Below are 57671 nucleotides of genomic sequence, written 5' to 3'. Positions count from 1 at the left end.
GGTAGATCTTTAACGAATTATATAAATAATCTTAGAATACAAAAAGCAGATTTATTGCTGCAGAAAACTGATTTAAATATAACAGAAATAGCACTGAATTGTGGATTTAGTGATGTAAATTATTTTAGCCGTATATATAAAAAAGTTAAAAATGTATCACCGCTGAATTTTAGAAAAAATTTATGCAATAATTTATGAAAATTAAAATTCATTTATTTTTCTTTTACTAGTTGAAATATAAAAAATACAATCGACCCAAACAGTAAAATCAAAAAGACTGGTAGGAATAGTGGTGATAGATTTTTCCCGGTAGTTGATTGTAACGTCAAATATGAAAATACTGAGGCTATCAACAGTTTTACAGTTCCTATCATGTTTTTTAAAATTCTATATACTTTTTCTTTATTTTGATCTGTTACTTGTATTCCTGTATTCCATATTTGAGGAAATTTTTCTACAATGGATAACCCAATAAATATAATCCATCCCACAAGCAAAAGTACAATTAAAGAGTTCTTGTCTGTTACTTTATCAATAGTACCAGCGGCATTATGATGCCCAGGTATTTCTGCAGGAATTGTCTTCCATAGAATAGTCAAAACAACAACTGTCCCAGCTAAGCATAATAAACTTAAAAGATTGACGATAACATCATATTTATTTTTTTTAATTTTCATTTTCAACTCTCCAAATCATATTATTATCAAGGCAAAAACAATCTTAGGCAAACAAATTGCGGTTGTATATTCAATGTGGGTTAAGTAAATTGAATATTTGTATAAAATTATACTATGAAATTTGAAAGTTGCAAGACTATGTTTACGTTTTGCTAATATATAATGTTATGTTAAAATAATTATTAAGAAGGGAAGCGGATGATATGATTGAAGAGATTTCAGCACGCAGGAGCATAAGAAAATACATAGATAGAGAAGTTGAAAATGAAAAAATACTGCAGTTGATTGAAGGCGCAAGGCTTGCTCCATCGGGAAGCAATACTCAACCATGGAACTTTATTGTGGTAAAATCAGAATCAAATAGGCAAAAAATATCACGAGTATGTCATAATCAGAAATGGATGCTTTCTGCTCCAGTTTTTATTGCTTGTGTAGCGGACATACGCTGCAGAATAGATGAGAAAATAGCTGTATCATTGGATGAAAACAGTCCGGAAGAGGAACTTAAACAGATAATTAGAGATACTTCAATTTCTGTAGAACATATATTGCTTGGAGCTGATAACCTGGGATTAGGTACTTGCTGGGTTGGATGGTTTGTACAAAATGAAATAAGACCAATTTTAAATATACCTGATGATAAATATGTAGTTGGAATTGTCACACTTGGTTATGCAGATGAAAAGCCTAAACCTCGTCCACGAAAGAAACTGGAAGAAATTATACATTATGAAAGCTGGAAGTAATTGATTATGAATGACAAGGGTAAAATGATAAAAAATCTTATTTTCATAAATGGAACAATGGGTGTAGGAAAGACAGCAACAAGTAAAGAATTACAAAAACTGCTGCCTAAATGTGTCTTCCTTGACGGTGATTGGTGCTGGAATATGTCACCCTTCATCGTTACAGATGAAACTAAAAGTATGGTAATTGATAATATTACATATATGCTAAATAATTTCATTTCATGTTCGGAGTATGAAAATATTATATTTTGTTGGGTAATGCATATGCAAAGTATTCTTGATGATGTATTATCTAGAATAAACAAAAGGGGTTGTAAGGTGTATAAGTTTTCTCTTATATGTTCACAAAAAGCATTAATTGAACGAATTACAAAAGATATTGAAAATGGAACCAGAACAGAAGATGTCATTGATAGAAGTGTGCCCAGGTTAAATAATTATATAAAAATGGATACAGATAAAATAGATGTAGATGAAATTTCAGCAAAAGATGCAGCAGAAATAATGTATAAACGGATCATAGCAACATAAAAGTAATATGAAATTTATTCACCTAGTTCCTTTTTTAAATCTGATATATAAAGTGACTGCTGTTTTTTTAGATACAAACCTGCAAATAAATTCATTATAGGATTATTTACTGATACTTTTTCTGTAAATTCAATCTGGGTACCATTATTAGCAGGACTAAAAGTTCCAATCCAATGACCCTTCATATTCTTGTTAGCCATATCAAATTCATATTGCTCATAAGGCTTTTTTAAAGTAATATTAAATTTAGTGGAAAAATTATTTTTTGTATATTCTGTAAAAGAGTTTCCATCTTCTGAAACATCAATTTTACTTAAATCACTTCTCCACTCATATTTATTGTTATTTGTAACTACTTCCCATACTTTTTTAATATCTGATTTAAATGTAGTTGTAATGGTTGATTCTTTCATAATACACATTCTCCCTCATAAATTTACTATTTATAATGCTTAGTCTTAAGTTGAAATTAATAATCAACTTAAAATTGGAATTTGTAGTTAATCAAAATTTTATATATGCCATACATATAGTGCCATATCATAATTATTTTTTAATTTCTTCTTACCGGCATATATAAAACCTTCATTTTCATATAACATCCTCAATTTATTTCTTTGTAAATTACAATCTAATCTTAGTGAATTAATATCATTTTCTAATGATAAATTTTTGGCAAAATTGATAAGTTCTTTTGAGACACCTTTACCTGCAATCACTCTCTTAACAGCCAACTTATGTATATAAAGTGACTTTCCCTTTGAAATTTCAGGCCAATACTTTGTGTCTAAATCAGTTATAGCCATACATCCTACAGGCACCCCATTCTGGTAATCAATATAAAAATCATTAATCTGATAATCTTTTGATAGAGAATTCCATTTTATACTGTTTTCATTCCATTGATTCTGTAATTTATTTTTTTCCATCCACATCACTGCATCTAGTAATATCTCCTCAATCACTAAAGTATCATGTTGTTCTGCCTGCTTTATCATAGATTATCCCCCTAAACTACTATTTATATTATCTAACATTAAATTGGAATTTGTCAGTGTATATCTAATTGCATAAATACTGCTGTCGGTGCTGGATTGTCATTATATCTTTCGATTTCGTAAAAGCCATAATTTTTATACATTTTAATTGCTTTATCCATAAAAGGAAACGTATCAAGTCTTATATGCTTATAGCCAATTTCTTTTGCATCAGAAATAATTTGTTCCATAAGTTTTCTTCCTATATGTTTTCCTCGATTACCTGGTCTGACATATAAGCGTTTCATTTCACAGTAATCTTCATCGACTTTTCTTAACGCAATACATCCTACAGAATTATTGTCAATACTTGCAATATATAATCTTCCTTCTGGCAAACCATACTTTTCTGCTATTCCATTTATTTCATCACTATAATGCTGCGATTTCAAACACGCAATAACTTCTTCACCTTCCGCTAATATACTTTCCGTATATTCTTTAAATAATTGGATTAATTCTTCTTTTTCCTTATATGCCAATCTAATCGTTACATCCATATTGGGTACCTCCCTAAATTACTATTTATCTGTATGCTGTACAAATAAATTATACTATTTTATACAATATGTTACTATATTTTGTTGAGTATTTTCCAACCAATTTGAGGGATATAGGTGCTTTAAGCCATTTGAATTCAATGGATGAGGGTACTTTTTTTATTGAGTTTGTGAAAATTGAAAAATGGTTGGAAAATTTTCAGCGGATGCCTTTATTATTAAGGGTTTTAGGAATATAATGAAAATAGAGAATGGCTATTTTACTGTGGTTGAACCTTAACATGAGATGTATTTAAATATGACAAAGGAAGAAGAAAACGAAAGGCTTAAGGGAGTTGAACCTTAACATGAGATGTATTTAAATGTAAAACTTCTTTGTGTTGCTGCTTTAGGATTAGTGTTGAACCTTAACATGAGATGTATTTAAATTGTAATGAATAAAAGAATTAGTATGTTCAATTCTAGTTGAACCTTAACATGAGATGTATTTAAATTCTCTTTCAAATAGTTTTTTCTTAACCGTTTGGCTGGTTGAACCTTAATATGGCACTATTTTCTGAATAAAAATAATAATCTGTAAATATTTAAAAATATGTTGGATAGAAAAACATAAATGCTTTATAATTAGTACTAAGAAGGATAAACATAAGAGGATGTGGATGAGATTTGGCAAAGAAACACGATTTTGATGCAGCGTGGAAATCAATTTTGGAAGCCTTTGAAGTAGAAATAGTAGAACTGCTTTTCCCGGAGATATTTAAAAATATAGCATGGGAATATGGAACAGAATCTTTAGATAAAGAACTTCAAGAAATACAAAGGGAAATTTTTGATAGAGATAGCAGTGAAAAGGTAATATCGGATAAAATAATAAAGGTAAAATTAAAAAATAATAAGAGTAAAATATTGTTTATACATGTGGAAGTACAAAGTTATGCCAGCTGTGATGAAGTATTTGGAGAGAGAATGTTCAGATATTTCTATAGAATCTGGGATAAATTCAGGTATAGGTATGAGGACAAATCGGAAATAGTGGCAGCAGCGATATATACATATAAGGGAGAAAGAGGTAAAGACAAGAATTACATATATAGATTGCCAGAGATAGAAGAAGACATATTAACATATAATTTTAGAACAGTAGATGTTGAAAATATAAATCTAGAAAATATCAGTGAAGACAACCCGTTAAAGTTAGTGTTTAAAATAGCAAAGAATTTATTAGAAACAAAAGCTGATGATGAAGAAATATATAGGGCAAAGATTAAATTAGCAGAAGAGCTAAGAGAATATGAAAAAGTAAAAAACAATGAGCAAATAAAAGCACTAGTAGACTTTTTAGAATACTTATTTTTAATTGAAGATCCAGAGTTAGAAAAGAAATATGAGAAGTATAAAAAGGAAATTGGAGGTGCATTTAAAATGAGTATAGATGAAATCAGAAGACTCCACTATAAGCAAGAGGGAAGAGAAGAGGGGAGAGAAAAAGGAATAGAAGAAGGATTTGCAAAAGGAAGAGAAGAAGAGAGAGAGCAATCTAGGTTGAAGGATATTGAAAGAGTTATAAAATTACTAAACAAAAAGTTTAAGAATGTAGATGAACCTGTGATAGAAAAGGTAAAATTATTAGACAGTGACAGCCTAAATTCAATTATAGAGGACATATTTGATATAGAAACCATAAAAGATTTGAAAAGATATGGAATTTAATAATAAAGTATCTTTAAAGTTTTGAAAGTGAGCTTTAAGGATGCTTTTTTATTTGAAATTAAAAAATGGTTAGAGAATTGTGGCAAAAACTTATGGTGTGTTTTAAACTAAATATCCGGGATAGATTTTTTCCAACCTCTTTGAAGATAGAATGTACTTCAATGCATTGATGTGTAATGGATTGAGGCACTTTTTGGCTGAGTTTGTGAAAATTGAAAAAACGGTTGGAAGATTTTCAGTTGATGACTTTATTATTAAGGGTTTTAGGACTATAATGAAAATAAGAAATGGCTATTTTACTGTGGTTGAACCTTAACATGAGATGTATTTAAATGCAGTGAATACACAGTATTATGATAATACTTACTCTGTTGAACCTTAACATGAGATGTATTTAAATGCTGTTCCAGCGGTATACCCACAAACAGTGAAATCAGTTGAACCTTAACATGAGATGTATTTAAATGGTTCTGAACTGTGTACTTATAGTTCTGAATAGTTCGTTGAACCTTAACATGAGATGTATTTAAATTAAAGGTTCATATAGAACAGACTAAACCCGTATTTGTAGTGTTGAACCTTAACATGAGATGTATTTAAATTATTTATATTATAGAAGTTTTGGACCTTATGATGATGTTGAACCTTAACATGAGATGTATTTAAATTCATTTTTTGTAAGTCCTTGTGTTGCTTTTTGAATTAGTTGAACCTTAACATGAGATGTATTTAAATAAGTTTTTATTTTCATTTTCATATCCCCCAAATTTAGTTGAACCTTAACATGAGATGTATTTAAATTCATATGTAGCTTTTACCATTCCTACTATCCGTGGTGTTGAACCTTAACATGAGATGTATTTAAATTCAATAACGCTTTCCTGATTTCCTTCTTTCAATTTCGTTGAACCTTAACATGAGATGTATTTAAATAAAATTAGCAATGCAATTATGGACAACAACAGAAAAGTTGAACCTTAACATGAGATGTATTTAAATTGAATAAGTATTTTGCTTATTTAAAAATATTTTAACCGTAACATACGATGTTTAAATTTATAAATATTGAAACATACATGTAGTGTAATCAATGTCTCCAATATAGTTTTATATGGAGATTTTTGTTTTATTGTTATAATTTTATGTTATTTATAATAATTATTTTTAAAAATTAGAAATAAGAGGCCAGTAAACTTCACTATTAGTTTGATTTAATTATATTAAATTCATCAATAAGTATATTAAAAAAGTGGTGCAATATGAGTAAGCCTTAGTAAGGCAATTAGTATAGTTAGGTTGCTATATGAAAATGATTGTAATTTTATAAAATATATTACAAAAATTGATAAATAATAGTATAATTAGATTGGAATATGTAACAAATGTGAAAGTTATAAAAACACATTTTTAATAACTTTTACTAGTAAACCAATCTGTATATTTGGTATATCATAAACATTTATTAAGGATCGTGATTTTATGAGATATTATGAACTTAAAATTGCAATATTATTAAAAAGAAATATGAAATTTACACAAAGTAGTGAGATTATAGGAAAAAATATAAGTTATTCTATGCTTAGCAGTGAGGCACTAAAGATATACCATAAAGAAAAGGTATATAAATATGTTTTTGACAACTTCTTTCCTACGGAGAAGGATGGCATATATAGAAAAAATAGAGTATATGTCTTAAATATTCGAAGTTTTAATAAAACCTTTGCAGTAGAAATTAAAGAGTGTATGAAGAACTTTGAAAGTAATGATTTAAAAGTAATAGCCATAGATAGCGGACAAGTAGCTAGGTATAATATAAACTTTATTGAAACCATAACGCCAGCTATAGTAACAGTAGATGGTAAACCTTGGCTCTCAAGTGGAGATATTTTGCTTTTAGTTAAAAGACTTCATGCCAATGCTGAGAAGAAGTATAAATTTTTCTTTAATGAGGAGATAGGTGAAGTAGAAGACTATTTTGTAGAAAAACTAAAAATTTTAAATAATAAGCCTGTAGCTTATGAGTATAAAGGAAGAAAGTTCCTAGCTAATAAATTTAAAATTAAAGTAAATGAGGATGAAAAATCTCAGAAGTTGGCTTTTACTGTTTTAGGAGCGGGTTTAGCTGAAAAAAACTCAGTGTTAGGGGCTGGGTACTGCATAGAGAATAGGAGGTGAGCATAAATAGTGAGTGATTCTAGGGTTATTAAAGAATTTACTAAAAAAGATGTGTTTTATAACAATGGTTTAGTAAATTTAAAGATGTATTTAGATGAATATAGTGTTAAAGGACTAGAGTATGAGCTGACTGAAAATAATTTAAATTTAAAGTATCCGGAGTTAGAAGATGAAAAATATTATAATGAAATACTTAATGGCTTTATTACAAATAATCATATAGTATTTCACACAGATAATGATAGGCTCTATTGGGATAAAGATAACGGAGGTTTTATTTATAGTAAAAAATATGATGTACAGGGGAAATCTTCAGGAAATGATGTTAAAAATTTATATAAATATGTAACACCTACAGAGATAGGAAAGACCACAGAGAAACTATTTAATGAATATATGGAATTTGCAAAAAAGAATGGTTTGAAGGACGCTAGCATAAAAGAAGATAGAAAAATATTTGAAAAAGCTTCTAAATTTAAGCCTGAAAATCAATGTAAAATACCACTATTTATGACGCCTAATGAAGCTGTGAAAAGCTACATAGAATACTCAGTCAAAGGTGACATGTTAAATCTAGATTCAAAGATACATCAATTTGAAGATGGTGGTTACTGTTTTAGAGATATGCTTTTAAATAAGGATAATTATATAGATAAATGGGATGCTCTTATTTATTGGTATGGAGTAAAAACTAAAAGATATTATAATTCAGTATATTTTATTTATTTAAATTCTACAGATTTATTAGCTTTATATGATCTGAAAAAACATTTCAATATAAGTGATGAAATAGAAAAATATAGAGATAAAAAAACTGGAAAAGTAAAAAATTCTTCAACTAATGTTAAAATGTCTAGTCAACTTGAACATGATGGAATAGAAAATAATAATTTCTACATTTCTAGCAGTATTAGTGAGTTCCAATTGAAATTTTTCATGTATATGCTATCTCATATATATCATATAGAAGATGATTATGAAACATCTGATAGAGAGAGAATCAGAAGAAGGGTAGAAAAACTCTACAATAACTTACTAAAGATAAGTTTTGTTACCTATACAGAAGATGGAAATATGAAGTCTAGTCTTGATGAATATACAAAGACATATCGAGTTATTGGATTTTTAAAAAAATTGATAGAAATGAAGTATGATGATTCTACATTATTTAAATATTTTGCTGATTTAATAACTTCTATAAGTTTGTCAAAAAGTGATCAGGAAAAGGTAAACTTGAATATTAAGAAATTTTGTGAGAGTATTCTTAAATTCTCTGATTTAAGAAAAATATATTATGAAGTTTCTTTTAAAATTTTGAGAAATAACAAAAGAAGTTTAGGTTCAGGCTTATATGAATTTGAAAACATCTATTTAAAAGAAATTAGGAGAGGTGAATATATTATGAGTTTACATACAAAGTCAAAGGAGTTAGGTAGGGAAATAGGAGTTTTTGCAGCTAACTTGAATGATAAAGATTTATTGTTTAAATTAAGAAATATTAAGAACCAAAAGCAAATGGTAAGTTATTTTAAAGACTTAAAGTTTACTGTTTTAAGAAAGCAAGCAGATGCTAAGTTTTCGAAAGAATTTAATAATACAATGGAGGAAATTCTTACTGAAATTGAAGAAAAACCAGCAGACTGGGAAATTATAAGAGATTATATAGCTATTTATGCAATTGATAAGTATAGAGCAGCTGTATATGCAAAACAAACGTCAAAGGGAGGTAAGTAATATGTTTTATAACATTGCATATGTTTCAAAGGTAAATTTAGCTTCACTAAATGGCAGTGAAGGAATGGGAGGAAATATTACACCTATAAAGAAAATCACAGATAATCAGGGTGAGGAATATGCTTACATATCAGGTCAAGCCCAAAGAAGATATTTAAAAGAAACCTTACGTCAATTAGGGGAAAGGATAACTGCAGTTAACGAAAAAGGTGAACCAAATTTCTTAGAACTAGATGGAGATATTTATGAAAAAGGTAAGGATAAATTCAAGAATAAGCAATTGATGTACAAAGAATTCTGTGATCTTGATTTATTTGGATATATGCTTCCTAAAGGGGGAAGACGTTGGTCTCCTGTGAAAGTGGCACCAATGGTTTCTATTCATCCCTATAAAGGAGAATATGATTATCTAACAAGAAAGCAGTATGTGGAAGATGAAACTAAAAAGAGCGGAAATATTGTGCAAATAGAAATAGATACTTTAAATTATATGAGGGGCAATATAGTTATTGACGCAGATAAAGTAGGTAAAGAAATAAATGAATATACCTATGAAGTAACTCCTATGCTTACAAAAGAGGAAACAAATAATAGAATAAATAAACTAATAGATGCTATCAGATTTTTTAACGGTGGAGCTAAACAAGCTAGAAATTTAGAAGATATTTCACCGAAGTTTGCAGTTATTACAAAGCAAAAAACAGGAAATCCATTTTTGCTAAATAGCATATACATTGACAAACATAACAATTTAGATTTTAATGCTATTATTGATGAAATAAAAGATAATAAGGCTGTAATTGAAAATGTAGATGTAGGTATTGCAAGAAATGTATTTAAAAATGAATCAGAGATAAAAGAATCGTTTTCTAAAGCAGGTATTAAAATATGTAGCATAACGGAAGCCTTTAATTCTTTAAAGGTAGGAGAAATTTAAAATGGATATCATAAAATTTCAAGTTGAAGGAATATTCAACTCTTTTAGAGTACCATTTTTTAGAACTTATCATAAAACATTTTTAGCGCCACCAAAAACAACTATACTAGGGATGCTTACTAATATTATGGGAAAATCAGAGAAGTTCTACTATAATATTTTTAATGAAGATAAGATTAAGGTTTCAGTTGTTATAAACTCAATAAAAGGTAAGGCTAAAGATTTATGGTCATACAAGTCCCTTGAGAGCAAGGGTGGTATGCATGGGAGAAGTATTGTAAGAAGAGATAGGCTTTTTAATGCAAGATATACTATTTATTTAAAAATAGGTGAAACTTCATTAGGAAAAGAAGTATTTAATTCTTTAGTTTATCCTAAAGCTGTTCCTTCTCTTGGACTGGATGATGAACTTATAAAAATATCTTCTGTTAAAAATGACGTAAAATTAATAGAAAATGATACACATATTATTAATTCGGTTTTTATGGATAAAGGATATGAGTATGAGGTAAAAGTCAAGGATTTTCATAAAGATATAGAAGTACCTACTGCTAATATTGTTCCTTTAAAATATATAATAACTGAAAAGAAAAACTTTAGAACTACAAGAAAAGCTACTGAAGAGTATAAACAAGTTGAATATATAAACTGCTATGTGAAGCTTAAAGATATTGAAAGTTTTATATGTGGGGAAAATAGGATAGTTTTTTACTAAAGGAGATGAAAATATGTGTGACATTATAGCTAAAAAAAGAAAAGACGGTGCTATTCAAAGTTTAGATCAGCACACTTTTGCAGTTATTGAAGAGGCATTAAATTTAATTGATGCTTCAGAAATAGAGTTTATTTCAAAAGAAGTTAGCTGGAGTAAAAGTAAAATTAAGGATTTAATATTTTTCTGTTCTTATTTTCATGATATAGGCAAAGCTACTGAAGAGTTTAAAGCAACCATAGAGAATGATAGTAAAAGCTGTCATTCTCTTTACTCTTCAAGTTTATTTAGTAAAGTTCAAGATTTTGAGTTTAGTGAAGAATTTGGTGTAAATATGTTAATGCTGAGTATTCTTACCCATCATTCTGTGTTTAAAGAAAATAGTTCCTTTAAAGCAGCAGCTAATGATAAGAAGTTCAATTTTAAGTTCCTGCCTTATGCAGAGATCTTTTTTTACAAATATAAGGAAGCTTATGAAAAGTATATGGATGCAGCCTGTAATTATAAATTAAAATATGAAGAACTGGATTTAAATGAACTTGGAAAGAAAATTAGATATATTTATGAGGATGTTAAATATATAGAAAATAAAGAAAAATATAAAAGCTTAAGATTACTATATTCCTATGTACTTGGCATTGTCAACTTATCTGACTGGATAGCTTCTGCAAAATTTAATGGAAGTATGACAAAAATAAATTTTGATTATTTAATTAGCAAAAATGAACTTTGTAGTAAATTTGCAAAGTCAATTCAAATCGATGTATTTAATCCAAAACACTTTCAAGAGAAACTTTCAAATTATAAGGGCAGTGTCCTTGTAGAAATTCCTACAGGAGAAGGAAAAACAGAAGGTTCTTTATTGTGGGCAGTAAATAATTTGAAAAATAAATTCAGTAAAATAATATATACCCTTCCTACTCAAACTACCTCCAATAAGCTATATGAAAGAACTAGAGACGTATTTGGAGAGAATACTGGACTTATACACAGTTCTTCTAAAATTTATCTTGAGAAAAAATATGAGGTAGAAAACGGAAAAGTTGATGATAAGTTCGAAAGTGACATTTTGTTTAGTGCTACCTTTAATAAAGGAGCCACAGTTTCTACCATAGATAGTTTGCTTAAATACTTTTTAAATATAGGTAGATATAATATTGCCACATTAAATTTTTTAAGGTCTGTAATTATTATAGACGAGGTTCATTCCTATGATTTTAAGCTTATTGGTTTTATAAAAAGATTTCTAGAGATATGTGAGCATTATAAGGTGTCAGTTTGTCTTATGAGTGCATCTATACCTAATCAGATAAAGAAACTTTTAGGCATAAATAATATGTCAGTTATTAGTGAAAGCAGTTTATTTAATAAAAAAGCAAATTATATATACAAGGTTGAGAATTCACTGGATAATGATTTTGATAACATTATAAGTAAATTTAATGAAAAAAAAAATATCTTAATAGTTAGAAATAATATAAAAAGATCTGTAGAAACTTTTAAAGTACTTAAAAATAAAGGCGTTGAAAATATAATTCTTTATAATTCTCAATTTAAGAAAAAGGACAGAGTTAAAAAGGAAAATGAAATATATAATAAGTTAAAAAACAAAGAACATTTCATTTTAGTAGCCACTCAAGTTGTTGAAATATCTCTTGATATAGATTTTGATGTTATGTTTACAGACAATGCACCTATAGATTCATTAATTCAAAGATTTGGAAGAGTAAATAGAAAGAAGAAAGAAGACAGATTAGGTGAAATATTTATATATAGAGATACAGATATAAAACCTTATTATATAAGAATGTTAGAACTAACATTTGATGCTGTTGAAGAAGGATTATTTCCTTTAGGAAAATATACAGAATGGCTTAACAAGGTATATGATAAATTATTTAATGATAAAGTGATTATAGATGAACTTCAGAGCAAATTTGTAGAAGGGTATGGAAAGTTTGATAGTATTATGAAGGAGCTTTATGGAATAGAACAAAGTGAAGATATTTATAATTTAAGGGATATTGAATTTCCTAAAAAAGATTTTATTTTGCAAGATGATTATGATAAGAAAGATTTTAAGTACGAAAATACAGTATCTTTACCAGCATATTTAGGAGAAGAAAAATCAGGTCATTTAATTAGAGACGAATTTGTAAAGAATTATTATGATATTTTAAATTTTGAATATGATTATGAAGTTGGAGTAAAAATAGACAATTTATTTCCTGGAGAAAGCTAAGTTTTAAGACATATGTCATAATGATGAAAGGTGCATTTCTATGAAAATAAACGGTACGCTTATAAATTATTATTTTCATTGCAAAAGACAATTTTGGCTGCATGCCAACAGAATCAACATGGAATATACAAATGAAGATGTAAAGATTGGAAAAGTAATTCATGAATTGAAGGCAGAAGGAAATAAAAATGCAGAAATATCTATAGACAATATAAAGATAGATAAGATTACAAAGGATTATTTAGTAGAGATAAAAAAATCCGATGCAGATGTAGAAGCAGTAAAATGGCAGGTGTTATTTTATCTCAGTATATTAAAAAACAAGGGAATTTATAGAGACGGGAAAATTGAATTTCAGGAGAAAAACAAGCAGGAGAAAAAAGTAATATATGTAAGCCTTACAGAAGAAAATGAGATGAAATTAAAAGAGCTGAATCTTGAAATGGAAAAATTACTTGAAAAGGACATGCCTCCTAAAGTTGGCAAAATGAAAGGATGCAAAAAATGTGCTTACTATGAATATTGTTATATTTAAGAAGAAGGTGAAATTTAATGGCCAGCGGAACTAAATATTTGATGAGTATGGGAGAACTCAAGCGAAAAGACAATTCTATTGTATTTCATAATGAAAAAGGTAATTTTTATCTTCCAATAGAATCTACAAGAGAAATATACTGCATGAATGAAATTACAGTAAACAGCAAATTTCTTGATTTTGCTGCAAAGGCAGGTATAGTCATTCATTTTTTTAATTACTATGGATACTACAGTGGAAGTTTTTATCCTAAAGAAAGTCTTGTAAGTGGCAAGGTTACTATAAAGCAAGTAGAAGCTTTTTTAAATAATAGAAATTATATAGCAAAGTCCTTTGTAAGGGGTATAGGAGAAAACATATGCCAGATACTATATCATTATTACAGACATGATAAAAAAGAGGTTGAGCCTACAATTAACTGGATAAAAGAAAAAGTTCCAGAATATTTGGAGGATGGTAATTTAGGTATAAAGCAGATATTGAGAGTTGAAGGGGAGATATGGCAGAGATTTTATGAAAACTTCAAGTACATTTTACCAGAAGATTTTATAATGAATAAAAGAGTGAAAAGGCCTCCCGATAATCCTATAAATGCACTTATATCCTTTGGTAATTCAATTTTATATTCCAAAACTGTATCTCAAATTTATAATACCCATTTAAACCAGACTATAAGTTATCTGCATGAACCATCTGAAGGAAGATTTTCACTAAGTTTGGATTTATCCGAAGTTTTTAAACCAGTAATAGTGTATAGAACAATTTTTGAGTTGGTAAACACAAAGCAAATTCAAGTAAACAAGCATTTTGATAAAAAATACAATTACTGCCTTTTGAATGAAGAAGGGAAGAAAATATTTGTACAGGCAATTGAACAGAGATTTGAAAGTGTTTTTGACCATAAAAAGCTTAAAAGGAAGATAAGTTATAAGACAGCTATAAGGTTGGATGGATATAAGCTTATAAAGTATGTGGTGGAAGGTGAAGAATTTAAGCCTTTCAGCCTGAAAAATATGATGTGATAATTGGAGGAGCTTTATGGGGAAAAATTTTAATTTCAACTATGCTTTTGTGTTTTATGATGTAAATGAGAAAAGGGTAAATAAGGTATTTAAAGTATGCAAAAAATATTTCCACCACCATCAGAATTCTGTTTTTAGAGGCGCTATAACGACTTCTAAAATGATAAAGTTGAAGAGTGAATTAAATAAGATTATAAAGGATAAGGATTTTGTCACAATAATAAAGCTTATGAATGACAGCTGTTTTGAGGAGGATACTTTAGGGATAAATGAAAATAATACTGAAAATTTAATACTTTGATTTTTCCAACCTCTTTGAAGCTTTGAAGTGCTTCAATGCATTGATATGTAATGGATTGAGGCACTTTTTTTATAAGTTTATGAAAATTCAAAAACGGTTGGAAAATTTTCAGCGGATGCCTTTATTGTTAAGGGCTTTAGGGTTATAATGAGAATAAGGAATGGCTATTTTACTGTGGTTGAACCTCAACATGAGATGTATTTAAATTAAATTATTGTAATTTATTTAGTTGTAAGTATATAAAGTTGAACCTCAACATGAGATGTATTTAAATTTGATCCTGTAACCGCAGTAGAATTATTAGTTACGCGTTGAACCTCAACATGAGATGTATTTAAATAAATTTGTATATCCATCATCTATTGCTTTTTGAAAGTTGAACCTCAACATGAGATGTATTTAAATCATAATCTAAAACACTTCTATTCCCTTTTTCTAATGGTTGAACCTCAACATGAGATGTATTTAAATAACATTAGTATCTCACTTCCTTTTATAGAAGCTCGTGTTGAACCTCAACATGAGATGTATTTAAATTATTTGGCATATAGTTAGCTGAATCACTTAATGGGCGTTGAACCTCAACATGAGATGTATTTAAATTTTGCCAAGTCTGATTATTTTGTTCTTGCAACAAATTGTTGAACCTCAACATGAGATGTATTTAAATGAGTTGATTTACAACATGCTGCAGATGTATTTCTTGTGTTGAACCTCAACATGAGATGTATTTAAATAGAAAGACAAAAACAACTGGCGAATTATCAGTATGAAAGTTGAACCTCAACATGAGATGTATTTAAATTATACCCCTGCATCCAATTGTTGACCAATTGTATGTGTTGAACCTCAACATGACATGTACACTTGCAGAAAATTATTTATATAAGTGATGTATTAGCCTATGCACAATCCTAAAAATATATATTAGGAGGAGCACGGAATTGGGCTATAAAAAAGCAGCAGATGTATTACCATCAGAACTTGTATCTCAAATTCAGGATTATATTGACGGCGAATATATCTATATACCGAGAAAACAATGCAACAGAAAAACCTGGGGAGAGAAAAATGGCAGCAGAAATATATTATTTTACAGAAACCTTGAAATCTACAGCAAATACAGAAAGGGAGCATCTATAGACTACCTTTCTGAAACATACTATCTATCTCCTAAAACCATACAAAAAATCTTATCAAAAATGAAATAATTAAAATCGTCTTTGGCAGAAAGCTGAAGGCAATTTTTTAATTCTGAAAAATTTTGGAGGTTATCTGATTCGTACTGCATCCCAAAAAGTTTTGCAAAAGAATGGTTTTATAAAATATAATGAAGACAGTGAAAATTATTTTTGGGAGATGAAAGAATGAAGCTAAAAGTTTTAGTAGATAACAACACCTATATAGATAGATATTATTTTGGAGAACCTGCTGTTTCATATTATATTGAAGATGAAGACACTAAGATTCTATTTGACACAGGTTATTCTGATATATTCTTGAAAAATTCAGCTGCATTAGGGGTGGATTTAAAAAACATAAATATAATTGCTATTTCACATGGACATAATGACCACACAGGAGGACTTAAATATTACTTTGAAAAAAACTGCAAAAATGAAATTTCAATACTTGCCCACCCCGATGCATTTAAGAAAAAAATAGAAGGAGATTTAAAAATTTGTTCTCCTATTTTAGAAGAAGAGCTAAAAGAAAAATGTAATCTGATTCTTTCCAAAGAACCTAAAAAGATTAGCAAACATATAACCTTTTTAGGGGAGATACCAAGAACGAATGACTTTGAAAATAAAAAACCTATTGGTAAGCAGGCTGCTGGAAAAGCTTTGCTTGATGATTATGTAATGGATGATACGGCACTTGTGTATAAAAGTGAAAAGGGTATTTATGTTATAACAGGATGTTCTCACAGCGGCATATGCAATATAGTGGAATACGCAAAAAAAGTTTGCAGTGACAACAGGGTACTTGGAATTATAGGTGGATTTCATTTGTTTCAAGTTAACTCTGGGGTTAGAAAAACTATTGAATATCTAAGAAAAAATGATGTGAAAGAGTTGTATCCCTGTCATTGTACCTCCTTTGCTGTTAAAGCAGAAATACATAAATATTTACCTATAAAGGAAGTAGGAGTGGGGCTGGAAATAAACTGGTAAATTTTGAATTTGTTTGATACATAAAATATGATATAATTACCACTAGTATTTTATTAAAAAATTATCTAGTGGCATATAAGCTGTTATCTCACATCTAAAGGGAGAGGCAGGGTGGACATTATTGCAAATAGGAGGATGAACATGATGGATTTAGGTTTAACGGATAAAGTAGCTTTAATAACTGGAGGCATTCGAAGGCTTGGAAGAGCTATTGCAGAGAAATTGGCAGCAGAAAAAGTAAAAATAGTAGTAACGGGAACTAATGAAGAAAGAGCAAAAAAAGCAGCAGATGAAATATCATCAGCTTATGGTGTTGAAGCCCTGGGATTAAAGCATGATGTGAGTTCAGAAGAATCGACAAAAGAAGTTGTAAAATCTATAATTGCAAAATTTAAAAAGATAGACATATTGATAAATAATGCAGGTGTTACAAGTGATGGCATAGTGATGACCATGAAAAAAGAAAATTGGGATAAAGTAATAAATACAAATCTTACCGGGACATTTAACTGTACTAAGCTTGTATCAAAGCAGATGTTAAGGCAAAGATCAGGAAGCATAGTAAATATAGCAAGTGTTGTAGGCATAATAGGAAATGTTGGTCAGGCAAATTACGCTGCTTCAAAAGCAGGAGTTATTGGGTTTACAAAGGCAACTGCAAGGGAACTGGCAGGTCGTGGTATAGTTGTAAATGCCGTTGCTCCAGGATATATTTCAACAGATATGACATCTGTACTTTCTGATAAAGTAACTGAAGAGATGCTGTCTAAAATTCCAATGAAAGCTTACGGAAAAGCAGAAAATGTGGCAAATGCAGTTTTATTTCTTGTTTCAAATATGTGCCAGTATATTACAGGGCAGGTAATCAATGTAGATGGTGGAATGGCTATGTAATAAGATATTGTTTTTAAAAAGAATAATACATAGGATTTTAATGGAGTCTTATTTAAATTCGCCTTTAGCAGTTATTGCTTTAAGGTGAATTTTTTATTTCAAGTAAAATAACTATTGCTAACGTAACAATGTTATGTTACACTGTTTCTGAAAAAGAAATTATTGAGAGGAATGAAAATATGGAAGAGGAAAATCTAATTTCTAAAAAAGAATTGCTTAAAGTAACAGGTATTTCCTATGGCCAATTGTATAGATGGAAAAGAAAAAAATTAATACCCGAAGAATGGTTTATAAAAAGGTCCAGCTTTACAGGCCAGGAGACGTTTTTTCCAAGGAAAGAAATACTGGATAGAGTAGAAAAGATCAAGAATTTTAAAGATGATGTATCTTTAGATGAACTTGCAAGCATATTTTCGCCAAATCTTTCGAAAGTTATTTTAAAAGAAAGTGACATATCATCACATAATATTGTTTCACAACCTACTTTCACATTATATAAAGATGTTCATAAAGAAAGCAGTGAATTCAATTTTAATGAACTGCTGTTTATGACTATAGTAGATAGGTTTTTAAAATCTGGAAAGGTGAGTTTGGGGGAAGCTAAATTAGTACTTGATACTCTGGAAAAAAACTATGAGAAATTTTATGGAAGATATTGTGATGTAGTACTTATAAGAAAGCTTGGAGTTGCTGTATGTTTTTTAATGCTGATACCAAATGAAGTGTATGTTGAAACTGAAGCCATGCTTGTATTAAAGATAAATGCAGGGGAATGTGTTGAGCAATTAAAATCAAAACTAACATTATAAAATAAAGGAGAGTTTTAAAATGGAAGAGAATTTACAAGATGTAAAAATTTCTGGGGCTGGAATAATTAGAGGTGGAAAGTATGACGAAGTTAAAATAAGTGGAACTGCTAAAATGAATGGAGATATAGAGTGCAGCTCTTATAAAGTATCAGGATCTTCTAATGTGAGCGGAAATTTAAAAAGTAAAATAACTAAAATCAGCGGCAGTACTAAAATATGTGGAAATCTTGATTGTGAAGAAATAACCGTAAGTGGATCTTCTCATATAGTAGGCAGTGTTACTGCAAAAAAAGTTAAAATAAGTGGATCTTCCCGTATGGATAGTAATTTGCATACGGAAGAAATATCAATATCAGGTTCAGCATCCATAAGTGGAGATTGTGAAGCAGAAAATTTTAATGCAAGAGGAGGCTTTAATATAGACGGATTATTAAATGCAGGGAATATAGATATAGAGATGTATGGAAAATGTACAGTAAAAGATATAGGTGGCGAAAATATAAGTGTTAAATTGGGAGAAGGTCATTTTTTCATGAAGATGATAAATCTTTTTTCAAATTCTGCAAGACTTGTAACAGGCACAATTGAAGGAGATGATATTTATCTTGAAAATACATGTGCAAAAGTAGTAAGAGGAAATAATGTTACTATAGGAGCTAATTGTGATATCGAGATAGTGGAATATAGAAATAAAGTAGATGTTGGTAAAAATTCTAAGATAGTTTGTAAAAAAATAGCTGATAATTAAAGAAATAATGAGAAGAAGTAAACCAACAGTATGTTATAATTAAAACCTTTATGGATAATTTATATATTAAGATTATCCATAAGGGAAAGATTATTGCTTATGTTATGTAATAATTTTTGGATTTTCGTTAATTCATACTTTAGAGTTAGAGGCAATAGAATGAAAAAATGTTGACATACAAATTTTATGATGCTATTATATTACCAATGGTAATTACCATTGGTAATAAGGACGGTGAATTAGAATGAAGACTGATAAAAGTCAAATAACTAAAGAGATTATTTTAGAAAAAACTTTGCAGTTAGTAGATGAAAATGAAGGAATTAAAAATGTTACATTGAGAGATATAGCTAAAAAGGTAGGATGTGCTCATACAAATTTATATAACTATTTTGGCAGTTTAAGCGAAATACTTTGGGAAGCCTTGGGACAAGTATTGATCAAGATGATAAATTATTCAAGAGATAATTTAACTTTTAAAGATGATCCAGAAAAAGATTATTATGTGCTCCTATCTAATTTTATTGATTTTTCATTAGATCATATTGGATTGTACAAACTTCTTCGGATGGAATCCATAGATGGAGAGCCTCCCAGTGAAGTAATGAACATAGTGGCAAGTGCAAGAAAAGAATTTGATAAAAATATTTTAGAAGCAGCTAGGGGCAAGTTGTTAGAAGAAAGGGCAAGCTTTGTAAGTGATGTATTTTTTGCTTACTTACACGGCGAAATTTCCCTGTGGATTAACAAGCGGAGACTTATGGTTAGTAAAGAAGACACTAAAGCTAAAATTTTGTCAAATCTCAAGCAGCTGTTTCAAGAATTGGTCATCAGATAAATTATGTTAAATGGAGGGATTACAATGAAAAGAGTACTGCAGGTTGTATTAATTTTGTTAGTTGTTATTATAGTGGGAACCATTCTATTTTTTAAGTGGGTAGTAAATGCTAATTCAATAGTTCATAAGAGTGATGAGAGAAAATTACTTTTAAGCAGCAGTAGTAAAAAAGCACTGGTTATTTATCAGCCATCAAGAACTAAGTTAACATCAACTATGGCAAGTAGTATAGCAGAAACTTTGCAAAAATCAGGCTATGAAGTTACAATTAATTACCCATCTCAAGAATTAAACTATGACATTTCTAAATACGACGTACTTGTTTTTGGAACTCCTATTTATGTCGGAAAGTATTCAACGGTGCTGGAATCCTATATGAAGGCAATTAAAGATTTTTCAAATAAAAGAGTGATGATATTTTCAACTGGTGGCGATAATAAGGTAACAAAAGAAATAGATCCCTTAGTACAATTAGCAAAGGGAGCAGACAAAGTTGAAGGTATAAAACTTTTAAAAGGGCAAACAACTAAGGCAGCAGATGCAATAAAGAATTTAACTGGAGAGTAGAGATAATGAAAAAATATTTAAGGTATGCAGTTCCTAACTTCATTACTTTGTTAAGGGTAGTTTTAACAGGAATATTTACTTTATTTTTAAACAGAAAGCTTGCTTTAGATGGAAATGATGAGTTATTTACTTATCTAGTAATGATTTTTTTTGCAATATATGTAACTGACTTTATAGATGGAAAAATTGCCAGGTATTTTAAATCAGTTTCAAGCTTTGGAAGTTTTCTTGATGTTTTAGCAGACTTTTTGTTTATATTGTGTGCTACAGGAATACTGATAAAATATAAACTTATTGCCTGGTGGTTTTTAATTGTAATAATAGCAAAGATTATTGATTTCTTTGTAACTTCTAAAATCATGAATAAATATAAGTCAGAGAAGAATAAAACTTTTGTATTTGATTTTATGGGAAGAGCAGCTGCTATTTCATTTTATATAATGCCTTTTATTGTACTTTCCATGAATGAATATTTAAAAGGTAGATGTATTTTTCCCGTCCTGTTTTTAACATATATAAGCACAATCATTGCTTTAATATCCTTATTTCAAAGAATAATCTTATGTATTCAAATTAAGAGAAGACAAGCCGTGAAGCATGATGGTTCTATAATTTAACCCATGCATGGCGGGTTGTCTTCTCTTATCATATCATCTTTTACAACTCTTGTGGATAATTAATACCCAACCAAATCCAATTGTATATTTTGAATAGGACAAATTAGCACCAGTAGGGGTGAAATGATCCAATATTTATACCAATAAATATCACTTATGTAATTATTTTTTAAACATTTTTTGTTTCAATAAAAATATATGTATTTTATTGAAATAATTGTATTAGCATAATATTGAATTAAGGTAATAAATAATAATATATGAAAGTAATTGACATTTGTACCAATAAATATTATTATTATATTTAAGAAATCGCTTTCAAAACATTAATTGGTTGATTTCAAAAATGCAGGAGAAATATACAAAGAAATAGTCCTAATTATATAAAAAATCAAATCTTTACATATATGGTTTGGATGTTTTTATATATCCTGGATTTTCTGAAATAAAAATAAATATAATGGGGGGAAAGAAATATGAAATTTAAAAAGATTGCTGCTTTAGCAGCAACAGCAGTTTTAACAATTGGTATATTTGCAGGATGCGGCGGCGCAAGTCAGCAGACAAGCTCCTCAAATTCATCAAGTAAGAAAAAGGTAATTGGTTTTGCACAGGTTGGAGCTGAAAGTGGTTGGAGAACAGCAGAAACTACTTCCATTAAGGAAATTCCTAAATTAGATCCAAATTTTGAACTAAAATTTTCTGATGGCCAGCAAAAACAGGAGAATCAAATAAAGGCAATAAGATCCTTTATAGCTGAAAAGGTTGATATAATCGCATTGGACCCTGTAGTAGAAACTGGTTGGGATACAGTATTGAGAGAGGCAAAAAATGCCAAGATACCAGTTGTTATAGTAGATAGAAATGTAAAAGTAGCAGATAATTCTCTTGTTACAGCTTTTCTTGGATCAGATATGGAAGAAGAAGGTAAGAGAGCAGCTAAAATTGTAATTGATAAATTTGGAAAAGATGCAAAGCTTAACATAGCAGAGCTTCAAGGTACTGTTGGATCAACAGCTATGATAGGACGTCAAAAAGGTTTCAATGAAACTATAAAAGATTGTCCAAACTATAAAATCATAAAATCACAAACAGGTGATTTTACTCGTGCAAAAGGTAAGGAAGTTATGGAAGCATTTTTGAAATCTGATGGAAATAAAATTAATGTTTTGTGGTCTCACAATGATGATATGGCAGTTGGAGCTATACAAGCTATAGAGGAATATGGTAAAAAACCAGGAAAAGATATTTTTATAGTTTCTGTTGATGGTATTAAAGATATGTTCAAGCTAATGGCTGATGGAAAATCAAATGGTATAGTTGAGTGTAATCCTCTTTTAGGACCTCAATTGCTAGAAACTTCAAAACAAGTACTAAGTGGCAAACTTAAAGATAAAATTGTACACACTAAAGAGGGTGTATTTACTCAAGATCAAGCTAAAAAAGAATTACCTAACAGAAAATATTAGAATTGTAAATCATAATGTATGAATTGGATATTCCACATTCATACATTATGAAATTTTGATAAATGGGGGTGAATTTAATGGATGAAAGCGATATTGTTCTTAACATGGAAGGCATATGCAAATCTTTTCCCGGGGTTAAAGCTCTTTCAAATGTAGATTTTCAACTTAAAAAAGGTGAGATACATGCTCTTATGGGGGAAAATGGGGCTGGAAAGTCAACTCTAATTAAAGTGCTTACAGGGGTCTACGAAATAGATGAAGGAATCATAACTTTAAATGGAAAAAAAATTATTATTAAATCAACCCATGATGCTCAGGAAAATGGGATAAGCACTGTTTATCAAGAAGTCAATTTATGTCCAAACATTACTGTAGCTGAGAATATTTATATTGGAAGGGAACCAATGAAAAGAGGATTTATTGATTGGAATACCATGAATGAAAATGCATCAAAATTATTGGAAGAAAGATTAAATTTGAAAATAGATGTAAAAAAATTATTATCTAGCTATTCTGTTGCAATTCAGCAAATGGTGGCTATAGCAAGAGCTGTAGATATATCAAGTGGAATATTGATTCTTGATGAACCAACGTCTAGTTTGGATAGTAATGAAGTTAAACAGTTATTTAGTATTATGAGAAAGTTAAAATCCGAAGGCATGTCAATTGTGTTTGTAACTCACTTCATAGATCAGGTTTATGAAACTTCAGATAGGATAACAATACTTAGAAATGGAGAATTGGTTGGAACTTATGCTGTAAAAGATTTACCTCAAATGGATCTAATCTCGAAGATGATAGGAAAAAAATATGAAGAAATGGTAAAAGAAAATAAACAATTATCTCGTGACTATTACAGTAAGGGAGATAAAAATTTGATAGAAACTAAACAATTTGGCAGAAAAGGAACTATAGATTCTTTTAGTATGAATATAAAAAAGGGCGAAGTACTTGGACTAGCAGGACTTTTAGGTTCTGGAAGAACTGAATGTGCTAAATTGTTGTTTGGTATAGATAAATCAGATCATGGAACATTGATCATTGATGGTAAGGAATATTCATATATTTATCCTCAAAAAGCTATTCAGGAAGGTTTAGGACTTTGTCCTGAAGATAGAAAAGCAGCTGGTATAGTTGGAGAACTAACTATAAGAGAAAATATAATTTTGGCTCTTCAATCCATTAAAGGAATATTTAAATACATTCCAATGAAAAAGCAGCAGGAAATTGCTGAAAAGTATGTTAAACTCCTAAATATTAAAACTCCTAGTATAGAACAGAGAATTGACAATTTGAGTGGTGGAAATCAACAAAAGGTTATACTGGCAAGATGGCTTGCTACAGACCCTCAGATTTTAATCTTGGACGAGCCTACAAGAGGTATTGACGTAGGTGCCAAGGATGAAATAAAAAAATTAATTATAAAACTAGCAAAAAAAGGCATGTCAATTATATTTATATCTTCCGAACTTTCAGAAATAGAAAGTTGCTGCGATAGGGTGCTCGTACTTAGAGATAGAAAAATTATAGGGGAGTTAGCGGGAGAAGAGGTACAAGAATCTAATATACTTAGGACTATTGCGGAAGGAGGCAATATTAGTGCATAATACTAAAACTTCCAATATATTTATGAAATTTTATCATATGCAGATATTTTGGCCGGTAGCAGCATTAATTGCGCTGCTTTTATTAAATTTTTTAGTAAGACCAGGTTTCCTTAATATAACAATTAGGGATGGACACTTATTTGGAAATGTAATAGATATACTTAATCATTCAGCGCCACTTATATTAATATCGTTAGGTATGACAATAGTTATTGCCACCCAGGGAATAGATATTTCTGTTGGATCTATAATTGCTATAAGTGCTTCGGTTTCGGCAACAGTTATAGTTGGAGGTGGTTCTGTTCCAGCGGCAGTATTATCAGGAGCAATAGTAGGTGTACTTTGTGGAATATGGAACGGTTTCTTGGTAGCTTATATTGAAATTCAACCTATGGTTGCTACACTTATTCTATACATAGTTGGAAGAGGTATAGCCCAACTTATTACAGGCGGTCAAATACTAACATTTACTAATAAGTCATTTATTTTTATAGGAACAGGATATATTTTCTTACCTGTGGCAATAATTATTGCTGCTGTAATTGTTTTTGCAATTTATTTACTTATTAGAAAAACAGCATTGGGTTTATTTGTTGAATCTATAGGAGTAAATAGCAGTGCCAGCAAATACTGTGGCATAAGGGCACGAAAAGTTATTTTTTCACTGTATATTATATCGGGTATTCTAGCAGGTATTGCAGGCATTATTTTATGCTCTAACATAAAGAGTGCAGATGCAAACAATGTAGGATTGTGGATGGAATTAGATGCTATATTAGCTACTGTTATTGGAGGAACTTCCATGGCAGGTGGTAGATTTTATTTAGGAGGAACAGTAGTAGGAGCAATATTTATACAAGCATTAACAACAACCATTTATAGTATGGGAGTGGCTCCAGAAATTACTCTTGTAGTTAAAGCTATAGTAGTTATAATAGTTTGTATTATACAATCTGAGGCATTTAGAAAAATGCTAGTAAGAAAAAAATCAAAAAATAATACAACTAAAAGTAAACCTAAAAAAGAGGTGGCTCGTGTATGATAAAAGGGTTAACTAATAAGAAGAAAATTTTAAAATTGAATTCATCATTTATTTCGATTTACGCTACAATTGGTTTGTTTATAGTATTATTTTTAATTGGATCTGTTATGTTTAGTGGATTTTTTTCAGGACAAGTATTAGCAAACCTTTTTATAGATAATGCTTATTTAATAGTTTTAGCTATTGGCCAGACTTTTGTTATTATTACAGGTGGAATAGATCTTTCTGTAGGTTCTATGATAGCTTTTATAAGTATGATTACTGCAAGCCTATTGCAAAATGGAGTTAATCCATTTTGGGTTATGATTTTTGTCTTAATTGTAGGAATTGTATTTGGAACAGTTCAGGGGATATTAGTAGAGAAATTTGATCTTCACCCATGGATTGTAACATTAGCAGGTATGTTCTTTGCACGAGGATCAAGTTATGTTATAAGTATAGATACTATAAGTATTAAAAATCCGGTATTTACTGCTATTTCAGGTTTTAGAATACCCATTGGTCCAGGTGTAGCTATATCCATTAATGTAATTGTTAGTTTGATAGTAGCTGCAGTTGCTATATTTGTATTAAAGTATACAAGGTTTGGTAGAACCGTATATGCAATTGGTGGAAATGAAAATTCAGCTATGCTTATGGGCCTAAATACTGGAAAAGTTAAAATTCTTGTTTATACTGTATCTGGTTTTTGCTCTTCTTTAGCTGGGCTGTTATTTACTTTATATACACTATCTGGTTATGGCTTACATTGTTTGGGAACGGAGATGGATGCCATTGCAGCTTGTGTAATAGGAGGAATATTACTAACAGGGGGATCAGGATATCCTATAGGACCTGTATTCGGTGTTTTAACTATGGGTATAATTCAAAGCCTTATAATGTTTCAGGGAAATCTTAATTCTTGGTGGACAAAGATTGCAGTAGGAATGTTGTTATTTATATTTATTGCACTGCAGAGAATTATTGTTATTAGAGAAGAAAAGAAAAAGGTTGTTATAAGCTGATGAGTTTTATATTTAAAGTTAGGATAAAATAAAAGGTGTTCAATTCATAATTGGTCACCTTTTATTTAGCTTATTTTATGAACATACTTAATAGACAAGTTATGAAAGCAATTAGACAAATTAACAAAAACGCTGCTTTGCTTATAATTATAATGTTAAATATACTTAAAAGGAACAGAGATATTATTAATATAGGTGAAATTGCTGCTAATGTATCTAATAATTTTTTTAATGCTTTATGCTTTACATGAGTTGGATAACCATCCTTAATTCTATTTAATGTAGTGTAATAAGATATACAAGGTAGTCCTGTTATAATAGTTATTATTAATGTTATTATTAATGTAGGTATTAAAATAATACATCCAATTTTTATATATATATGAGGTATATAATCATATTTAGCAAGTGATGCTAAAATAGTAAATAAAATAGAGCATACAATAAGGCATAAAAGTGATGGCATTGCGATTTTTTTAGCTAATTTATACTGGTTTATATATTTTTCTGATTTAGTATCGCTGTCTGTATAAATTGGTTTTGTGTCTTCAGGGGCACTGAATATATGCATTGAATTTGATGCAGAACATATATGATTCCATCCTGCTTCTTTAAAGTACGAAAAGTATTCTTTATCTGCATTATATCTATAATCTAGAGAATATTGCAGTTTTTCAGGTTTAGATTTTTTAAGTTTGTATCCCATAAAGCTAAATTTATATAAAACCCAGCCTTTGCTTGCATAATCAGAGAGCATTTCCATTTCTTCCTCTTCTCCAAAAGCTACTCCTTTGCTCATGACATATTTTGTGTTGGACATATACTATAACATCTCCTCGTTATTAAATATTTCTTCTGCAATTTGAACCATATTACGTTTCCTTTCAACTTCCTTTTTCAGAAATTGAATACCTTTATCTGTAGCAATGTAAACCTTTTTTTGATCTGATTCCTCTGTAAGTTCTATGAGTTTTGCATCAAGAAGTTTTTTTATACTTGTATACAAAGATGCAGGACCTATTGAAAACTTGCCTTCTGACATTTTTTCAACGGATTTCATAATCAAATAGCCATGTTTAGGTTTTATTAAAGATAGCAAAATATAATAGTAGGTGTCTGTAAGTTCACCCATTTCTAAAGAATTGTTTCTAGCCATTTTTACCTCCTGTATATCATTAAATGACATATCATTTAGTATACTATATCATTTAATGATATATGTGTCAATTATTTATTACTTATTAGTAAGTTGCAATAATATGTGTGTGATTATGGAATAAATGTGTAAATATATATGATTTATACTATCAGTTGATAATATAAATCATAGTAGAAAATCACACTTTATATATTGACAATAATAGATTAATAATATATCATAAAATAAAAGTATATTATCAACTGATAATTACTTAATCATATTAAAAAATTATTGAAAAGAGGTGCTTTAATGAGTTTTTTCTCAAGATCATCAGAAAAAAATAGATATGGAGATAGGCATCGAGGTAGTAACTATTATAAAAGAGAAGGATTTTTAAACCGTATATTGAGAATATTTGGTTCACTTTCCAATTCAGGCAGGAAGTATAATAACAAGTATTCTCACAGTTCACATCAAAATCATTATTCCGATAGACGGCATTATTCAAATCAGAGACATCATAGAAGATATAAAAGTTCATGGTCATGATATCGTTTTTTAAGAGAAAGGTATATCCAGTAGGCTGTTTTATTAATGAATATAAAGTTATAAGACTAATAGGTGAAGGACGGTTTGGTATATGTTATTTAGTTAATTTAGATGGCAAGGAATATGTACTAAAAGAGGTTAAGCCTAAGGCTATTAAAAAGAATGGCAGCAAAATTATTTTTGAGAAAGAAATACTTTCATCTATTGAACATCCATCAATTCCTAAAATATTTGATACAATAATAAATGATGATATGTATGCTTATATTTTGGAATACAAAACGGGAAAGACGATAGAAGAGATGATTTTTGGAGATAATCATGTATTTACACAACCGGAGATTTATGAGGTGGGGAAAAGGGTTATAAATATAATAAAATATCTCCATGACAACAATATAGTTCATAGAGATATAAGGGTACCCAATGTGATTCTTCATGAAAATAATGTGCATCTTATTGACTTTGGACTTGCAAGATTCATTAATAATGAGAGGTATGTACCTTCTGCAGACTTTTCATATTTTGGCCACTTATTGCTTCATTTACATTACTCTTCTTTTGAAAAAAGCAGTAGAAAATCAAAACCCTGGTACAGTGAGCTAGAGTTAACGGAAAAGAATATAATGTTTTTAAAGAAACTTATAGGTATTAAGGAGAATTATAAAAATATTATTGAGGTTGAGGATGATTTTTGCAAGGTATTTGGCTAGTTGAATTACCGGGCTTTTCCAGCTGATTTATAATCAAGTTTGTGATTATAAAAATATAAGTTGATTTTTTATTTATTTCTACATTTAATTTTCTGTATTTGTAGTAGAATAGTTTTAAATGATCAATTTATATAAGTGTGGAGGCTAATTTATGAAATTATTATTGACCAACGACGATGGAGTTAATGCAAAGGGAATATATGCATTAGCTAAAGAATTAGAAAAAAAGCATGAAGTGATAATTGTTGCGCCAGATGTTGAAAAAAGTGCTAGCAGTCATTCAATAACAGTAAGAGATCCTTTATTTGTCAAACAAGTGAAGCTTGAAGGAATAAAATCGAAAGCCTACAGCGTCACTGGTACACCGGCAGATTGTGTAAAGATTGCAATAGATAAAATTGTAGATGGAAATGTAGATATGGTTTTATCCGGAATAAATAATGGATTGAATATTGGATTGGATGTGTTGTATTCCGGTACGGTTTCTGCAGCTATTGAGGCTGCCATTAATAAAATACCTTCACTGGCTACATCTATGGAAGTTGAAGATGGAGTTGAAGGAGAATATGAGGATGCAGCAAAATGTGTTTTAGAAGTGCTGGAAAAGCTTGAAGATAAATATATAAAAGATGATGTTGTATTTAATTTAAATATGCCCATGAAGATAAAAAAAGGAATTAAAGTGTGTAAAATTGGAGAAAGAGGATATACTGGTTATTTTATAGAGGTGGATTCTAAAGATGAGGGGAAAACTTTTCAATTAAAAGGTAAGATGAGTGATTCTCTTGTTATTGACACAGATGGATATTTTATAAAACAAGGTTATGCTACTTTAACACCACTTCACTATGATCTTACTAATTTTAAACTGCTTAAACAGGTTGATGAAATTTTTAGTTAATAAAGATGGATAAAAACTTGTGTTTTTGTAATGGTAGCAGATAAAACTATGCAGCAGGTACTTAGTAAAAGTTGTGATATTGGATTTTGTGGTCCGGAGCAGACAATATATATATATAACCAAAAGAGAAAGGATTACCCTGTACTTTTTGCACAACTTACAACTACAGATGGTTCTTTTTTAGTTGGTAGAAAAGCGGAAAAAAACTTTGATTGGAAATCTGTAAAAGGTAAAAGTATAATTGGGGGAAGACCTGGCGGAGTTCCTGAAATGGCTCTGGAGTATGTATTGCAGAAAAATGGAATTCAACCTGGAAAAGACGTTAACTTGATGACTAATATTGCCTACACTGCAACAGGAGGAGCTTTTAAATCGAAAACAGGGGATTACGTTGCACTTTTTGAACCAACAGCTAGTATGCTTGAAAAAGATAAAACTGGATACGTAGTTGCTTCAGTAGGTAAATCTGCTGGTGTGCTTCCATATACCTGTTATTTTTCAACTAAATCCTATATGGAAAAGAATCCACAGACTATACAAAAATTCACTGATGCAATTCATCAAGGACAAATATGGGTTCAAAAACACAGTGACAAAGAAGTGGCTGAGGCCATAAAATCATTTTTCCCTGGAACAGATGAAGATATCTTGATTTCTGTAGTGAAAAATTATAGAGCTATAAATGCCTATGCGACTACGCCAGTTATAAAACAGCAGGATTTAAACAGACTTGAGGATATAATACAAAACTATAAACCTAGTTTAATACCTTCAAGACCAGACTTTAATAAGATAGTTAATAACTCTTTTGCAGAAAAAGCTATTAAATAACTTATAGCATTTCGAAGTGAAAATAAACTTATACACATCAATAGATTATTAGTAATTGAAAATTACATTTAAGTTAAGAATTAATAGTGAAAAATGAGTGAAAATTAATTATAACTATTAATTCTTAACTATTAATTTTAAATTTAAACTCTGCTTACACATAACTTTTGATATAATGGAATAAAATACAATTAGTCTTTTTACTGCATAAATGGTAGGTGGTGTATGTTTTGAATAATGAATATTTAGATTATATAGAAGATTATGCTCGAAAGGTTGATTTTAAGAAAATAGGAGAAGATCCATTTTATTTTGAAAAGGTGTATAGGGACATAGGTATGAAATTTGAAGATCTATATGGAGCTTCATATAATGAAATGGATGAAGCATATATTCCAGGAACTTTGTTAAATGCAGATAATGAAAAATTTATTGCTGTATTTTTTATAGGAGTAAGAAATGGTGGCATAAATTATAGAGCTATTATATTTCATCCTAAATATGGTCTTGTAGATGAAGATGATTTTCAAGATGTATTATCGGAAGAAGAATACCTTTCTATGATACACTATAAATATAGATTGTGTGTAAAATTATTGAATGATTCGCCAGGAAATATGTTTAAAAAATACTAGTTATGTAATATTGATGTATATAGGGATTTACTATAAACAGAGTTCTTGGTTTCAGGTGGAGTTTTTTTCTCCATCTGAAACCTAGAAATCGTTATCCAGGGGTGTAGCAGTCGTTATCCCCCATTTTATAAGAAGATGGGGGTATTACGGCTGGTAGCCATCGGATAAAAATTCTTGACAGGTTGAAAAATAACGTTATAATAGAACTATATAAATTTGAATTTGTTAACTGTGAAAAAGAGGATTAGAGATAATGGAGTATAAAGAGAGGAAAATCTGTTAGTTGAGAGGTTTTCTATATGGATTATCTTGAAGGTAGCTTTGGAGTTTCTTTGCTGAAATAACAGTAGGTAAAGACGGTTTTCTTAATCGTTATTTTTTAAGAGCCTGTATTTACAGGAAAAAAGGTGGTAACGCGGGTCTTCGTCCTTTATGGATGAAGGCTTTTTTTGATTTAAGAATGTAAATACTTGAATTGGTATTAATATTAGAATATCTAATAATTAGGAGGAGATTTGATGGCACAAAAGAAAGAAATGGCAACTACTTATAACCCAAAAGAATTTGAAGACAGACTTTATGATCTTTGGCAAGAAAAAGGATATTTTACACCCAAAGCAGATAAAAATAAAAAATCGTATACAATAGTAATACCACCTCCAAATATTACAGGAAAATTGCACCTTGGACACGCGCTAGATGATACTATACAGGACATAATAATAAGAACAAAGAGAATGCAAGGCTACAGTACACTATGGCTTCCGGGTGAAGATCATGCAAGTATTGCAACTGAGGTAAAAGTTGAAAAAGAACTTCTAAAAAAGGGAATAGAAAAAAAGAAAATAGGAAGAGAAAAGTTCCTTGAAAAGACTTGGGATTGGAGTAATAAATACAGGGGAAGAATAAGAAATCAGGTAAAGAAGCTTGGTTGTTCTACAGATTTTACAAGAGAGCGATTTACTATGGACGAAGGCCTCAATAAGGCAGTAAAAAAGTTCTTTGTAAAACTATATAATGATGGCCTTATATATCAGGGAAACAGGATAATAAACTGGTGTCCTAAGTGCCAGACAGCTATATCCGATGCGGAAATCGAGTATGAAGAGCAGCAGGGACATTTTTGGCACATAAAATATAAGATTGTAGGCAGCGATGAATACCTTGAAATTGCAACTACAAGACCTGAAACAATGTTTGGAGATACAGCCATTGCAGTTAATCCTAAGGATGAAAGATATAAGCATTTAGTAGGAAAGAAAGCTATACTTCCAATTATAAATAGGGAAATACCTATAGTTGAGGATGACTATGTAGACATGGAGTTTGGTACTGGAGCAGTTAAAATAACACCAGCTCATGACCCTAATGACTATCATGTAGGAAAGAGACATAACCTTCCTGAAATAATAATAATGAATGAAGATGGAACTATAAAATTACCTGGGACAAAATATGATGGACTTGATAGATATGAAGCTAGAAAGTTAGTAGTAGAAGATTTAGATAAGCAGGGATATTTGGTTAAAATCAAAGAACATGCACATAATGTAGGATGTCATGACAGATGTGGTACTACTATCGAACCTATGCTTTCAAAGCAGTGGTTTGTAAAGATGAAATCACTAGCAGAACCTGCTATTAAGGTTGTAAGAGATAAAAAGGTTAAATTTGTACCTGAAAGGTTTGAAAAGACTTACTTCAACTGGATGGAAAACATTCAGGATTGGTGTATTTCAAGACAGCTCTGGTGGGGACATAGAATTCCTGTTTGGTACTGTAAGGATTGTGGCGAAGTTATAGTAACAGATGGAGAAGCTACGAAATGTACAAAGTGTGGTTCAACTAACTTAGAGCAGGATAAAGATGTACTTGATACCTGGTTTAGTTCTGCACTATGGCCTTTCTCAACACTTGGATGGCCAGATAAGACAGAGGATTTGAAATGCTTCTACCCTAACAATACTCTTGTTACAGGATACGACATAATATTTTTCTGGGTTGCAAGGATGATATTCGCAGGTCTTTATTGTATGGATGATATTCCTTTTGAAAATGTACTTATACACGGTATTGTAAGGGATTCTCAAGGAAGAAAAATGTCAAAATCCCTTGGAAATGGTGTAGACCCAATAGAGGTAATAGAACAATATGGAGCAGATGCTCTTAGATTTACTCTTATTACAGGAAATGCACCAGGAAATGACATAAGGTATTATCCAGAAAGAGTTGAAGCATCTAGAAATTTTGCAAACAAGATATGGAATGCTTCAAGATTTGTACTTATGAACATAGATGAAGATTTGATGAATAAGTATAAAGACTGCAAAGATTACAGTGGTGCAGATAGATGGATAATGTCCAAATTAAATACTCTTGTAAAAGAAGTTACAGACAACATAGAAAAATTTGAACTTGGAATAGCTTCTCAGAAATTATATGATTTTATATGGGGAGAATTATGTGATTGGTATATAGAACTTGTTAAACCTGTTATGTATGGTGAGGATGAAAAAGCTAAAGGTGTAGCATACAATGTATTAAACAATGTATTATCTACAAGTTTGCAGCTATTACATCCTGTAATGCCTTTTATAACTGAAGAAATATACACTCACCTTTATACAGAGTATGAATCCATAACTATATCGAAATGGCCGGAATATGATGAAAGCCTGAAGGATTTAAAGGCAGAAAAAGATATGGAATATATTATAGAGGCTATTAGAGAAATAAGAAATATTAGAACAGAAATGAATGTACCATTTTCGAGAAAAGCAAAAATCATGGTTCATGTAGCTGAAAAAGATGCATATGAAGCTTTTCAAAATGGAGAAGATTATTTCAAAAAATTAGCTTCTGCTAGTGAAGTTGAATTTTTAAAAGATAAAAATGATGCACCAAAAAATATAGTATCGGCAGTAACTAGAGGAGCAGAATTATTTATTCCACTTTTTGATCTGGTAGATATGGATAAGGAAATTGAAAGACTTAATAAGGAAAAGGAAAAGCTAGAGGGAGAAATAAAGAGAGTAGAAAACAAACTTTCAAATGAAAAATTTGTTTCCAAGGCACCGGAAGCTGTGGTAAATGCAGAAAGGGAAAAAGGAGATAAGTACAGAGAAATGTTGAATACTGTAATTGAAAGATTGCAGAATATCAAGTGATTCTAAGACTCAGGTGGAGTTTTGCTAAGAGGAATACCTCTATCTCCATCAGAGTCTTATTAACAGTATTTTTAGTGCCTTTATCACTTAGAATACGTTATCCTTTAGGAAAAGAACTTATCTAGGGACGCAGTCGTTGGATAAAATAAAAAAATGTGGGGATGTGTTACTATGAATTATGATGAAACAGTTGAATATATAGAAACTACTGCTAAATTTGGAAGTAACTATGGACTTGATAGGACAGAAAAGATGTTAGAGCTTTTAGGTAACCCACAGAAGAAAATAAAGACAATACATGTAGCGGGTACCAATGGAAAAGGTTCTATTACGGCAATGATAAATAGAATACTAATGGAAGCAGGATTTAAGGTAGGTATGTATACTTCACCTTATTTAGAGGTGTTTGAAGAGAGAATTCAGATAAATGGTGTCAATATACCTAGGGATGATTTGAGTAGGGTAGTAACCAAGGTGGCAGAAGTTGTTAAAAAAGTTATTGAACTTGGGTATGAAAACCCTACCGAATTTGAGATAATTACCTGTACTATGTTCTATTATTTCTATGAGAAGAAAGTTGATATAGCTGTAGTTGAAGTGGGACTTGGTGGAAGACTTGATGCCACAAATGTTATGGCACCATTTTCAAAAGAAGAAGATGGAGGAGTATTGCTTAGCATAATTGCCTCTATAAGTTATGATCATATGCAGATACTAGGAGATACCTTAGCTGAGATAGCTCATGAAAAGGCAGGAATAGTTAAGCCTGGTATACCTGTAATACTTTATCCTGAAGAGAAAGAAGCAGAAGAAGCTATAGAAAAAGTATGTAGTGAAAGAGGAAGCACACTTATAAAGGTTCCTTGTGATTGTGTAGAGCCTGAAGATCAGGAAAAAATCAACAATAACAGTAAGGAATATGTGCAAAAGATAAAGGTACATACAAAAAAAGAAGATTACCATATTGAGTTATCCCTTTTAGGTAGACATCAGCTTACAAATTGTGCTTGTGCCCTATTTGCTATAGAGGAATTGTCTAGATATGGATTTAATATAGATAAGCAGACTATATTAAAAGCACTTTCTAATGTGAAATGGATTGGAAGACTTGAAGTAATGCACCGCAAACCACTAGTTGTAATAGATGGAGCACACAATAGAGAAGGAATTTCCATGCTGAGCAAAAACTTGTGCAGCTATTTTAACTATAATAAGATGATACTTATACTGGGTATACTGGCAGATAAAGAAGTTGAAGTAATGGTAAAAACTATTGTTCCTTTAGCGGAGAGAGTAATAGCCGTTACCCCAAACAATACAAGAGCTGAAAATTCAAAAGAGTTAAAAGATGTCATAGAAAAATATAACTCCAAATGTGAAGCTTTGGATAGTTACGAAGAGGCTTACGAAAAGGCACTTTCCTACTGCAGCGAAGATGATATCTTATTGATATCAGGTTCGCTTTATATGATAGGCGACATGAGGAAAATTATAAGAAAGCACAATAACAGCAAATAAATTTGAAATTATGGCTTTTAACTAAAAATAAACTTATGCTCCGAATATTTTACAACCGCAAGTACGGTTAAATATTTTGATAAGTCTAAGCGGAAAATTCAAAAGTCCTAAGTTTTTAAAAAATTTTCTGCTAAGACTTATATACAAAATATTTAAATGTACTTGTTTATTGTAAAATATTTCTACGCATAAGTTTATTTTTGTATAAAACCTATAAATTATAAATATTATTTGGATTTATATTGAGTTTCTAATTGAAATTTCAACTTATACATAAAATATACTAACAAAATTGAAATTACATTTAAAAACTTTTATAAATAAGTCTTAGCTTGGTATTTTAGAAAACCTTAGGTACTTAGATGTGTTTGAGGTACGAGTTTATCTAAGTACCTTTAGGTTTTCAAAATACCAAGCTTTAGACTTATTAAAAGTTTTTAGTGTAATGAAATTTGTTAGTATATGGCTGGTATAAGTGAACTTTCTAATTAGAAGATCTATATGTTAAATAAATTTTTTACTTACGGCTTAAAACTAATTTTTTAAGGGCAGTTGCAAATTGATCAGGACAGGAAGTCCCTTTTCCACTGCAGGAAATTCCCTCTAATTTTTCGACAGCTTCAGCTACATCCATTCCTTCTACTAATTTTGATATACCTTGTAAATTTCCATTACATCCTCCTACAAAATTTACATTTCTAATTTTGTTTTCTACAACATCAAAATTTATTTGACTTGAACAAACTCCTTTTGTTATATAACTGTACATTTCATCACCTTGTTTCATATAAAATAATGTATTAACAAAATAATTATATAGAATATAAAGTTAATATACAACAAAATAAAATAATTAATTAGTATTACCTATTTTAGCTAACCTTCATATTATAGTTGTAAGGGGGCGATGGTGTGTTGGAGTATCTTTATATATGTAGCACTTCTTCTGATACGGTATCAAAGGTGAATTTAGATGATTTTCATGAAGAAACTAGAATACATTTAAAATCTGAGGACATGACCTATAGAGTTGGACCCCATGGTGTATGTTTAAATGATTCTAAGCTTATAACGGCAAACAAATATAATAACAGCATATCTATAATAGATATAAAAAATGAAATTCAGGAAGAAAGTTATTATGTTGGGGCATGCTGCAATGATATTATTACCTATAAAAATAATGCATATATAATATGCAGTGATTTAAATAGCCTGCTTGTTTTTGACCTTAATATGAGAAGAGTGGTTGAAGAAGTTCCCTGTGGAAATCTTCCTTATAGTATATGTTTGAATAAGGAAAGAAAGCTGCTAGTAATATCTAATATGGAAGATGATAGTATAACCTTGATAGACTGCAAAAAAAATGAACCTATAGCTAACATAAGAGTAGGATGCTATCCTACTAAAGCTGTGTTTGCAGTGGATGGACAGCATATACTTATATGTGAAAGTAATATAGGATCGGAGTTTAGGGGAAGTATAGCCATATTATCACTTAAAAACTATAAAGTTATAAATAGAATTATTGTGGGAAATTCGCCAGTAGACATATACTGCAGCAGTAGATATTGTTTTGTATCCAATTTTGGAGATGGTACAATAAGCGTTTTGGATATAAATAACTATAAGGAGAAAAAGAGGTTGATTGTTGGGGGGATGCCTGCAAGTGTATTAAAACGAAGGGGAAGTTTATATGTGGGGGATAATTATAACAATTTATTGATAAAGGTAAATTTAAAAGACGAGAATAAAAAATATATACCTATAGGTGGAGAACCTACAGGTATGGTTGTGAAATAAATCCTTAATCTTCCATAAGTAATTCAACTATTTTATAATAAACTTCTGAAAAGTTTTTTTCCCACTTTTCACATAGTTTTTGGGCAGTTTTTTTAGAGTCCACATTTAGCTTCAAGTTCATTAAGGTGGAATTACTTTCCGATATTTTTAAATTTACCATAAAGCTGTTTTTATGTTTAGTTGTATAGTTGGCATTTACTGAGATTTTACTTTTTATGTCATTAAAATGCTCGTCTATATAGCTGTCTAATATATCTATTTTATCTTTGGAAATCCTATTTCCGAAGAGGGACAACACCTTTATGCCTTTTTTTGTAATTATAAATTTATGGTTACCTTGAGAATCTATCTGTTTGATAAAATTAGAAGATAGAAGCTCATTTAAATATTGCTGAAGAGTAAAATAATTTATGAAGTCATTTTCCAGTATGACTTCGGTTATTTGATTATTGGAAATAGGAAACTTGATTTTTTTAAATATGTAAAGCAGAAGTAATTTATTTTCTGCTAGTTCTAAAGTATTTTCAAACATTTAAAATCCTCTCCATTGAATTAAGAATACTAAAATAATATATATGTATATTATAGCATAATTGTATAAAATATTTGAATGCATATTTTTCAATGTAATATATCTACAATAAATTTTTTAAATTTTGTAATATTTGTTGTTATAAAATACTATATAAAATTATGAAATAAATATATTGTGGAGGTAAAAATTGAAATCAAGATGTATAAAAAAAATATTTATGGTGTCCATATTATTGCTTATAGCTATTGGCGTATCATTATTTGCAAATTATAGATATGAAGGGGCATTTGCAAGAGTAAATAGGAAATTACCTATTTATTGTGTTGACACAAAAGATAAAAAAGTTGCTATAACCTTTGATGTTAGTCTAGGAGATGAATACATTGATCAGATATTAAATGTACTGGATAAACATAATATAAAAGCTACATTTTTTGTAGTGGGGGACTGGGTTGATAAAAATCCCGATAAACTAAAGGAGATATATACTAAAGGACACGAGATAGGAAATCATTCAAATAGACACCCTAATATGACGAAAATATCTAGAGATAAAATTATTGAAGATATAAACATAAATGAAGCTAAAATAAGAAGCATAACAGGAAGTGGAACAAAATTATTTAGATGTCCTGAAGGATCTTATAATGATGATGTAATAGATACAGTAAAGAATTCAGGATATTACTGCATTCAATGGGATGTAGATAGTATAGACTGGAAAGAGCAGGGGGCAGATCTTGAATACAACAGGGTTATAAAAAGTACAAAACCTGGTTCTATATTATTATTTCATAATAGTGCAAAGTATACACCACTTAATTTAGAAAGGGTAATAGTAAATTTAAAGAAAAAAGGATACAAGTTTGTTAAGGTAGGGGATTTGATATACAAAGATAACTATAAAATGGACTATGACGGAAAGCAGATGAGAAATTAATATGACTTATATTAAACAGTTATTGAAAAACACAATAAATATGTATTATAATGGCAATGAGGGCAAGTATCAATGATTGGATTACAATTTAGAAAATAGTATAAAAAAACATATCCTGTTTAAAATAATTTTAAAACATATATTTTAACAGGAGGTAATAAAGATGCAATCTATAGAAATTATTGAAACTAATGCCCAGTTTAAGAAATATTTGGTAGAGATTTTTGATTTAATGAATTTAGACTACTCCACTTTTACAGACAATGATGTTAGTAGAAGGGTAAATTATGTAGTGCTAAATTCTATAAATGAAAGGTACAAAGTTCTAGATGGAGATTATTGTTTTATAAATATGGATTTAATAAGCAAAATGAAAAATAATGTAGATATATCCGGTTGCATCATAACCTATGGACTGGGAAGTAAGAATACGGTTACTATATCGAGCTTAGACTATTCTAGCGGATTTGTATATTGCCTCCAAAGAGATATTATATATGAGGGAAAAAGGGTGATTGAGGCTCAGGAAATTCCAGTTAATATGGCACTCAAAGATATTGATGAACTTTACGCAGCTGTAGTAGCTATAACTATAGGTCTTATGGAAGACAAGTGCATTTATGATTTGATCAAAAATAAAACATTTATGACTTTAAGCTAAATTATAAGTATATTTTTGTTTTTTGATGAATAACTATATGATAGTGAAACATTTAAAACTAAGGGAAAGAGGGGTTTATGATGGACAATTTAATGTTAAACAATAAGATCTATCTTGAAGGTACAGTAGCTTCAGAATTACAATTTAGCCACGAAATGTATGGAGAGGGTTTTTACACCTTTAATGTTGAGGTTCCTAGATTAAGTGAAAGTAAGGATATACTATTCATTACAATTTCAGAGAGACTTATAGGTGGAATGGATATCAAAGTTGGAACCGATGTAATAATAGAAGGACAGCTTAGGTCCTACAATAAATTTGTGGATGGGGCAAACAGATTGATATTAACTGTATTTGCAAGAAATATAGATTTTTGCACTGAAAGGAGTAAAAATCCAAATCAAATTTTTCTTGATGGATTTATATGTAAGGAGCCAGTTTATAGGACAACTCCCTTTGGTAGAGAAATCTCAGATATGCTTCTAGCTGTAAACAGAGCTTATAATAAGTCTGATTACATACCTACCATTGCTTGGGGAAGAAATTCTAGGTTCTGTAAGTCATTAAAAGTAAGTGACAATATAAGGGTTTGGGGAAGATTACAGAGTAGAGAATATCAAAAAAAGATATCAGATACTGAAACTGTAAAGAAAATAGCGTATGAAGTTTCTATATCCAAAATGGAAAAAGTTAACAGAGATAAAGAAAAAATGCAGGAAGAAAACGAAGAAGATGAAAAAGAACAACCTAAAAATGAAGATGAAAATAGCTTAGGGGATAACATAGGCGATAAGCGTATATCGTAAACAGAATTTGTATTTACAGGGTATAGACCTTTTCCTTGAAATTTAAGGAGGTTATACCCTGTATTTTCTAGATAAATTATTTCCTTAAATCTGATAAAATTTTAGTTTTACCTTTAGTTTTGTCATCTACTGACTTTACTATTTTTGCGGGACTTCCAGCAGCTACAACTCCTTCAGGTATATCTTCTGTTACTACTGAACCTGCTGCAATTACAGAGCCAGTTCCAATTTTTACTCCTTCTAGGATTACGGAGTTAGCTCCTATAAGTACATTGTCACCTATCTCACAAGGTGATTTACTAGGTGGTTCTAAAACTCCAGCTACTACAGCTCCAGCACCTAAGTGAACATTTTTACCAAGTTTTCCTCTAGCACCTACTACTGCATTCATATCTATCATAGTGCCTTCACCTATTTCTGCACCTATGTTTATAACTGCTCCCATCATTACTACTGCATTTTTGTCTATTTTAACTTTATCTCTTATAATAGCACCGGGTTCAATTCTGGCATTCATATTTGTTAAATCAGCAAGGGGAATGGCTGAGTTTCTTCTGTCTTGTTCTATTCTAAATTGCTTGATCTTATCTTTGTTTTGTTCTAAAAATTTTGATATTTCATCGCTTTCACCAAAGAGAATGAAAAAATCACCACTATTATAATTTTCTATACTGCCTAAATCACAATTTGATATGTCGCCTTTAAGGTAAACTTTGACTGGAGTAGATTTCTTAGCCTCTTTTATATACTTTGCTATTTGGTATGGATCTGTAAGATCATATTTTGCTTCCATTTTAAATCATCCTTTCCATTTTATTTATAATGAATAAATTTTAGTCTTTTATAGTAAGCATAACTACGTTTTTAGTTTTTTAAGCAAATTATAACATATAAAAGTTTAAGTATGTAGATAATTTGTATTTAATATCAGGATTTTTTTGTGCAGTTTTTAAGTATTTCACCTATTTGCTCATGGGTAAATTTATAAGATGTCTTACAAAAGTTACATTTTAATTCTTCAGTTTTTCCTTCATTATAAATTTCCTCTAAATCTTTTGCACCTATGCTTATAAGAGCCTTTTCAACTCTTTCCCTTGAACAATCGCATTTATAAGTAGGTGTTAGTTCATCTAATATCTTTAATCCCATATCCTTAAAGATATCATTTAATATTTGTGAAATACTCATGCCCTTAGCTAGCATATTTGATATAGGTGGAAGTTCCTGTAGCCTATAGGTAACTAAGTCTGCAAGGAGATCTTCTGCTCCAGGAAGCATCTGAATTATGAATCCTCCTGAGGCCTTTATACTTAAATCTACATCTACGAGAACTCCAAGGGCTACTGCAGATGGAGTTTGCTCTGAAACTGTAAAGTAGTAAGCTAGATCATCTCCTATTTCTCCAGTTTGTATAGGAATTTTGCTGGAGTAAGGTTCTCTAAGTCCCATATTTCTTATTACAGTTAAATTTCCATTAATTCCAATGATACCACCTACGTCTAGTTTTCCCTTACTATTTGGGGGAAGATCTGCAGAAGGATTTCCTATATATCCTTTTACATGACAGTCGGCATAGGAAGTTACAGATATTCCTTTAGCTTCACCGCCTCCTGAAATTATAAGGGATAAGCTATCTTTAGGTGATTTTAACATTGACCCCATAAGGCTTCCTGCCGTGAGCATTCTTCCAAAGGCTGCTGCAGCTGTAGGAGCACATTCATGGATTTTAACAGCTGCATTTACTAGATTTGTAGTAGAGGCTGCTATTATTCGAATGTTATCATCTTTAGCTGTAGCTCTTATTAATTTATCTATCATTTAATTTCCATCTCCTAATCATACGTGTATTAAAGTTTAGTTACTATATATGATATTCTTTCAGAAACATCAGTTACAGTTTTATCACTGTAGTTGTCCAATTTATTTATAATTTTAAATCCACAATTTTTCAATGTGGATTCTATATATTCGCAAGTATAAGCTCTTTCACGATGGTTTTCATCAAATCGTTTATAAAAATCCTCATGACGTATAAAAAATGTGAGGTACATGTCCAAAATGTCATCTTCTAAATAATTTTCCCACATATAGGTAATATCTTCATCGTCGTAAGTATAGGTATTGTTACCTAGTATATTTGTAATTTTGTAATAGGAATTTATATCAAATAGGAATACTCCATTGTTTTCTAAATGATTGAACACACTTTTAAAGTAACTTTGTAAATCTGATTCTTTTAATATATAGTTTGTAGAATCAAGACAGCAAGTTATGAGATTGAATTTCCTGTTTAACTCGAAATTAGTTATGTCTTGGCATATAAAGTTTACTTTTAATCCACTGTTCCTAAGCTTTATATCTGCTTCTGATAGCATTTCACTGGATAAATCTATCGCCCAGGTATTTTTAAAATAAAGTGCCAATTTTTCTGTCATATTACCTGTACCACAAGCTAAATCCAGATAATTTTCTCTATCTATATTTAATTTTTCACATATGTTCATAATTTTTTTAGCCCATGTGCTGTAATCTATATCGCTGTTTATTAGATTGTCATATATATGAGCAAATTTTCCATAGCAGTTCATTTTTGTTTCCGTTATGAAATTTTCATAACGGTCTTTAACTCCCTTCTTACAGGTATTTTTATAGGTGTTTAAAGTTAAAAAAGGTAAAATTGTATTTATCAATTAATATTATATATTTTTGAGGTATAAGTCAAATTTATTGTTTGTCTTTGCTTTTACTATGGTTTATTAAACTTTCATTTTTAGGTATATTTAATTCCTTTTTTCTCTTAGTCATCATGCCGCCAATTCTTCCTGTTTCTTCAGCTGTTAAACTGCTCCAGCCAAATGAATTAACTTTATCTTTTAATCCTAGCTCTTCAGCTATTTCATATTTTAATTTTTCTCTAAGTTTTTCAGCTTCTGTAAGCTCTCTGTTTGATTTCAATTTTGCTTTTATGATTTTTTTTAATGGAGTTTTTGACATTGATACCATCCTCCCACTTTTACTATAGATTATTTTTACCCCAAAAGCGAGATTTATACATACTATAATAATTATAGAATAAATACTAATATACTATAATAATTATAGTATATATTTTAAATATAATATACATTTAAAGGAGCAATTTCAATGATATGCACATAACTATAGGAGTATTATGGTTATTAAATAAGCTTCTCAAGCAAAATTATTATTTGATTTTTAAACCAAAACAATTAATTTTATTATAAAGTGCATTATATGCTGCATATAATGCATTAAGCAGTATGAAGTATGCGCTATTTTTAATTCCCAATAATATTTATTTCTATGAACATATTTCAAAAGTTTAGTGTAAAATATTTAGTAAGATATATTTAAAATTAAATAGGTTATCTTTATTAAGATATCATGGTATTATATTTAATAATAGATCTTAAACTTAAATATTTAATCAATTTATATTATAAAATTTTTAGGAGGAATATTAAAATGAGTTGTAACGTGGCAGTAGTTGGGTGTACTGGAATGGTAGGAAGAAAATTTATAGAGGTGCTGGAAGAAAGAGATTTTCCAATAGAAAAATTGTATTTGTTTGCATCTGCTAAATCAAGTGGAAAAATATTAAAATTTAAAGATAAAGATTATACTGTAGAGGAATTAAAAGAAGATAACATAAAAAATAAGAAAATAGATATTGCTCTTTTTTCAGCAGGTGGAAGTGTAAGCCTTAAATTTGCACCTATATTTTCAAAATATGGTGCGGTAGTTATAGATAATAGTAGTGCTTGGAGAATGGATAAAGAGGTACCTTTGGTAGTCCCTGAAGTAAATCCAGAGGATATAAAATGGAATAAAGGTATAATTGCAAATCCTAATTGTTCGACTATACAAGCCATAGTGGCAATTAAACCTCTTTATGATAAATATGGAGTAGAAAGAATTGTATATTCTACATACCAGGCTGTATCTGGCGCTGGAATGGGAGGATATAATGATTTACTAGAAGGATATAAGGGAAATGCACCTAAGAAATTTCCATATCCAATAGCAGGAAATATACTTCCTCATATAGATGTATTTTTGGAAAATGGATACACTAAAGAAGAAATGAAAATGGTAAACGAAACAAGAAAAATATTACATGATGATACTTTGAGAGTTACAGCTACTACAGCAAGAGTACCAGTAACTTATTCTCATAGTGAAAGTATAAATGTAGAACTTAAAAAAGACTTTAAAATAGAGGATATTTTTGAATTGTACAAGAATGCTACTGGAGTAGTGTTAAAAGATGATGTGGACAATTTAGTATATCCAATGCCAGTAGAGGCAGCAGGGAAAGATGAAGTATTTGTAGGAAGAATAAGAAGGGACTTTAGCGTAGACAATGGATTAAATCTATGGGTTGTAGCAGATAACATAAGAAAAGGTGCTGCTACTAATGCTGTTCAAATAGCAGAATGCATAATTAAGGATAAATAACAATACATTTTAAGATGATAAGCATATTAAATTTCAATTGAGAAGGGGTGCTTTTAATGAGCTTATTTAAAGGTTCAGGGGTAGCTATTATTACCCCATTTAATGATAATGGGGTGGACTTTGATAAATTAAAAGAATTACTTGAGTGGCAAATAAAATCAGGTACAGATGCAATAATAATTTGTGGGACTACAGGTGAAGCTTCCACTATGACTGAAAAGGAAAGAAAAGATACAATAAAATTTACAGTAGATACTGTTAATAAGAGAATACCAGTTATTGCAGGTACAGGCAGTAATTGTACAGAATCCGCCGTAAACATGAGCAAGTGGGCAGAAAGTATAGGAGTAGATGGAGTTCTTGTAATCACACCTTACTATAATAAAACTACACAAAAGGGATTGATAGAGCATTTTAAGGCAGTGTCTTCAGCTATAAAAACTCCTATTGTAGTATATAATGTACCTGGAAGAACAGGATTAAATATACAGCCTAAAACTTTAAAAGAATTATGCAAATTAGATAATGTGGTAGCTGTTAAAGAAGCCAGTGGAAATATAAGTCAAATTGCTAAAATGAAAGCTTTATGCGGGGATGATATTGATTTATATTCTGGAAATGATGATCAGACAGTTCCTATAATGTCTTTAGGAGGGCTTGGAGTTATATCTGTTCTTGCAAATATTATTCCTAAAGATATGCATGATATGTGTAAATTATTTTTAGAGGGCAATGTAAAAGAAGCACTAAAGATGCAATTAAAAGCTCTTACACTTATGAATACTATGTTCATAGAAACAAATCCTATACCTATAAAAACTGCTATGAATGTTTTGAATATGAATGTTGGAAATTTAAGACTTCCACTTTGTGACATGTCTAAGGAGAATTTGGATGTTTTAAAATCAGAGCTTAAAAACTATGGACTTTTAAAATAAAAAACAAGTCTATTTAAATTATTGTGTAAAACGAAAGCTAGCTTTCTTTAATTTAACGTGAAAGATTTATTTCTTTCACGTTAATCAATATATGACTTTGTAATTAATGATTATTAAATAATTTGAGGAGAGGTTTAAATGATTAAAATTATACTAAGTGGATGTAATGGTAAAATGGGAAAAGTAATAACCAATTTAGTAGAGGATTTCCCGGACTTATCCATATCTGCAGGAGTAGATAAGAAGAATGAAAAATCAGCATTCCCTGTGTTTGCTAATATATCAGAATGTAATGTAGAAGGAGATGTAATATTAGACTTTTCAAGACCGGATTCCTTGGATTCACTTCTACAATATGGTAAGAAACATAATATAGGAATTATATTTTGCACTACAGGATATAGCGAAGAACAAGTTAAAAAAATTGAGGAAGCCTCAAAGTCTATTCCAATTTTCAGATCTGCCAATATGTCTATAGGTATAAATGTCATAAATAAAGTATTAAAAGATGTAAGTGCTCTTTTATATAAAAACTTTGATATAGAGATAATAGAAAAGCACCATAATCAAAAAGTGGATGCTCCAAGTGGAACGGCATTACTTTTAGCAGATACAATAAAGGATTCTATACCAGAAAAGGTTGACTATGTAAATGGAAGAGAAGGAATTAGAAAGAGAGTTCACAACGAAATAGGCATTCATGCCGTAAGAGGTGGAACTATAGTAGGAGAACATGAAGTTATATTTGCAGGCCAGGGTGAGACTATTGAGATAAAGCATACTGCTATTTCAAGAGAGGTTTTTGCCGTGGGAGCACTTCATGCTTGTGAGTTTATGTATAAGAGAGAAAAAGGTTTTTATTCAATGGAAAATGTAATTGGTGGTAAATAATACAAAGAGCTGCACACTAATTAATTAGTGTGCAGCTCTTTTAAAGTGTATATATGTTTTTAAACAATTGACAATTAATAGTTGAAGGTTATGGATGGATTATTTATATTTTTAAAGTATCTAACCATTTTTCTATCTTTAATAGGGATAACTTAAGTTCTTCCATACTGTAGGCATAGGATATTCTCACATGGTCTTCTCCACCTGGTCCAAAAGCTGAACCTGGTACTATTGCTACACCGCCTTCTTTTAGAAGTTTTTCACAGAAATAATTGCTGTTCATGCCAAATTTTTTTATTGATGGAAATATGTAAAAAGCACCTTTGGGTAGGCTTACCTCGAATCCCAGTGATTTTAATCTGTCATAAACAAAATCTCTTCTTTCTATAAATTTAGATCTCATATAATCTACATCTTTCATACAGCTTTTTAAGCCTTCGTAAGCTCCCCATTGAGAAATGGAAGGAGCACAGGATACATTGTATTGGTGCACTTTTATTATCTCATTCATAAAGTATGTACTTGCACATACATAGCCTATTCTAAGGCCTGTCATTGAAAATATTTTGGAAAAACCACCTATTAAAATAACTTTATCTTTTATTTCCTTGTATTGTGCAATAGAGTAATAATCTTTTTCAAAGCATAATGAAGCATATATTTCGTCACTTAACACTAATACATCATTTGCTTTTAGTAAATTAAATAAATTAGTGCTGTCTTCTTTAGACAAAATAGCACCTGTTGGATTACAAGGATAGGAGAGAACTATTAATTTAGGCTTTTCCTTCTCCAATATTTTTTTTAAACTGTCAAAATTAATAGAAAAGTCATCGCTTAAATTGTAGTTTATTACACTTCCACCTAAAATTTTTACACAGCTTTCATAAGCAGGATAGGCAGGAGTTGGTATCAATACTTTATCACCTGTATTTATAAGAGTTGCAAATACATCCATTAAAGCTTCACTTCCACCTATGGTAATACAGGTTTCTTCTGCAGTATAATGTATGCCTAAATTTGCAAGATATTTTGATATTTCTTCTCTGAGTTCTATAATTCCGGCATTTGAGGTATATCCCGTTTTATTTTCTTCAATAGACTGTATCATGGCTTCCTTAATTTTTTTAGGTACATTAAAATCAGGCTGACCTAAGGTTAAAGATATGGCATCTGGGTAATTAACTAATTTGTTATAAAATTTTCTAATGCCTGAAAGCTCTATAGAATTAACATTTTTTGATATACTATTCAAATTTTCACTTCCAATCTATATATTTATTTATTTGAATTGTACTCTAATTCATAAAATTATTCCACTTTTTATATATATGTATATTTTCATTATGAAATAAAACACTAGTAAAGTGGAGGTGTAATTTTTGAGAAAAATATCTTTTATACTATTGTTAATTTTGTTTTTCCCTAATGCATCGATAATTAGAGCTAAGGAATCAAAGAAGAACCTTGGAATACTGGTAGATATTACAGAAGAAATGCTGTATCTTATTGATAAAGATAAAAACACAATTATAAGAAAATATCCTGTGGCTAGCGGTAAGTATGAAACACCTTCACCTATAGGAACTTGGAAGGTTGTTAGTATGGCTTCTTGGAGCGGAGGTTTTGGTACAAGATGGATAGGCCTAAATGTTCCCTGGGGTAAATTTGGAATACATGGTACAAATAAACCGCATAGTATAGGAGGTCAGGCTTCTCATGGATGTATAAGAATGCTTAATAGCGATGTAGAAGATTTATATAATTACGTTTATTACGGTATGATTGTAGCTGTTTACGGTGGCCCATATGGAGCTTTTGGAAAAGGACTGAGAACATTAACTCCTGGAGTTCGGGGAGCAGATGTGTATGAAATACAGAGAAGGTTAAAAGATGCAGGATACTACTGCGGAAGTATGGATGGTATCTATGGAGAGAGTATGAAAAAATGTGTGATGAAATTTAGAAGGGATAATAAACTTCCGGAAAGCCATGATGTTGATAAGAATTTTTATAAAAAGCTTAGAATAATATTGATGGATTAATTTGCACAATAATAGCTATTATTACATAGGCTTATTATTTGTGATATATTTTGTGCACCATAAGTAATTGACTTTTAACTGTATAACAATACTCTTCATACAATAAAAAAAGTAGTCCATTGAATAGACTACTTTTTTATGGAGGCGCCATCCAGATTTGAACTGGAGATAAAGGTTTTGCAGACCTCTGCCTTACCACTTGGCTATAGCGCCATTCTTGGAGCGGAAGACGAGATTCGAACTCGCGACGTTCACCTTGGCAAGGTGACGCTCTACCACTGAGCCACTCCCGCATGTTTTAAATCTGGTGGCCAGACCAGGAATCGAACCAGGGACACGAGGATTTTCAGTCCTCTGCTCTACCGACTGAGCTATCTGGCCAAAGACAATATATTGCCTCGAACATTTACAAACTATACTTTAAAAAAGTAATAGTATATAAATTGGTGGGCACAACAGGGCTCGAACCTGTGACCCTCTGCTTGTAAGGCAGATGCTCTCCCAGCTGAGCTATGCGCCCTTACGACAATACTGCCACAACAGTTAATATTATATCTTGGTATAGGTATATTGTCAATACTTGTGCACTAAATATTTGTAACAATTTTATCCGATTGCTACCATTGCTAGCATTTACGTCCTTTCTATACTGTTAATAAGGTTCAGCTGCAGAAAATCATCCTTATGAGTAAACTCTAGTTGAACCTAAGAATCACCTGCTAAATTAATTTTTATTGGGTATTTTTGGAGAATTTAGCTGTCGATATTTGACAATAGAAATTTGAATATAGATTTATTTTAGACACATACTATTTTGGAAGGGAGTGTTGAGAGGTGCTGTTATTGACTATGGTATATAGTAAAGAAAGAGAGTGTATAATCCAGGGAATAAGAGATTTAAAAGAATATTTTAAAAATAAAAATGTGCTCATTGGAATATATGAAAATATTGAAAAAGGTACTCACTTCCTTAAGGTATTTTGTGACGGGGAAATTAACAATAAACTTATGAATATATTTAATATGTGTGTTTCAAATATAATTTATAACATATTGGTAGATGAATTTTATGAAAAAGATGCTATGCTTTTTTTATCAGATACGTATTTCTTTTTAAAATATGAAGATTTAGAGAAAATTGGAGAAAAGAGCATGGAAGTGTTAAAGGGAAGAAGCACAATTATAGATGAAAACTCCATTTATTGTATAAATAAAAAGAACGATATCTTGAATAAAATATCAGATTGTATGGCTGAAAATAAGGAAATAAATGTAGATGGTTTCATAACTTTTAGGAGAAAAGAGATTTTTAATGATTTAGAAGTTATAGTTGATAAAGTAGTGGAAAAATATATGGTAGAAAAAGAATACGATGAATTTATAAAGCTTTTAAAGTATTTTGTGGATATCCAAGAGAGCAAAATAGATTATGTGAATATAATTATTGATAATGATGGAAGCTATATTATAAAAAATAAAAAGGGAGAAGAAATAACAGATAATTTTTTTAGAGATTTAACGGAATTAAGATATGGAAATGATACTTATTCTGATGATGTTTTAATAAGTGCACTTATAACTAATTCACCTGAAAAAATAGTTATTCACTGCGTGGAAAATTGTAAAAATACAGAACTTATTGATACTATTAAAAAAGTGTTTACTCATAAAGTACAATTTTGTAATAATTGTGGTATTTGCAAAACTATAAAAAATAGTTTAAACAGGGTGTAGATATTTTTAATTAATAGTTAAGAATTAATAGTTAATGTGGATTTTTTTCGTTACACTACAAAAAACCTTTGATTAAAATTTTCACTATTCGTCTTGCTGAAGAAAACATTATTAAGATCTGACTTATATAAATTTAAAAAATTTTTTGCGATAGCTAAAAATTATCCTTTACTATTAATTTTTCATTATTAATTCTTAACTTGCGAAGCTTTGCTTCGCATTATTTTTATATTAAGTCAAAATTTCATATGTTCAGAAGTTAACTATTCAGAGTATGATTTAAATTTTGTGTAGAAGTCTCCGTATGCTATAGAATTGGACAACTATAGAATAAAAAATTTACATTCTCATATTGACATACCCATTGCAGAATAATATAATAAGCTCAAATAGGATAAAGGCCATGAAGAGGAAAAGTAAGTAAATCAATTACCTTAAGAGAGAAGGATTTTAAGCTGAAATATCCTTTAGGCAAGATTTATTGAATACCACCTTTGAGTTGTATACTGAAATTAAGTAAGTATTTCCCGCTAATCTGCGTTATGGATTCAAAGATAATAGCATGTTGCTTTTAATTTTTTAATTAAAGCAGACAGCTTAATCTTATAAGTAATTGTGAAAAAAGTTTTAATTTACATATAATATGTAGTATGATTTTTTTTTGCAGTATATTTATTTGTTTTATTAAAAGGTTAATGCTATTAATTTGGGTGGAACCGTGATAATACTCGCCCCATTTTGTGGGAGCGTTTTTTTATTGCTTAATTTTAAGTTTCAAGTACTGTTTGAATGTAAATTCAGTATAAAACTAATTATATGAGGAGGAGTAAATATGATAAAGATAGTCTTAAAAGATGGAAAAGAACTTGAAGTAGAAAAAGGATTAAAAGTAGCTGATGTTGCAGCAAAATTAAGCACTTCACTTGGTAAAAAGGCTCTAGGAGCTAAAATAAATGGTAAAGTAGAGGAACTTAACAAGGAAATTAATGAAGATTGTAAACTTGAAATTTTGACATTTGAAGATGAAGATGGAAAAAAGATATTAAGGCATACTGGATCTCATATACTTGCACAGGCAGTTAAAAGATTGTATCCAGAAGTGAAGTTAGCTATAGGACCTTCTATAGATGATGGATTTTACTATGATATGGATGCTGACTTTTCATTTACACCGGAATTGCTTGAGAAAATTGAAGGTGAAATGAATAAGATAATAAAAGAAAATGAAAAATTGGAGAGATTTGAACTCCCAAGAGATGAAGCTGTAAAGTTAATGGAAGAAAAGAATGAGCCTTATAAAGTTCAGCTTATAAAAGATTTGCCTGAAGATGAAATTATATCTTTTTATAAACAGGGAGATTTTGTAGATTTATGTGCAGGACCTCATGTACCATCAACAGGTAAAGTTAAAGTTGTAAAACTTCTTTCAATTGCAGGAGCTTATTGGAGAGGAAATGAAAAGAACAAAATGCTCCAGAGAATATATGGTACTGCCTTTGAAAAAAAGAATGACCTTAAAGATTATTTAACAATGATGGAAGAGGCTAAAAAGAGAGATCACAGAAAACTTGGAAAAGAACTTGATCTTTTCAGCATACATGAAGAAGGACCTGGATTCCCATTCTTCCATCCAAAGGGAATGATTATAAGAAATGAACTTCAAAATTACTGGAGACAAGTTCACCATAAAGCAGGATATGATGAGATAATGACTCCTATTATATTAAATGAAGAATTGTGGCATCAATCAGGACATTGGGATCATTATAAAGAAAATATGTATTTTACAAAAATAGATGATGAAGATTATGCTATAAAGCCAATGAACTGTCCTGGTTCTATACTTGTTTATAAGAACAAAATACATTCTTATAGAGACCTTCCTATAAGATATGGTGAAATGGGAATTGTTCATAGACATGAAAAATCTGGAGCTCTTCATGGACTCATGAGAGTAAGATGCTTTACTCAAGATGATGCTCACATATTTATGACTAAAGATAATATGAAAGATGAAATAGTAAATGTAATAAAACTTATAGACAGTTTCTATAAAGTATTTAAATTTGAGTATTTCGTTGAATTATCAACAAGACCTGAAGATTCTATGGGAAGTGATGAAGACTGGGAAGCTGCAACTGAAGGACTTAAGGATGCATTAAAAGCAGTAGGACTTGATTATAAGGTAAATGAAGGAGATGGAGCTTTCTACGGACCTAAGATAGATTTCCACTTAAAAGATTCCATAGGAAGAACTTGGCAGTGTGGAACTGTTCAATTGGATTTCCAGATGCCAGAAAGATTTGATTTAACTTATGTTGGAGCAGATGGGGAAAAGCACAGACCAGTTATGGTTCACAGAGTTGTATTTGGATCTATAGAAAGATTTATAGGAATTTTGATAGAGAACTACGCAGGAGCATTTCCAGCTTGGCTTGCACCAATACAAGTTGAAGTAATGAATATTACTGATGCTCAGGATGACTACGTAAATGAAGTAGTTGAAAAGTTAAAGGAAAATGATATAAGGGTAGAATCAGATATGAGAAATGAGAAGATAGGATATAAGATAAGAGAAGCTCAAATGCAGAAAGTTCCTTATATGATTGTACTAGGAGAAAAAGAAATGAAAGATAAAACTATATCTGTAAGAAGCAGAAAAGGCGGAGATATGGGAACTATGGCACTAGATGATTTCATTTCAAAACTTAAAGATGAAATAGATAAAAAAATAAGTGATATATAATTAAAATTATATATTGACTATAAGCTATAACAATAGTATAATGTAATTCGTTAAGAAGAAACTAGCCGTTTCTCACCTTACGGCACAGCCAGTAAGGTTATGAAGATTTCTTAATTAAAAGGATTCTTTATTATTGATGTATTCAAAGGACGGCGGTAGCTGTCCTTTTTTATATGCTTTGTTAAATTCCACCTAGGAGGTGAAAATCATTAATAAAAGTTTTCTTATAAATCAGGATATAGTAGAAAAAGAAGTAAGAGTTATTTCAGATGATGGAAGTCAAATGGGAATTATATTATCAAAAGAAGCATTAAGACTTGCAGAAGAAAAGGAATTGGATTTGGTTATGATATCTCCAAATGCAAAGCCACCGGTTTGTAAAATCATGAATTATGGGAAATTTATGTATGAGCAGGTTAAAAAAGATAAAGAGGCTAGAAAAAAACAGAAAGTTGTTAATATAAAAGAAGTTAGATTTAGCCCTAAAATAGAAGAACATGATATTTCCATTAAAGCTAAAAATGCAAGAAAATTTTTACTTGCAGGAGATAAAGTTAAAGTTACTGTAAGATTTAGAGGAAGGGAAGCTGATTATTCCTTTATAGGTAAAAAAATTTTAGATATATTTCATTCTAAACTTCAGGATGTTTGTGTAATAGAAAGGCAACCTAAGCTTGAAGGAAGAAACATGATAATGTTTTTATCAGCAAAGAAAGCATAATTGAGAGGAGGAATTTATTATGCCAAAAATGAAAACTAAAAGAAGTGTAGCAAAAAGATTTAAGATTACAGGAACTGGTAAGTTAAAGAGATCAAAAGCTTTTAAAAGTCATATACTTACAAAGAAAAGTGCAAAAACTAAAAGGAATTTAAGAAAAGCAGGACTTGTTTCAGAAACTCAAGAAAAAATTATGAAAAAATTAATGCCTTACGTATAATTGAAGGATTCTAAAAGGAGGTTTTACTATGGCAAGAGTAAAAAGAGCAGTAAACGCTCGTAAACATCATAAAAAAATATTAAAGCTTGCAAAAGGTTATTATGGCGGAAAAAGTAGATTATTTAGAACTGCTAATGAAACAGTTTTAAGGGCTCTAAGATATTCATATATAGGAAGAAGATTAAAGAAGAGGGACTTTAGAAAATTATGGATAGCTAGAATAAATGCTGCAACTAGAATGAATGGACTTTCATATTCCAAGTTTATAAATGGAATAAAGACTGCAGGCATTAATATGAATAGAAAGATGCTTTCAGAAATAGCTATAAATGATCCTAAAGGATTTACTGAATTAGTTGAAGTAGCTAAAAAACAACTAAATGCATAATATTATATTACATAAAAAGTACAGCATAATTATGCTGTACTTTTTTATAGGCAAATTATCATAATAAGGTGGACTATTATGGATATAATTAAAAGTAAAGATAATGCACATATAAAAGAAGTGAAAAAATTAAAGGAAAAGAAATACAGGGTTCAAGAGGGTAAGTTTTTAATAGAAGGTTTTAGGTTTGTAAGAGAGGCACTTTATTCTAATTTCAAAATATCTTCAATTTTTCTAAGCAGTGACTTTGCGGATAAGTGGGAAAAACTTTTACTAAAAGAAAATTTTGAATGTGATTTTCCTGTGTATTTTATGGAAAAAGGTGTATTTAAGGCTATGGTGAATACTGAAAATCCTCAGGGAATAGCTGCTGTAGTGGAAAATAGAGAATTGAAAGCCCCAAACAAAGAAGGATTTTATATACTGGCAGATAAGATTCAAGATCCAGGCAATATGGGTACTATAATAAGAAGTGCACATGCTTCTGGAGCTTTAGGGGTTATAATTACAAAGGGAACGGTAGATATATATAATGAGAAGACGTTGAGATCAACAATGGGCTCTATATTTCATGTACCTGTAATCTATGATGAGGATTTGAAAAAAGTAGAACTTCTCAGAAAAAGTGGATTTAAGTTGATAGGAAGTTCTCTGGACACTGATATTAACTTTTATAGTGCAAATTTAAAGGGAAAAGTTATAATTGCAGTGGGAAATGAAGGAAATGGTCTTAGCAAAACCATACAGGATATTTCTGATATAAAGGTAAAGATACCGATGCCAGGTGGTGCTGAATCATTAAATGTGTCTGCAGCGGCGTCTATAATGATGTTCGAAGCGGTAAGACAAAATGCAATTTAATGTTGACAATATGTAAATATATATGTAAAATTTAAAGATATAAACAGAGTTCTTGACATCAGATGGAGTTTTGACTCCACCTGATGCTTAGAAATCGTTATCCAGGGACGTAGCTGCTCTTTACTCCAACTTGGAGAAGTGGGAGTATTAGAGCAGGTAGTCATCGGATAAATAATAAAATTTGAATAAGAACACTTACTGTGAAAGAGAAAGTAGATATATGATTTTTATCAGAGAAAAAAAGTCAGGGCTGAAAGCTTTTTTTAAAACATTATATATTGAAGTTCCTCCTGGAGTACTGGCTGTGAAATTATAATTAGTAGTCAGCGGTTAATTATCGTTAAAATATACAAAGAGGATATTATTTTCTAATAGTATCAATTTGGGTGGTAACGCGGATCAAAGTTCGTCCCTTAGAGGGATGGGCTTTTTATTTTTGTTTTAAATTAAAAAGATTGTAGTGAAAGGAGAGTTTAAAATGAAAGAAGAATTAAAACAGATAAAGGAAAATGCCTTTAACGAATTAAAAAATAAAAAGTTAGATATAGAGGATATAAGAGTTAAATATTTAGGTAAAAAGGGAGAACTTACAAAAATACTCAGGGGCATGAAGGATCTTTCCAAAGAAGAAAGACCTGCAATTGGTAAGCTTGCCAATGAAGTGAGGAGTACACTGGAAAATGCTATAGAAGAGGCATCAAAAAAGATAAAATCAAGTGCTACACAAGCAAAGCTGCAGAATGAAACCATTGATATTACTATGCCTGGCATAAAGCAAACTGTAGGAAAGCGCCATCCGCTAGAACAAACACTAGAAGAGATGAAACAGATATTTATTTCTATGGGATTTACTATAGAAGAAGGTCCTGAAGTAGAGAAGGATTATTATAACTTTGAAGCACTTAACATACCTAAAAATCATCCAGCAAGGGGTGAACAGGATACCTTTTATATAAATGACAATGTAGTGCTTAGAACTCAAACTTCTCCAATACAGGTAAGAACTATGGAAAAACAAAAACCCCCAATAAAGATGATATCTCCAGGTAAAGTTTATCGTTCAGATTCAGTGGATGCTACTCATTCACCTATATTTTATCAAATGGAAGGCCTAGTAGTTGACAAAGGTATAACTTTTGCAAATTTAAAAGGCACTCTTGAACTATTTGCTAAAAAGTTATTCGGAAATGACATACGTACAAAATTCAGACCTCATCATTTCCCTTTTACAGAACCTTCTGCAGAAATGGATGCCAGTTGCTTTGTATGCCATGGAAAAGGCTGCAGAGTATGTAAGGGAGAAGGATGGATAGAACTTTTAGGATGCGGAATGGTTCATCCTCAGGTACTTAGAAATTGTGGAATAGATCCTGAAGTTTACAGCGGATTTGCTTTTGGAATGGGTGTAGATAGGATGGTTATGTTAAAATACGGAATAGATGATATAAGAAACATGTATGAAAGTGACATGAGATTTTTAAATCAATTTTAATATAGAATTTCTAGATTGAAATTGGCATATACCGCCGAATAAGTTGACAAATTTCATCACCGTAAAAACTTTTAATAAGTCTAAAGTTCGATATTTTGAAAATCTAAGAAGCTTAGCTAAACTCGTACCTCAAACATATCTAAACTCCTAAGATTTTCTAAAATATCTCACTAAGACTTATTAAAAAAGTTTTTAAACGTGATTTCAATTTTGTCATCATATTGGCGGATATAGGTTCAATTTCATTTAGAATCTTATGTTTAATTTCTATCTTAAAAATAAAATTCATGCGCAGATATATTTTTACAATAATGAAGCTCTTTTAAAT

General features: G+C 30.2%; 59 protein-coding genes, 4 tRNA genes, 2 CRISPR repeat arrays and 2 other annotated features (1 of these 67 running past the window's edge). Of the genes, 46 read left to right on the top strand and 17 right to left on the bottom strand.

What is annotated here, in order from left to right:
- Window positions 1–198 carry the final stretch of an AraC family transcriptional regulator gene (locus CLCOS_RS17020; protein ID WP_063601518.1) on the top strand. 681 nt of this gene lie to the left of the window's left edge, so 198 of the gene's 879 nt are visible here — the last part of the coding sequence; its start codon lies beyond the left edge, outside the window; its stop codon occupies window positions 196–198.
- A gap of 14 nt (window positions 199–212) precedes the next feature.
- Here the strand turns inward: CLCOS_RS17020 and CLCOS_RS17015 are convergent, their stop codons facing one another.
- Window positions 213–677: a DUF1648 domain-containing protein gene (locus CLCOS_RS17015; RefSeq protein ID WP_063601517.1), complete on the bottom strand. Its 465-nt coding sequence runs from the start codon at window positions 675–677 to the stop codon at window positions 213–215.
- Window positions 678–880: 203 nt separating this feature from the next.
- On the opposite strand from CLCOS_RS17015, the gene CLCOS_RS17010 reads away from it, so the two are divergent.
- Together CLCOS_RS17010 and CLCOS_RS17005 are read left to right on the top strand one after the other, a co-directional pair.
- Entirely contained in the window at window positions 881–1423 is a 543-nt protein-coding gene (locus CLCOS_RS17010) for a nitroreductase family protein (RefSeq protein ID WP_063601516.1), read from the top strand.
- Between the two features lie 27 nt (window positions 1424–1450).
- Complete coding sequence (locus CLCOS_RS17005) at window positions 1451–1957, top strand: AAA family ATPase (RefSeq protein WP_063601538.1); 507 nt, start codon at window positions 1451–1453, stop codon at window positions 1955–1957.
- Between the two features lie 14 nt (window positions 1958–1971).
- On the opposite strand, the gene CLCOS_RS17000 is transcribed toward CLCOS_RS17005, so the two are convergent.
- The 3 genes from CLCOS_RS17000 to CLCOS_RS16990 form a co-directional block, all read right to left on the bottom strand.
- The gene (locus CLCOS_RS17000; RefSeq protein ID WP_063601515.1) at window positions 1972–2370 is read right to left on the bottom strand and encodes a hypothetical protein; all 399 of its coding nucleotides are present in this window, start codon (window positions 2368–2370) and stop codon (window positions 1972–1974) included.
- Between the two features lie 99 nt (window positions 2371–2469).
- The gene (locus tag CLCOS_RS16995; protein WP_063601514.1) at window positions 2470–2955 is read right to left on the bottom strand and encodes a GNAT family N-acetyltransferase; all 486 of its coding nucleotides are present in this window, start codon (window positions 2953–2955) and stop codon (window positions 2470–2472) included.
- A 53-nt stretch (window positions 2956–3008) separates the two neighbouring features.
- Window positions 3009–3494, bottom strand: a complete 486-nt coding sequence (locus CLCOS_RS16990) for a GNAT family N-acetyltransferase (RefSeq protein ID WP_063601513.1) — start codon at window positions 3492–3494, stop codon at window positions 3009–3011.
- A 666-nt stretch (window positions 3495–4160) separates the two neighbouring features.
- On the opposite strand from CLCOS_RS16990, the gene CLCOS_RS16985 reads away from it, so the two are divergent.
- The 21 genes from CLCOS_RS16985 to yjfF all read left to right on the top strand — a co-directional run bounded on the left by CLCOS_RS16985 (window position 4161) and on the right by yjfF (window position 26631).
- Window positions 4161–5204 (top strand): Rpn family recombination-promoting nuclease/putative transposase, encoded by a 1044-nt coding sequence (locus tag CLCOS_RS16985; RefSeq protein ID WP_063601512.1) that lies wholly within the window; start codon window positions 4161–4163, stop codon window positions 5202–5204.
- 304 nt (window positions 5205–5508) lie between these two features.
- A CRISPR array of direct repeats spans window positions 5509–6203; the repeat unit is 30 nt; unit sequence GTTGAACCTTAACATGAGATGTATTTAAAT.
- 480 nt (window positions 6204–6683) lie between these two features.
- Complete coding sequence (locus tag CLCOS_RS16980; protein WP_063601511.1) at window positions 6684–7379, top strand: CRISPR-associated endoribonuclease Cas6; 696 nt, start codon at window positions 6684–6686, stop codon at window positions 7377–7379.
- Between the two features lie 9 nt (window positions 7380–7388).
- The gene (locus CLCOS_RS16975) at window positions 7389–9113 is read left to right on the top strand and encodes a hypothetical protein (RefSeq protein ID WP_063601510.1); all 1725 of its coding nucleotides are present in this window, start codon (window positions 7389–7391) and stop codon (window positions 9111–9113) included.
- 1 nt (window position 9114) lies between these two features.
- Window positions 9115–10050, top strand: a complete 936-nt coding sequence (cas7i, locus tag CLCOS_RS16970; protein ID WP_063601509.1) for a type I-B CRISPR-associated protein Cas7/Cst2/DevR — start codon at window positions 9115–9117, stop codon at window positions 10048–10050.
- A 1-nt stretch (window position 10051) separates the two neighbouring features.
- Window positions 10052–10765, top strand: coding sequence for a CRISPR-associated protein Cas5 (gene cas5 / locus CLCOS_RS16965; protein WP_063601508.1), 714 nt, complete (start codon window positions 10052–10054; stop codon window positions 10763–10765).
- A 13-nt stretch (window positions 10766–10778) separates the two neighbouring features.
- Window positions 10779–13004, top strand: coding sequence for a CRISPR-associated helicase/endonuclease Cas3 (locus CLCOS_RS16960; protein WP_063601507.1), 2226 nt, complete (start codon window positions 10779–10781; stop codon window positions 13002–13004).
- A 40-nt stretch (window positions 13005–13044) separates the two neighbouring features.
- Window positions 13045–13539: a CRISPR-associated protein Cas4 gene (locus CLCOS_RS16955; RefSeq protein ID WP_063601506.1), complete on the top strand. Its 495-nt coding sequence runs from the start codon at window positions 13045–13047 to the stop codon at window positions 13537–13539.
- A 17-nt stretch (window positions 13540–13556) separates the two neighbouring features.
- Complete coding sequence (gene cas1b, locus CLCOS_RS16950) at window positions 13557–14561, top strand: type I-B CRISPR-associated endonuclease Cas1b (protein ID WP_063601505.1); 1005 nt, start codon at window positions 13557–13559, stop codon at window positions 14559–14561.
- A 16-nt stretch (window positions 14562–14577) separates the two neighbouring features.
- Window positions 14578–14862 carry a CRISPR-associated endonuclease Cas2 gene (gene cas2 / locus CLCOS_RS16945; protein WP_063601504.1) on the top strand — a complete coding sequence of 95 codons (285 nt, stop codon included), beginning with the start codon at window positions 14578–14580 and terminating at the stop codon, window positions 14860–14862.
- Between the two features lie 177 nt (window positions 14863–15039).
- Window positions 15040–15667: direct repeats of the CRISPR family, unit length 30 nt; unit sequence GTTGAACCTCAACATGAGATGTATTTAAAT.
- A 139-nt stretch (window positions 15668–15806) separates the two neighbouring features.
- Complete coding sequence (locus CLCOS_RS16940) at window positions 15807–16073, top strand: CD3324 family protein (protein ID WP_063601503.1); 267 nt, start codon at window positions 15807–15809, stop codon at window positions 16071–16073.
- Window positions 16074–16229: 156 nt separating this feature from the next.
- Window positions 16230–17036 carry an MBL fold metallo-hydrolase gene (locus CLCOS_RS16935; RefSeq protein WP_063601502.1) on the top strand — a complete coding sequence of 269 codons (807 nt, stop codon included), beginning with the start codon at window positions 16230–16232 and terminating at the stop codon, window positions 17034–17036.
- Window positions 17037–17177: 141 nt separating this feature from the next.
- Window positions 17178–17930 carry a 3-oxoacyl-[acyl-carrier-protein] reductase gene (gene fabG / locus CLCOS_RS16930; RefSeq protein ID WP_063601501.1) on the top strand — a complete coding sequence of 251 codons (753 nt, stop codon included), beginning with the start codon at window positions 17178–17180 and terminating at the stop codon, window positions 17928–17930.
- 179 nt (window positions 17931–18109) lie between these two features.
- On the top strand, window positions 18110–18739 hold the full coding sequence (locus tag CLCOS_RS16925; RefSeq protein ID WP_013240116.1) for a YhbD family protein: 630 nt from the start codon (window positions 18110–18112) through the stop codon (window positions 18737–18739).
- Between the two features lie 19 nt (window positions 18740–18758).
- The gene (locus CLCOS_RS16920) at window positions 18759–19487 is read left to right on the top strand and encodes a polymer-forming cytoskeletal protein (RefSeq protein ID WP_013240115.1); all 729 of its coding nucleotides are present in this window, start codon (window positions 18759–18761) and stop codon (window positions 19485–19487) included.
- A 244-nt stretch (window positions 19488–19731) separates the two neighbouring features.
- On the top strand, window positions 19732–20325 hold the full coding sequence (locus CLCOS_RS16915; protein WP_063601500.1) for a TetR/AcrR family transcriptional regulator: 594 nt from the start codon (window positions 19732–19734) through the stop codon (window positions 20323–20325).
- Between the two features lie 24 nt (window positions 20326–20349).
- Window positions 20350–20892, top strand: coding sequence for a flavodoxin family protein (locus tag CLCOS_RS16910; protein ID WP_013240113.1), 543 nt, complete (start codon window positions 20350–20352; stop codon window positions 20890–20892).
- 5 nt (window positions 20893–20897) lie between these two features.
- The gene (locus tag CLCOS_RS16905; RefSeq protein ID WP_063601499.1) at window positions 20898–21509 is read left to right on the top strand and encodes a CDP-alcohol phosphatidyltransferase family protein; all 612 of its coding nucleotides are present in this window, start codon (window positions 20898–20900) and stop codon (window positions 21507–21509) included.
- A 476-nt stretch (window positions 21510–21985) separates the two neighbouring features.
- Entirely contained in the window at window positions 21986–22978 is a 993-nt protein-coding gene (locus CLCOS_RS16900; protein WP_013240111.1) for an ABC transporter substrate-binding protein, read from the top strand.
- 77 nt (window positions 22979–23055) lie between these two features.
- A complete protein-coding gene (locus CLCOS_RS16895; protein ID WP_063601498.1) occupies window positions 23056–24585 on the top strand; it encodes a sugar ABC transporter ATP-binding protein in 1530 nt (509 codons plus the stop codon).
- Entirely contained in the window at window positions 24578–25627 is a 1050-nt protein-coding gene (locus tag CLCOS_RS16890; protein ID WP_013240109.1) for an ABC transporter permease, read from the top strand. The genes CLCOS_RS16895 and CLCOS_RS16890 overlap by 8 nt, the downstream gene beginning before the upstream one ends.
- Window positions 25624–26631, top strand: a complete 1008-nt coding sequence (gene yjfF, locus CLCOS_RS16885; RefSeq protein ID WP_063601497.1) for a galactofuranose ABC transporter, permease protein YjfF — start codon at window positions 25624–25626, stop codon at window positions 26629–26631. The genes CLCOS_RS16890 and yjfF overlap by 4 nt, the downstream gene beginning before the upstream one ends.
- 70 nt (window positions 26632–26701) lie before the next feature.
- On the opposite strand, the gene CLCOS_RS16880 is transcribed toward yjfF, so the two are convergent.
- Together CLCOS_RS16880 and CLCOS_RS16875 are read right to left on the bottom strand one after the other, a co-directional pair.
- Window positions 26702–27451, bottom strand: coding sequence for a DUF2812 domain-containing protein (locus CLCOS_RS16880; RefSeq protein ID WP_063601496.1), 750 nt, complete (start codon window positions 27449–27451; stop codon window positions 26702–26704).
- A 3-nt stretch (window positions 27452–27454) separates the two neighbouring features.
- Window positions 27455–27787 carry a PadR family transcriptional regulator gene (locus CLCOS_RS16875; RefSeq protein ID WP_063601495.1) on the bottom strand — a complete coding sequence of 111 codons (333 nt, stop codon included), beginning with the start codon at window positions 27785–27787 and terminating at the stop codon, window positions 27455–27457.
- A gap of 294 nt (window positions 27788–28081) precedes the next feature.
- On the opposite strand from CLCOS_RS16875, the gene CLCOS_RS21595 reads away from it, so the two are divergent.
- The 7 genes from CLCOS_RS21595 (at window position 28082) to CLCOS_RS16845 (ending at window position 36086) form a co-directional block, all read left to right on the top strand.
- Complete coding sequence (locus CLCOS_RS21595) at window positions 28082–28321, top strand: hypothetical protein (RefSeq protein WP_082853565.1); 240 nt, start codon at window positions 28082–28084, stop codon at window positions 28319–28321.
- Entirely contained in the window at window positions 28312–29034 is a 723-nt protein-coding gene (locus CLCOS_RS16870) for a serine/threonine protein kinase (RefSeq protein ID WP_063601494.1), read from the top strand. Before CLCOS_RS21595 ends, CLCOS_RS16870 begins: the two co-directional genes overlap by 10 nt.
- Window positions 29035–29185: 151 nt before the next feature.
- Window positions 29186–29935, top strand: a complete 750-nt coding sequence (gene surE / locus CLCOS_RS16865; protein WP_063601493.1) for a 5'/3'-nucleotidase SurE — start codon at window positions 29186–29188, stop codon at window positions 29933–29935.
- A 30-nt stretch (window positions 29936–29965) separates the two neighbouring features.
- Window positions 29966–30766 (top strand): ABC transporter substrate-binding protein, encoded by an 801-nt coding sequence (locus tag CLCOS_RS16860; protein ID WP_242832229.1) that lies wholly within the window; start codon window positions 29966–29968, stop codon window positions 30764–30766.
- 230 nt (window positions 30767–30996) lie between these two features.
- Window positions 30997–31401, top strand: coding sequence for a hypothetical protein (locus CLCOS_RS16855; protein ID WP_013240094.1), 405 nt, complete (start codon window positions 30997–30999; stop codon window positions 31399–31401).
- Between the two features lie 222 nt (window positions 31402–31623).
- Window positions 31624–31835: a binding site (T-box leader), on the top strand.
- Between the two features lie 84 nt (window positions 31836–31919).
- Window positions 31920–34568 (top strand): valine--tRNA ligase, encoded by a 2649-nt coding sequence (locus tag CLCOS_RS16850; protein WP_063601492.1) that lies wholly within the window; start codon window positions 31920–31922, stop codon window positions 34566–34568.
- Window positions 34569–34739: 171 nt separating this feature from the next.
- A complete protein-coding gene (locus CLCOS_RS16845) occupies window positions 34740–36086 on the top strand; it encodes a bifunctional folylpolyglutamate synthase/dihydrofolate synthase (RefSeq protein WP_063601491.1) in 1347 nt (448 codons plus the stop codon).
- 517 nt (window positions 36087–36603) lie between these two features.
- Here the strand turns inward: CLCOS_RS16845 and CLCOS_RS16840 are convergent.
- Complete coding sequence (locus CLCOS_RS16840; protein WP_063601490.1) at window positions 36604–36855, bottom strand: TIGR03905 family TSCPD domain-containing protein; 252 nt, start codon at window positions 36853–36855, stop codon at window positions 36604–36606.
- A 146-nt stretch (window positions 36856–37001) separates the two neighbouring features.
- Between CLCOS_RS16840 and CLCOS_RS16835 the strand changes: the two genes are divergently transcribed.
- On the top strand, window positions 37002–37889 hold the full coding sequence (locus tag CLCOS_RS16835; RefSeq protein ID WP_063601537.1) for a YncE family protein: 888 nt from the start codon (window positions 37002–37004) through the stop codon (window positions 37887–37889).
- Window positions 37890–37893: 4 nt separating this feature from the next.
- On the opposite strand, the gene CLCOS_RS16830 is transcribed toward CLCOS_RS16835, so the two are convergent.
- A complete protein-coding gene (locus tag CLCOS_RS16830; RefSeq protein ID WP_063601489.1) occupies window positions 37894–38421 on the bottom strand; it encodes a DUF4364 family protein in 528 nt (175 codons plus the stop codon).
- 190 nt (window positions 38422–38611) lie between these two features.
- Here CLCOS_RS16830 and pdaB point away from each other — a divergent pair, with 190 nt between their 5' ends.
- The 3 genes from pdaB (at window position 38612) to CLCOS_RS16815 (ending at window position 40831) form a co-directional block, all read left to right on the top strand.
- A complete protein-coding gene (gene pdaB / locus CLCOS_RS16825) occupies window positions 38612–39364 on the top strand; it encodes a polysaccharide deacetylase family sporulation protein PdaB (protein ID WP_063601488.1) in 753 nt (250 codons plus the stop codon).
- Between the two features lie 163 nt (window positions 39365–39527).
- On the top strand, window positions 39528–40025 hold the full coding sequence (locus CLCOS_RS16820; protein WP_063601487.1) for a hypothetical protein: 498 nt from the start codon (window positions 39528–39530) through the stop codon (window positions 40023–40025).
- 80 nt (window positions 40026–40105) lie between these two features.
- Window positions 40106–40831, top strand: a complete 726-nt coding sequence (locus CLCOS_RS16815) for a single-stranded DNA-binding protein (protein ID WP_029169898.1) — start codon at window positions 40106–40108, stop codon at window positions 40829–40831.
- A 76-nt stretch (window positions 40832–40907) separates the two neighbouring features.
- Here CLCOS_RS16815 and dapD read toward each other — a convergent pair whose 3' ends face one another.
- From dapD to CLCOS_RS16795, 4 genes are all read right to left on the bottom strand, one after another.
- Window positions 40908–41624, bottom strand: coding sequence for a 2,3,4,5-tetrahydropyridine-2,6-dicarboxylate N-acetyltransferase (dapD, locus tag CLCOS_RS16810; protein WP_013240085.1), 717 nt, complete (start codon window positions 41622–41624; stop codon window positions 40908–40910).
- A gap of 134 nt (window positions 41625–41758) precedes the next feature.
- Window positions 41759–42649, bottom strand: a complete 891-nt coding sequence (gene hslO, locus CLCOS_RS16805) for an Hsp33 family molecular chaperone HslO (protein WP_023162202.1) — start codon at window positions 42647–42649, stop codon at window positions 41759–41761.
- Window positions 42650–42678: 29 nt separating this feature from the next.
- Entirely contained in the window at window positions 42679–43419 is a 741-nt protein-coding gene (locus tag CLCOS_RS16800; protein WP_063601486.1) for a class I SAM-dependent DNA methyltransferase, read from the bottom strand.
- Window positions 43420–43555: 136 nt separating this feature from the next.
- Window positions 43556–43825, bottom strand: coding sequence for an alpha/beta-type small acid-soluble spore protein (locus CLCOS_RS16795; protein WP_023162200.1), 270 nt, complete (start codon window positions 43823–43825; stop codon window positions 43556–43558).
- Window positions 43826–44317: 492 nt separating this feature from the next.
- Between CLCOS_RS16795 and CLCOS_RS16790 the strand changes: the two genes are divergently transcribed.
- The 3 genes from CLCOS_RS16790 (at window position 44318) to dapB (ending at window position 47139) form a co-directional block, all read left to right on the top strand.
- Window positions 44318–45310, top strand: coding sequence for an aspartate-semialdehyde dehydrogenase (locus CLCOS_RS16790; protein ID WP_023162199.1), 993 nt, complete (start codon window positions 44318–44320; stop codon window positions 45308–45310).
- A gap of 56 nt (window positions 45311–45366) precedes the next feature.
- The gene (dapA, locus tag CLCOS_RS16785) at window positions 45367–46248 is read left to right on the top strand and encodes a 4-hydroxy-tetrahydrodipicolinate synthase (protein ID WP_013240080.1); all 882 of its coding nucleotides are present in this window, start codon (window positions 45367–45369) and stop codon (window positions 46246–46248) included.
- Between the two features lie 138 nt (window positions 46249–46386).
- A complete protein-coding gene (gene dapB, locus CLCOS_RS16780) occupies window positions 46387–47139 on the top strand; it encodes a 4-hydroxy-tetrahydrodipicolinate reductase (RefSeq protein ID WP_063601485.1) in 753 nt (250 codons plus the stop codon).
- A gap of 103 nt (window positions 47140–47242) precedes the next feature.
- Here the strand turns inward: dapB and CLCOS_RS16775 are convergent, their stop codons facing one another.
- Entirely contained in the window at window positions 47243–48394 is a 1152-nt protein-coding gene (locus tag CLCOS_RS16775; RefSeq protein ID WP_063601484.1) for a pyridoxal phosphate-dependent aminotransferase, read from the bottom strand.
- Between the two features lie 127 nt (window positions 48395–48521).
- Here CLCOS_RS16775 and CLCOS_RS16770 point away from each other — a divergent pair, with 127 nt between their 5' ends.
- Window positions 48522–49184 carry a L,D-transpeptidase family protein gene (locus tag CLCOS_RS16770; protein WP_063601483.1) on the top strand — a complete coding sequence of 221 codons (663 nt, stop codon included), beginning with the start codon at window positions 48522–48524 and terminating at the stop codon, window positions 49182–49184.
- 139 nt (window positions 49185–49323) lie between these two features.
- Here CLCOS_RS16770 and CLCOS_RS16765 read toward each other — a convergent pair.
- From CLCOS_RS16765 to CLCOS_RS16750, 4 genes are all read right to left on the bottom strand, one after another.
- Window positions 49324–49397, bottom strand: a tRNA-Cys gene (locus CLCOS_RS16765).
- 5 nt (window positions 49398–49402) lie between these two features.
- Window positions 49403–49477: transfer RNA gene (locus tag CLCOS_RS16760), tRNA-Gly, on the bottom strand.
- Window positions 49478–49489: 12 nt separating this feature from the next.
- Window positions 49490–49565, bottom strand: a tRNA-Phe gene (locus CLCOS_RS16755).
- Between the two features lie 63 nt (window positions 49566–49628).
- A tRNA-Val gene (locus CLCOS_RS16750) sits at window positions 49629–49704 on the bottom strand.
- Window positions 49705–50018: 314 nt separating this feature from the next.
- On the opposite strand from CLCOS_RS16750, the gene ytxC reads away from it, so the two are divergent.
- From ytxC to pheS, 7 genes are all read left to right on the top strand, one after another.
- Window positions 50019–50918 (top strand): putative sporulation protein YtxC, encoded by a 900-nt coding sequence (ytxC, locus tag CLCOS_RS16745; RefSeq protein WP_023162194.1) that lies wholly within the window; start codon window positions 50019–50021, stop codon window positions 50916–50918.
- An 832-nt stretch (window positions 50919–51750) separates the two neighbouring features.
- Window positions 51751–53664 (top strand): threonine--tRNA ligase, encoded by a 1914-nt coding sequence (thrS, locus tag CLCOS_RS16740; protein WP_063601482.1) that lies wholly within the window; start codon window positions 51751–51753, stop codon window positions 53662–53664.
- A gap of 199 nt (window positions 53665–53863) precedes the next feature.
- A complete protein-coding gene (gene infC / locus CLCOS_RS16735) occupies window positions 53864–54385 on the top strand; it encodes a translation initiation factor IF-3 (RefSeq protein WP_013240074.1) in 522 nt (173 codons plus the stop codon).
- Between the two features lie 19 nt (window positions 54386–54404).
- A complete protein-coding gene (gene rpmI / locus CLCOS_RS16730; protein WP_013240073.1) occupies window positions 54405–54602 on the top strand; it encodes a 50S ribosomal protein L35 in 198 nt (65 codons plus the stop codon).
- Window positions 54603–54630: 28 nt separating this feature from the next.
- Window positions 54631–54990, top strand: coding sequence for a 50S ribosomal protein L20 (gene rplT / locus CLCOS_RS16725; RefSeq protein ID WP_013240072.1), 360 nt, complete (start codon window positions 54631–54633; stop codon window positions 54988–54990).
- Window positions 54991–55068: 78 nt separating this feature from the next.
- On the top strand, window positions 55069–55851 hold the full coding sequence (locus tag CLCOS_RS16720) for a TrmH family RNA methyltransferase (protein ID WP_063601481.1): 783 nt from the start codon (window positions 55069–55071) through the stop codon (window positions 55849–55851).
- Between the two features lie 191 nt (window positions 55852–56042).
- Window positions 56043–56268: a binding site (T-box leader), on the top strand.
- 61 nt (window positions 56269–56329) lie between these two features.
- Window positions 56330–57343 carry a phenylalanine--tRNA ligase subunit alpha gene (pheS, locus tag CLCOS_RS16715; protein ID WP_063601480.1) on the top strand — a complete coding sequence of 338 codons (1014 nt, stop codon included), beginning with the start codon at window positions 56330–56332 and terminating at the stop codon, window positions 57341–57343.
- Window positions 57344–57671: the final 328 nt, after the last annotated feature.

Origin of the sequence: Clostridium coskatii (assembly GCF_001675205.1) — a bacterium.
In the GTDB taxonomy this organism is placed as follows: domain Bacteria; phylum Bacillota; class Clostridia; order Clostridiales; family Clostridiaceae; genus Clostridium_B; species Clostridium_B ljungdahlii.
Note: the sequence above shows the minus strand (reverse complement) of the source record. Positions and strands in the feature narration are given on the sequence as shown.

What these genes read in the sequence shown, in the direction of transcription:
- cas2 (WP_063601504.1), top strand. Translation starts at nt 14,578, where the DNA reads ATGGGGAAAAATTTTAATTTCAACTATGCTTTTGTGTTTTATGATGTA.
- CLCOS_RS16800 (WP_063601486.1), bottom strand. Translation starts at nt 43,419, where the DNA reads ATGAACTGCTATGGAAAATTTGCTCATATATATGACAATCTAATAAAC.
- CLCOS_RS16895 (WP_063601498.1), top strand. Translation starts at nt 23,056, where the DNA reads ATGGATGAAAGCGATATTGTTCTTAACATGGAAGGCATATGCAAATCT.
- CLCOS_RS16910 (WP_013240113.1), top strand. Translation starts at nt 20,350, where the DNA reads ATGAAAAGAGTACTGCAGGTTGTATTAATTTTGTTAGTTGTTATTATA.
- CLCOS_RS17010 (WP_063601516.1), top strand. Translation starts at nt 881, where the DNA reads ATGATTGAAGAGATTTCAGCACGCAGGAGCATAAGAAAATACATAGAT.
- hslO (WP_023162202.1), bottom strand. Translation starts at nt 42,649, where the DNA reads ATGATAGATAAATTAATAAGAGCTACAGCTAAAGATGATAACATTCGA.
- CLCOS_RS16955 (WP_063601506.1), top strand. Translation starts at nt 13,045, where the DNA reads ATGAAAATAAACGGTACGCTTATAAATTATTATTTTCATTGCAAAAGA.
- CLCOS_RS16990 (WP_063601513.1), bottom strand. Translation starts at nt 3,494, where the DNA reads ATGGATGTAACGATTAGATTGGCATATAAGGAAAAAGAAGAATTAATC.
- dapA (WP_013240080.1), top strand. Translation starts at nt 45,367, where the DNA reads ATGAGCTTATTTAAAGGTTCAGGGGTAGCTATTATTACCCCATTTAAT.
- CLCOS_RS16850 (WP_063601492.1), top strand. Translation starts at nt 31,920, where the DNA reads ATGGCACAAAAGAAAGAAATGGCAACTACTTATAACCCAAAAGAATTT.
- CLCOS_RS16915 (WP_063601500.1), top strand. Translation starts at nt 19,732, where the DNA reads ATGAAGACTGATAAAAGTCAAATAACTAAAGAGATTATTTTAGAAAAA.
- dapD (WP_013240085.1), bottom strand. Translation starts at nt 41,624, where the DNA reads ATGGAAGCAAAATATGATCTTACAGATCCATACCAAATAGCAAAGTAT.
- rplT (WP_013240072.1), top strand. Translation starts at nt 54,631, where the DNA reads ATGGCAAGAGTAAAAAGAGCAGTAAACGCTCGTAAACATCATAAAAAA.
- CLCOS_RS16820 (WP_063601487.1), top strand. Translation starts at nt 39,528, where the DNA reads ATGCAATCTATAGAAATTATTGAAACTAATGCCCAGTTTAAGAAATAT.
- surE (WP_063601493.1), top strand. Translation starts at nt 29,186, where the DNA reads ATGAAATTATTATTGACCAACGACGATGGAGTTAATGCAAAGGGAATA.
- rpmI (WP_013240073.1), top strand. Translation starts at nt 54,405, where the DNA reads ATGCCAAAAATGAAAACTAAAAGAAGTGTAGCAAAAAGATTTAAGATT.
- CLCOS_RS16925 (WP_013240116.1), top strand. Translation starts at nt 18,110, where the DNA reads ATGGAAGAGGAAAATCTAATTTCTAAAAAAGAATTGCTTAAAGTAACA.
- cas5 (WP_063601508.1), top strand. Translation starts at nt 10,052, where the DNA reads ATGGATATCATAAAATTTCAAGTTGAAGGAATATTCAACTCTTTTAGA.
- CLCOS_RS16880 (WP_063601496.1), bottom strand. Translation starts at nt 27,451, where the DNA reads ATGTCCAACACAAAATATGTCATGAGCAAAGGAGTAGCTTTTGGAGAA.
- yjfF (WP_063601497.1), top strand. Translation starts at nt 25,624, where the DNA reads ATGATAAAAGGGTTAACTAATAAGAAGAAAATTTTAAAATTGAATTCA.
- CLCOS_RS16905 (WP_063601499.1), top strand. Translation starts at nt 20,898, where the DNA reads ATGAAAAAATATTTAAGGTATGCAGTTCCTAACTTCATTACTTTGTTA.
- CLCOS_RS16830 (WP_063601489.1), bottom strand. Translation starts at nt 38,421, where the DNA reads ATGTTTGAAAATACTTTAGAACTAGCAGAAAATAAATTACTTCTGCTT.
- CLCOS_RS17000 (WP_063601515.1), bottom strand. Translation starts at nt 2,370, where the DNA reads ATGAAAGAATCAACCATTACAACTACATTTAAATCAGATATTAAAAAA.
- CLCOS_RS16840 (WP_063601490.1), bottom strand. Translation starts at nt 36,855, where the DNA reads ATGTACAGTTATATAACAAAAGGAGTTTGTTCAAGTCAAATAAATTTT.
- CLCOS_RS16815 (WP_029169898.1), top strand. Translation starts at nt 40,106, where the DNA reads ATGGACAATTTAATGTTAAACAATAAGATCTATCTTGAAGGTACAGTA.
- CLCOS_RS16995 (WP_063601514.1), bottom strand. Translation starts at nt 2,955, where the DNA reads ATGATAAAGCAGGCAGAACAACATGATACTTTAGTGATTGAGGAGATA.
- cas7i (WP_063601509.1), top strand. Translation starts at nt 9,115, where the DNA reads ATGTTTTATAACATTGCATATGTTTCAAAGGTAAATTTAGCTTCACTA.
- fabG (WP_063601501.1), top strand. Translation starts at nt 17,178, where the DNA reads ATGATGGATTTAGGTTTAACGGATAAAGTAGCTTTAATAACTGGAGGC.
- CLCOS_RS16875 (WP_063601495.1), bottom strand. Translation starts at nt 27,787, where the DNA reads ATGGCTAGAAACAATTCTTTAGAAATGGGTGAACTTACAGACACCTAC.
- CLCOS_RS16720 (WP_063601481.1), top strand. Translation starts at nt 55,069, where the DNA reads ATGGATATAATTAAAAGTAAAGATAATGCACATATAAAAGAAGTGAAA.
- CLCOS_RS16920 (WP_013240115.1), top strand. Translation starts at nt 18,759, where the DNA reads ATGGAAGAGAATTTACAAGATGTAAAAATTTCTGGGGCTGGAATAATT.
- CLCOS_RS16795 (WP_023162200.1), bottom strand. Translation starts at nt 43,825, where the DNA reads ATGTCAAAAACTCCATTAAAAAAAATCATAAAAGCAAAATTGAAATCA.
- CLCOS_RS16860 (WP_242832229.1), top strand. Translation starts at nt 29,966, where the DNA reads ATGGTAGCAGATAAAACTATGCAGCAGGTACTTAGTAAAAGTTGTGAT.
- CLCOS_RS16870 (WP_063601494.1), top strand. Translation starts at nt 28,312, where the DNA reads ATGGTCATGATATCGTTTTTTAAGAGAAAGGTATATCCAGTAGGCTGT.
- CLCOS_RS16845 (WP_063601491.1), top strand. Translation starts at nt 34,740, where the DNA reads ATGAATTATGATGAAACAGTTGAATATATAGAAACTACTGCTAAATTT.
- CLCOS_RS16900 (WP_013240111.1), top strand. Translation starts at nt 21,986, where the DNA reads ATGAAATTTAAAAAGATTGCTGCTTTAGCAGCAACAGCAGTTTTAACA.
- CLCOS_RS17015 (WP_063601517.1), bottom strand. Translation starts at nt 677, where the DNA reads ATGAAAATTAAAAAAAATAAATATGATGTTATCGTCAATCTTTTAAGT.
- CLCOS_RS16790 (WP_023162199.1), top strand. Translation starts at nt 44,318, where the DNA reads ATGAGTTGTAACGTGGCAGTAGTTGGGTGTACTGGAATGGTAGGAAGA.
- pheS (WP_063601480.1), top strand. Translation starts at nt 56,330, where the DNA reads ATGAAAGAAGAATTAAAACAGATAAAGGAAAATGCCTTTAACGAATTA.
- CLCOS_RS21595 (WP_082853565.1), top strand. Translation starts at nt 28,082, where the DNA reads ATGAGTTTTTTCTCAAGATCATCAGAAAAAAATAGATATGGAGATAGG.
- thrS (WP_063601482.1), top strand. Translation starts at nt 51,751, where the DNA reads ATGATAAAGATAGTCTTAAAAGATGGAAAAGAACTTGAAGTAGAAAAA.
- CLCOS_RS16980 (WP_063601511.1), top strand. Translation starts at nt 6,684, where the DNA reads ATGAGATATTATGAACTTAAAATTGCAATATTATTAAAAAGAAATATG.
- CLCOS_RS16935 (WP_063601502.1), top strand. Translation starts at nt 16,230, where the DNA reads ATGAAGCTAAAAGTTTTAGTAGATAACAACACCTATATAGATAGATAT.
- CLCOS_RS16960 (WP_063601507.1), top strand. Translation starts at nt 10,779, where the DNA reads ATGTGTGACATTATAGCTAAAAAAAGAAAAGACGGTGCTATTCAAAGT.
- dapB (WP_063601485.1), top strand. Translation starts at nt 46,387, where the DNA reads ATGATTAAAATTATACTAAGTGGATGTAATGGTAAAATGGGAAAAGTA.
- cas1b (WP_063601505.1), top strand. Translation starts at nt 13,557, where the DNA reads ATGGCCAGCGGAACTAAATATTTGATGAGTATGGGAGAACTCAAGCGA.